We start from the raw sequence: 57,671 nt of genomic DNA, 5'->3' as shown, positions 1-57,671 counted from the left end.
GCATCACTGCTGGTCACCTCGGGTGCCCGGCTGAATGTGAGTCAGGAACGCGGGGCCCGCGCGCGGGCGGCGGGGCGGGAGCGGGGCCCGGCCGTGCGGGGTCGGTTCGGAAGCGTGCGGGGCCCTGCGCCACCGGAGTGACGGCTCGGGGGCCTGCTGGGGCACGCACGGGATACGGGTCGAGGTACGACCCGGAACCCGGTCAGGCGGCGACGGCGAGCCGGTCGGCCGGGCCGCGGTACGGCGGGACCACGCTGCCGTCGGCGTGCAGCTCGCCCGTGTCGTCGAAGACGATCGCCCCGTCGCACAGCAGGGTCCAGCCCTGCTCGGGGTGGGCGGCGACGATGTGCGGGAGGCCGCAGTCGGCCGTCGCGGTCAAGGACTGGTGGGAACACATGGCGCACCTCCACGGGTTGCCCGCGGCGCGTTCGCCGAGAGGCATACCCAGACCATGCTCCCGCCGTGAACGCCGGGGAACCGGCCGCAGCGACCTGTGACAACACGCGGACAACTCCCTGACGCTTCCACGACGGTCGCGGCACGCCGGGGATACCGGCGGCGCCCTCGCCGCGCCGGATGCGCCGCCGATGGGGTGACGATCACGCGTTTGGCTTCGGGCGCCCGGTATCCAGGGCTTGCCCCCACCCCCCGATCCGGGAAGGAAGCCATGCCCGTACGTTCCGCCCTCGCCGCGGCCCTCGGTTCCGTCGCGCTGCTGTGTGCCGCCGTAGCCCCCGTGACCGCCGCTCCGTCCGAGTTCGTCACCGTCGACCGGACCGGCCGTCTCGCCTCCGACGGCACGGTCACCCTCTCCGGCACCTACACCTGCACCGATGCCTCGGGGCCGGTCTTCGTCAGCTCCTCGGTCAGCCAGGACTCGCCGGACTACCGTCACGGCGTCGGCGGCACCCGGGCCGTGTGCGACGGGGCCGAGCACCGCTGGCGGAACACCGGCAAGGTCACCTCGGAGAAGCTCAGGCGCGGCGCGGCCCATGTCGAGGCCACGATCACGGAGCTGCGTTCCCAGGGCGGTCTGCCGCTGCCCTACTTCCACGCCACCGCGCAGCGGGACATCACCCTCGCCTGACACGTATGCCCGAGCGGCCCGGCACCCCAGGGGTGCCGGGCCGCTCGGGCATACGGCCGGGGCGCTCAGGCGCCGTGCGACATCGTGTCGTCCGAGCACACCAGGTGGACGGTCAGGTCGGCGGGCCCGGTCTCGTGCTGCCGCCGGAACTGGTCCTTGTGCACGGCGACGATCCAGCCGCTGGCGTTGTCGTTGGAGCGGTCGACGAGGACGTCGGTGGGCTCCGGTGCGAGCCGGTTGCCGCGTGCGGCGGTGATCTCGAAGCCGCCGCTGTAGACATGCTGCATCGCGGGGCAGAACACCTCGTGCGGTCTGCCGTCGGCGCCGCCGCGGATCAGCTCGCCCGCGATGTGCTGGGGCGGCTCCGGCGGGTCGGCCGCGGCGACGGCCGGCCCGGTGGCGGCGCCGAGCAGGGAAGCGGCCAGGGAGGCGACCAGGGCGGCGCAGGTCGCGGAGGTCTTTCCGGGATTTCCGGGGTTTCCGGGGGTCTTTCCAGGCATGCGGTGGCTCCCAGGAGGGCGGGGGGACGGGTTTCCGACCATTGGAGCCGTCACGGGCAGTGACGATCCGGCGGACACGCAGCGTTGCACCCCATCGGGGCAAAGCGGTCAACCTTTCGAGCTGACGAACATCAGGGCGAACTCAGATCGCTACGCTGTGTGATTTACTGCTCGCGTTCCGTCACTCTCCGTGAGGAGTTCCATGTCTCCCGTGACCCCTCTGTCCCGTAGCTCCCGGCTGTCCCGTGGGCGCTGGACGTTCGCGGCAGGCTGCGCCGCCGTCGTCCTGTCCGTCACCGCACCGGCCGTGTTCGGCCCCACCCCGGCCGCGGCACACACCGCCGATCCCCATCCGGGCGGTGTGCACATCACCCGGGAACAGATCGCCAAGGAGGTCCGCCCGGAGGAGGTCAAGGCCCTCGGGCAGGCCCGCGCCGAGGAACTGGCCCGGGACCGGATCGGGCTGCGCGCGATCGACAACGGGTATCCGCAGCCGCTGCGCAACCGCAGCCTGAAGGAGCACACCGACTCGCAGGCCGAGGCGAACAAGGCCTTCACTCCGAGCCAGTCGGGCACGTTCAACCAGTACTTCTCCAGCCCCGACTACGGCGACCACGTGGCCCTGCTGCCCACCGGCAAGGTGCTGCTGTTCTCCTTCGAGGCCGTCGAGACCAGCCCCAACAAGGAGACCGCGCCCACCGAGGTCATCGGTGCGGCCAACGCGGGCCGCGCCTACCTCTGGGACCCGGCCAAGGGCTACGGCAAGGACGCCTTCACGAAGGTGACGCCGCCCGTGGTCCCCATCGACGACGGCCTGAACCAGGACCGCCCCGCCCCCGTCTTCTGTGCCGGGCACGCCTATCTGCCCAACGGCATGGTCGGCGTCTTCGGCGGCAACCTCGGCGGCAACCACGGCACCGGCGCCCACCTCGCCCTGGTCTTCGACCCCTGGAAGGAGACCTGGTACACCGAGCAGGACATGGCCGAGGGCCGCTGGTACCCCTCGGTCGTCACCGGCTCCGACGGCCGGCAGTTCATCACCTCCGGCCACGGCGACATCGGCTGGGGCAAGCTCTCCAAGTCGATCGAGCAGTTCCCGGCCAACAGCAAGGACGTGTCGTACGACCCCGCGACCAAGCCCCAGGGGCAGGCGCTGGAGAAGTGGCAGACGACCAAGGCCGACTACTCGACCGACTACCCGCACCTGTTCTCCCTGCGGGACGGGAAGATCTACGGCTTCGGGCGCAACTTCGACGAGCAGTTCGTCTTCGACACGGACGCCAAGACCGAGCAGCCGCTGCGCAGCCGCCCCGACGGCGGCATGCGCAACTACGGCTCCGCGGTGGCCCTGCCCAACACCACCCCCGGCGCCGGCCCCGACTCGGTGCTGATCCTCGGCGGCGACCGCAACAACCCGAAGACCTACAGGTTCTCCAACGGCACCTGGAGCGAGGACACCTCGCGCGCCTTCGGCCGTACCCAGGACGACACGCTGATCCTTCCCGACGGCCGGCTCTTCACCGTCAACGGCGGCTTCGACATCCGCGACTACGGCAACGGCCAGTACAACCCCAACGCCGACGACAAGTGGCGCAAGACCGAGATCCGCGGCGCCGACGGCACCTGGCGGACCGGCCCCCAGCAGCGGCTGCCGCGCGGCTACCACTCCAACGCCGTCCTGCTGCCCGACGGCCGCATCATGATCACCGGCGACGAGCTCCAGGAGATCGCCAACAACCCGGACATCAACTCCGGGATGAACGGCAGCATCGAGATCTACGAGCCGCCGTACCTGCACCAGGGCGGTACCCGGCCCGACCTGGCCCATGTGCCGCGCGGCGCGGTGGGCTACGGCGCCACCTTCGACGTCGACTCGTTCACGCCGGACGACATCGACAAGGCCGTGCTGATGGCGCCCATCACCTCCACCCACTCGGTGGACACCAGCCAGCGCCGCATCCAGCTCGACATCACCAGACGGGCCGGCAACACGCTGCGGCTGCGGGCCCCGCAGTCCGCCAAGGACGCGCCGCCCGGCTACTACCTGCTCTTCCTCCTCGACGACCGGGGCGTGCCCAGCACGGCCCAGTGGGTGCGGTTGAGCCCCACCGTCTGACCGTTCCCGCCGTCCCCGCACCCACGTATCCGACGTATCCAAGGGAGATCCATGGCAACCCCCGTGTCGCTGCGCGACAGCACCGAGATCCAGGGCGACGTCCTCGCCGGGTTCAAGAAGGACAACGTGACCCTGCTCTTCCTCCGGTTCGGCGACGCGGCCGCCGCCCGGAGCTGGCTGAAGGACCTGGTCCCGCGCCTGGCCACGACCCAGCAGGTCGCCACGTTCAACGCCAAGTTCAGCGAGGCCCGCCACAACTCGATGGGAGCCGACCCGGCCAATCTGAAGGCCACCTGGGTGGGCCTGAGCCTCACCTATCCGGGACTGGCGCACCTCACCGGCAAGAAGGACCTGCTGCCCGAGAACCAGGGCCGCGGCACGATCGGCGCCTTCGTGCAGGGCGCCGCCTTCCGCGCGGACGTCCTGGGCGACGTCGACCGGAACGAGCCCGGCCGCTGGCTGTTCGGCGCCGAGCAGAACCAGGTCACCCACGCCGTGCTCACCGTCGCCTCCGACACGGAGAGCGGGCTCAGCGAGGAGCTGGGCCGTCAGCAGGACGCGGTCTCCCGGGCCGGGATCAGCATCGCCCACGTCCAGCCCGGCAACGTCCTGCCCGGATCGCGCCGGGGCCGCGAGCACTTCGGCTTCAAGGACGGCGTCAGCGAACCGAACGTGGCAGGCATCGAGGAGGAGCCCGAGCCCGGCGCCCGGCTCGTCTCCGCCGACCTCTTCGTCCTGGGCGCCACCGGCGCCGCCCTGCCCAAGGGCGTGCCCGAGTGGATGCGCAACGGCTCCTTCCAGGTGGTGCGGCGGCTCGGCCAGGACGTGCCCGGCTGGTGGGCGCAGGTCGCCACCGAACTGCAGCGGCTGAAGGACGCCGGGGTGGTGGACGCCAGGACGTCGAGCGAGTGGCTCGCCGCCCGCCTGGTGGGCCGCTGGCGGTGCGGCGCCTCGGTCCACAACCACCCGGACCTCGCCCAGGACCCCGACATCGATCCGGACAACGTCATCAGCTACAAGGACGACCCCGAGGGTGTGATCACCCCGCTCTTCTCCCATCTGCGCAAGACCAACCCGCGCGACGGGCTGATCGACAAGGAGCTGATCGAGGAGGAGGTCCTCGACCCGCGCCGCATCATCCGCCGCGGTGTCCCCTACGGCGCCCCCTTCGACCCCGCCTCCTCGAAGGGCGGCCCCGACGAACCGCGCGGCCTGGTGTTCATCTGCTACCAGGCGGACCTGGTGCGGCAGTTCGAGTTCATGCAGCGCAACTGGTGCAACACCCCCAACTTCCCGCCCGACCGGGAACCCATGCCCGGCCCGGACCCGATGATCGCCGGTGCCCTGACCGACATCGGCAGCGGCGATGTCGCGTTCGCGACGAAGACCAACGGCAAGGCCGAGATCACCACGCTGCACTTCAAGCCCTTCGTGCACACCGAGGGCTCCCTCTACGCCTTCAGCCCCTCGCTCTCCACCCTGCGCAACCTGGGCGAGGGCCGCCTGGACGGCGCGCCGGTGACCGGCGGCCAGACCACGGCGCCCCAGCCCTCCGGGGACCAGCAGGCCTCGGTCCAGCCGGGCCCCCTCGACGAGATCCTGCCCTGGCCGGACGTGGCGGGCCGGTACTGGGTCTTCTCCGGCCGCACGGTCCGGGTCGTCGGCGTCGGCGCCGACGAGGCCGGCCAGCTGACCGCCGGCCCGGACGACGCCACCGCCCTCGCCATCGGCACCGGCGCCGACCTCGGCACCTGGCCGGCGCTGGCCGGAGTGGAACGGGTCGACGCCATCTGGCCCGTGCCCGACGAACAGGACCTCAACGGCGAGAGCAGCTACTGGCTCTTCCACACCGTCAACGGCACCCAGGTCTACCGGCGGATCAACGTCGCCCACAACGCCCGCCACAGCAGCCGCAAGGTCGGCGACGACCGCCCCCTCACCAACTGGAGGTCCTTCGGCGGCGGTGTCCGCGTCACCCGTGTCGACGCGGTCCTGCCGGTGCCCGACATGCAGCCCGCGGAGGACGGCAAGTTCCAGTACTGGCTCTTCCACACCACCCCGCAGGGCCAGCGCTACCGGCTCGTGTCGGTCGCCCAGGACACCAACCACACGGACGTCCTCGACCGGGACGACCGCGACCTCGGCCGCTGGCAGTCGCTGAACGGCGTCACCAAGGTGGACGCCTTCCAGTTCGTCCCCGGCAAGGTCCGCAGCGGCGGCAAGACCCTGTGCTGGGTCCAGCACGACGGCGGCCGGTACCGGCTGATCTCCATCGCCGACGGCTTCGGCCACCAGGACGCACAGGTCCGCGACTCCCGCCCCAACACGCCGTGGTTCAGGCGTAGTTGACGGACCGCTTCGGGTCGGGCCCCGGCGCCGGGGCCCGACCCGGTCAGCGGGTGAGCGTCTTCCTGATCGCGTCGGTGACCTCGCCGGGCGCCTCCTCCGCCATGAAGTGCCCGCAGCTCACCGTGCGGTGCTCCAGGTCCGGCGCCCAGGCCCGCCACAGGGCGGCCGCGTCGTAGCCGAGGGCGGCGCCCCAGTCCTGCTGGAGCACGGTCACCGGCATGCGCAGCACGTTCCCGGCGGCCCGGTCGGCCAGGTCGTGCTCGGCGTCGACGCCGGCCGAGGCACGGTAGTCGGCCACGATCGACGGCACCGCCTCCCGGCAGGCCGCGAGATAGACGGCACGGACGTCGGCGGGGATCGCCCCCGGGCCGCCGGACCACAGGTCGAGGAAGTGGCCGAAGAACAGGTCGGGGGCCGCGCCGATCAACTGCTCGGGCAGACCGGGCGGTTGGGCCATGAGGTAGAGGTGGAAGGCCACGGCGGCCGAGGCACCGCGCAGCACCTCCCACATGTCCACGGTCGGCAGCACGTCCAGCAGCGCCAGGTGCGTGACGGCGTCCGGATGGTCGAGCCCGGCCCGGAAGGCGACCAGGGCACCCCGGTCGTGCCCGGCCAGCGCGAAACGCTCATGCCCGAGCTCCCGGGCGAGCGCCACGACGTCCGCGGCCATGGTCCGCTTCGCGTACGACGTCCCGTCCGCGTCGGCCGGCTTGTCGCTGGCGCCGTAGCCGCGCAGGTCGGGACAGATCACGGTGTGGCCGTCCGCGAGGCCGGCGGCCACGTGCCGCCACATCAGGTGGGTCTGGGGGAAGCCGTGCAGGAGCACGACCGGGCTGCCGGTGCCGCCGACGGCCGTGTGCAGGGAGACGCCGTCCGCGACCGGGACGCGGTGCCGCTGGAAACCGGGGATGTCCATGTGCTTCATGCGCCGAGACTCCCGTGGCCGGATCAGCAGCCGGTCAGCAGCACGTACGGTGGGCGGGTGAGCAGGGACCAGGCCGACCGGGTCGCCTTCGGGGTGCTCGGACCGGTGACGGCCGAGCGGGACGGCGTTCCGCTCGCCCTGAAGGGGCCCAGGCACCGGGCCGTGCTGGCCCGGCTGATCGTCGCCCGCGGACGGGTCGTACCCGTCGCCCGCCTGGTCGCCGACCTCTGGGAGGAGCCGCCGCCCACCGCCGTCGGCACGGTCCGCACCTTCGTGGGCGATCTGCGCCGCGCCCTCGAACCCGACCGCCCGCCCCGCACCCCGGCCCGGCTGCTGGTCACCGACGGCCCCGGCTACGCCCTGCGCACGGACACGGTGGACGCCCGGCGGTTCGAGACGGCCGTGGAGACGGCCGCGACGGAGGACCCCGCTCAGGCGGCCCGGCGGCTGCGGGAGGCGCTGGAGCTGTGGCGGGGGCCCGCCTACGCCGAGTTCGCGGACGAGGAGTGGTGCCGGGGCGAGCGGGCCCGGCTCGCCGAGCTGCGGTTGCGGGCGGTCGAGCAGCGGGCCGGGGCACTGCTCGCCGGGGGCCGGGCGGCCGAGGCGGTGCCCGACCTGGACGCCCACCTCACCGGGCACCCGTGGCGCGAGGACGCCTGGCGGCTGCTCGCGCTCGCCCTCTACCGGACCGGCCGCCAGGGCGACGCCCTCGCGGTGCTGCGCCGGGCCCGCGCGACCCTCGCCGACCAGCTGGGCGTCGACCCCGGCCCGGCCCTGCGCCGGCTGGAGGCCGACATCCTCGCGCAGGACCCCGCCCTGGACGCGGAACGGGAAGCCGCGGCGGCCCGGGTGTGGTCCCGGGCGGCCGAGGCGTACGACCGCACGGTGGCCGCCGGTGCCCGGGCCCGCCTGGAATCGGCCGTCGGCCTGCTGCGCACCCTCGCGGTGACCGGCTCCGGCGGGCTGGCCGCCGCCCGGGAACACCGGCTCGCGGCGATCACGGCGGCCGAGGAACTCGGCGACCCGGAACTGACGGCGCGCGTGATCGGCGCCTACGACGTCCCCGCGATCTGGCCCCGGTCCGACGATCCGGCGGGCGCCCACCGGATCGTCGAAGCCGCCGAACGCGCCCTGGCCCGGCTCCCCGCGACCCCGGCCCAGGACCCGGCCCGCTGCCGGCTGCTCGCCACGATCGCCCTGGAGACCCGCGGCACCGGGTCGTCCCGAGCCGCGGAAGCCGCCGCCGAGGCGGAAAGCCTCGCCCGCCGCCTCGACGACCCCGCCCTGCTCGCCTTCGCCCTCAACGGCGTCTTCATGCAGTCCTGCACGACGGCCGGCCTCGCCCCGCGCCGCGACGCCATCGGCACCGAACTGATCGCCCTGGCCGAACGGCACGGCCTGGTCACCTACGAGGTGCTCGGCCACCTGATCAGGGTGCAGTCCCGCGCGGGCCTCGCCGACTTCGCCGCGGCGGACGAACACGCCGAGGCGGCCGACCACTTGGCCGACCGCCACGAACTGCCGCTGGTCCGCGTGTTCACGGACGGGTACCGGGCGCTGCGGCTGGCCGCGACCGGACACCCCGACCGCGCCGGGGCCGCCTACCGCGAGGTCGACCGGCTGCTCGACGGGCCGGGTATGCCCGGCGTGCGCGACGGTCTGCTTCCCCTCGCGCTGCTCTGTGCCCGTCTGTCCGGGCGGCCCTACGACATCCGCGGGGCCGTCGACCCGGACGCGGACTGGGGGCCGTATCTCCCCTGGATCCGGCCCGCGCTCGCCCTTGCCACCGACGGCGAAAGGGCAGCCCGCGACGTGCTTCGCGGGCTGCCCGAACCTCCTGCCGACCTCGTGCAGGAGGCGCTGTGGTGCGTCGCGGCGGCCGTCGCCCTGGCCCTCGACGACCGCCCGACACTGCGCCGCTGCCTGGCCCGACTACGCCCGGCCGCCGGCCAACTCGCGGGTGCGGCCAGCGGGTTGCTGACAGTCGGCCCGGTGGACACCTGGCTGACGGCGATCGAGAAAGCGCTCGGCTGAGCAGCGCCCCCGAAGGGGCGCGGGGCTGTATTCATGTGCGGCTACCGCCGCGTGGGCGCGACCAGCCACGACGGCGCCGCAGCCGATCGACGGCCGATCGCGGCTCTGTCGGCAAAACGCCTACGCCACGAGCTCCTTCTTGATCCGGTCCAGCATGAACGCCGAGGACTCCCGCGCCCGTTCCTCCCACGCGAAGACGCAGGCCGTGGCGACCCCGTCGAAGTTCAGCTCATGCAGCGTGCCGAAGAACGCGTCCCAGTCGACCTCGCCCTGGCCGATGTCCAGGTGCTGGTGGATCCGGGCCGTGGTGCCGGGCGGGTTGAGGATGTAGCGCAGCCCGCTGGAGCCCTTGTGGTTGAAGGAGTCCGCGATGTGCACGTGCTGCAGCTTGTCACCGGCGTAGCGCATCATCGCCGCGATGTCCGCCGTAGGGTCGGCGCCCGACAGGTGGAAGGAGTGCGGGGCGCAGTAGAGGTAGTTCACCCATGGCTTGTTGATCGCGCGGACCAGGTCCACCGCGGGGGTGTTCTCCTCGCAGAAGTCGTCCGGGTGCGCCTCCAGGTTGAGGGCGATGCCCTCGCGCTCGAAGAGGGGGAGGAGTTCCTCAAGGGAGCGCCAGAAGGCCGCTTCGCTCTCCGCCGCGCGCTCCGGGCGCCCGTTGAACTCGCTGTTCATCAGCGGGCATTCGAGGTCCGCCGTGATCTCGATCATCCGCTTCCAGTAGCGGACGGCCGCCTGGCGCTCGGTCTCGTCCGGGGACGACCACTTGTACAGCGGCAGCACCGAGGACAGCTGCACCCCGTGCGTGCGCAGGGAGTTCTTCAGCTCCGCGATCCGCTCGTCGTCCGCGCGCGGGTGCAGGAAGAACGGCATGAAGTCGTCACGCGGCGACAACTCGATGTACTCGTAGCCGAGTTCGGCCACCGTGCGCACCATGTCGTCGATCGGCAGGGCGCGGAACATGTACGGGTCGAGGGCGATTTTCATGCGGTGCCTCCGTAGAAGGCCGGGCGGGGCTCGATCTCGGTGGCGACGACGGTGCCCGACTCCAGGGCCTCGACGGTCGCGGCGGTGATGACGGTGGCGGCGTAGCCGTCCCAGGCCGAGGGGCCGGTCGGCTCCTGGCCGGCCGCGATACCCGCGATCCACTCGCGGAACTCGGTGTCGAAGGCGTCCCGGAAGCGGCCCACCCAGTCGGTGAGGACCTCGGTGCTGTGCTGACCCGCGGTGCGGACCCCGACCGCGGCCGGGTCGGGCAGCCGGACCAAACCTTCCTCGCCGACGGTCTCGCACTGGATGTCGTAGCCGTACCGGCAGTTGACGAAGACCTCCAGGTCGATACGGACGCCCTTGGCGGTCTCGAAGAGGATGATCTGCGGGTCCTTGAGGTGCGCGAACCGCTTGCTGGTGGCGCGCGGGGTGATCACCTGGGTGGAGACGATCTCGTCGTCGAGGAGCCAGCGCAGCACGTCGACCTCGTGCACCGCCGTGTCCAGCGAGGCCATCTCGGAGGTGTACGACTCCGGGACGGTCGGGTTGCGGTGGGCGCAGTGCACGATCAGCGGCTCGCCGATCCGGCCCGAGTCGATGACCTGCTTCAGCTGCCGGTAGCCGACGTCGTAGCGGCGCATGAAGCCGACCTGGACCAGCCGTCGGCCGTGCGCCCGCTCGGCCTCGACGATCTTCAGACAGTCCTCGGCGGTGGTGGCCAGGGGCTTCTCGCAGAACACCGGCTTGCCCGCCGCGATCGCGTTCAGCACGTGCTCGGCGTGGGTCGGGCCCCACGAGGTGACGAGCACCGCGTCGACGTCGTCCGCGGCGACCACGGCCGCGCCGTCGGGCAGCACCCGGGCGCCGACCGGCTCCGCGGCCTCGGCGGCACGGGCCGGGTCGATGTCGGTGACCGCGGTGACCTGGGCACCGGTGACGGTGTGGGTGAGGCGCTGGATGTGCTCCTTGCCGATCCAGCCGGCGCCGATCACTCCTACTCGAACAGTCATGGTGATTCCTTCACATGGTCAGGAGAAGCGCGCGCGGAGCTCGGCTTCGAGGGTTTCGAGGGTGCGGCCCTTGGTCTCGGGGACGTAGAGCTTCACGAAGGTGAGCGAGAGGATCCCCGCCACGACGAACAGGAAGAAGGTGTTGGAGATCCCGATGGCGGAGACCAGCGAGGGGAAGACCAGGCCGATCACGAAGTTGGTCAGCCACAGCACCACGGCCGCGATGCCCATGCCGAAGCCGCGCATCCGCATCGGGAAGATCTCCGACAGCATCAGCCAGGTGACCGGGGAGATCGCGCCCTGCTGGAAGGCGAGGAAGGTGACCGTCATGGCGAGCACGGCGTAGGCCCGGCCGTCCCCGGCGGGCAGCAGCAGGGAGAACACGCCGATGAACAGCAGGGCGAGGGTGGTGCCGATCTGGCCGGTCATCAGCATCGGACGGCGGTTGACGCGCCCCAGCAGCCAGATGCCGACGAAGGTGGCCAGCACCGAGATCACACCGTTGGCGATGTTGGCGGTCAGCGCGGTGTCCGAGGCGAAGCCGGCGTCCGAGAGGATCTGGGTGCCGTAGTACATGATCGTGTTCACGCCGGTGATCTGCTGCACGATCGCGATGCCGAAGCCCACGAACATCAGCTTGCGCAGCCACGGGGTGGACCGCATGTCCTGCCAGCCGCCGAGCCTCTCCTGCTCCTCCTTCACGGCGAGCGCGGAGACCTCGGCCAGCTCGGCCTCGGCCCGCTGCTGGGACCGCACCTGCTTCAGTACTTCGAGAGCCTCGTTGAAGCGGGTCCGGGAGGCCAGCCAGCGCGGGCTCTCCGGCATGACCAGCATGCCGAACCACAGCACCACGGCCGGGACCGTGGCGATCACCAGCATCCAGCGCCAGATGCCACCGGACTCGCTGCCCACGTTCGCGATGACCGCGTTGGAGGTGAAGGCCAGCAGCTGCCCGCTGACGATCATCAGCTCGTTGCGCGTGACCAGGGCGCCGCGCCGCTCGGCGGGGGAGATCTCCGCGAGGTAGACCGGCACGGTGACCGACGTGCCGCCGACCGCGAGGCCCAGCACGAAGCGGGCCACGATCATGACCGCGGTGGTCGGGGCCAGCGTGGCACCGAGGGCGCCGACGAAGAACAGCACCGCGAGGGTGAGGATCGTACGGCGGCGGCCCCGCGCGTCCGACAGCCGGCCGCCGGCCACCGCGCCGAGCGCGGCGCCCAGCAGCAGCGAGCTGGTGACCATGCCCTCGGTGACCGCGTTCAGCCCGAGGTCCTTGCTCATGTAGGGCAGGGCGCCGTTGATGACACCGGTGTCGTAACCGAAGAGCAGTCCGCCGAAGGTGGCGATGATCGTGATGAGCCGCAGCCGCCGGGAGACCGCCGGGGAGGGCTGGTCGGTGACGGGGGCGGCGGCCTGGAGCGTGTCGTCCCTGACGTTCATCGGCCGCCTCCTACCGGTTCGGGTTCAGGCCGGGGCGCCGGGTACCGGACAGGCCGCAGCCGTTCAGGTACTCACGGGTGCTGGTGGCGATGGGCAGCGGCACCTCGGGGGCGCACGGGTAGAGGTCCTGCTCGACGATCACGAACAGCTCGGCGTCGAGCTTTGCCAGCTCGGCCACCACGTCGGCCGGGTTCGGTACACCGGCCGGCGGCGACACGCACACGCCCCGCTTGACGGCCTCGCCGAAGCCGAGGTCCTCGGCCGCGACCTGGGCCAGGATCTCCGGGTCCATCTGCTTGATGTGGACATAGCCGACGCGCTCGCCGAAGCGGCGGATCAGGTCGACGTTGTCGCCACCGCCGTAGGCGACGTGCCCGGTGTCCAGGCACAGATTCGTGTAGCGGCCGTCGGACTCGTTCAGCAGCCGCTCGATCTCCGGCTGGGTCTGGATGTGGCTGTCCGCGTGCGGGTGGATGACGAGGCGCACGTCGTACTCGTCGAGGAGCAGCTTGCCCAGCCGGTCGGCGGCCTTGCCGAAGCCCGCCCACTGGTCGGCGGTCAGCTCGGGCGACTCGGTGAACGCGCCGGTCTTCTCGTCCCGGTACATGGGCGGGATGAGGACCAGGTGGTGGGCGCCCGCGGCCTGGGTCAGCGTGGCCACCTGGCGGACGTGGGCGAGCATCTCGTCCCAGGCCTCGGGGCGGTGCAGCGCGCCGAACGCGGTGCCGCCGGAGACCTTGAGCCCGCGGGCGTCGAGCTCCTCCTTCAGCACCTTCGGGTCGGTGGGCAGATAGCCATAGGGCCCGAGCTCGAACCACTCGTAGCCGGCCTGCTTCAGCTCGTCGAGGAAGCGGGTGTACGAGACCTGGTGCTCGTCCTCCGGGAACCAGACGCCCCAGGAGTCGGGGGCGGAGCCGAGGCACAGGTTGCCGACGGTGGTGCGGAGGGGGGATGGCGCCGTTGCCATGGCGTGTCCTTCGGGGAGAGGGGGAGACGGGGAGGGCTGCCGCCAGCTGGCTGCTGCGCTCTACTAGCGCGCTCTAGTGCGAGTACGATGACCCCTGTCCGAATGTCATGTCAATACCTTGTTGCCGGGGGATTTCCTGGGGGATCGGGGCGCACCCCCTAGGGGGTGTCCGGCGGATCAGGTCGGCTACAGGAGACGGTGCTTCCTGGCCGACCGCGAGCGGGGTCTGGTGCGTGCAGCTGCAAGGCGGAGGAGGGAGTCGACGCGGTGGGGGCACCTCCCGGCCGAAGGCTGGGGGACGTCGGCGAGTGACGACAACGCGGCAGATGTGCGTGCCAGGGCCCGCGACGCCGGCATGATCCGCCGGATACCCCCTAGGCTGGGCTCCGTCGAAGGGTGGGTGCGCAGGTGGATGCAGCGGGCAGGCAGCGGCCGACGATGGCCGACGTCGCCGACAGGGCGGGGGTCTCCCGGGCGCTGGTGTCGATCGTGTTCCGCAACCAGCCGGGCGCCAGCCAGGAGACGCGCGAACGGGTGCTGCGGGTCGCCGACGAGATCGGCTACCGCCCCGACAGCGCGGCCCGGCTGCTGGCCCGCGGCCGTAGTCGCACCCTCGGCGTGATGTTCACCGTCCACCAGACCTTCCACACCGACCTGATCGAGGGCATCTACCCGGAGGCCGAGCGGCTCGGCTACGACGTGCTGCTCTCCGCCGCCGCCCAGGGCCGCAGCGAGGAGAAGGCGGTCGAGGCGCTGCTCGGCCACCGCTGCGAGGCGCTGATCCTGCTCGGCCCGGACGCGGAGCCCGCCTACCTCGACGGACTCGGCCAGCGGGCCGTCACCGTGTCGATCAGCCGACGGGTGCCACGGGCCCGGGTCGACTTCGTACACAGCGCCGAGAGCAAGGGCGTCCGGCAGGCCATGGACTACCTGGTCGAACTCGGGCACCGCAGGATCGTGCACATCGACGGCGGCGGGGGTCCCGGGTCGGCCGAGCGGCGGCGCGCCTACCGGGCCGCGATGCGCCGGCACGGTCTCGAACCGGAGATCCGGGTGATACCCGGTGAGCACACCGAGCAGTCCGGTATCGAGACAGGACGGCTGCTGCTGGCGGAGCGGGACCGGGGACTGCCCCTGCCGACCGCCGTGCTGGCGGGCAACGACCGTTGCGCGATGGGTGTGTTGATGGCGATGACCCGGGGTGGTGTCGAGGTCCCGCGGGACGTCTCCGTGGTCGGCTTCGACGACAGTCATCTCTCCCACCTCATGCCGATCGGCCTGACCACCGTGCGTCAGGACGCGCGCCTGATGGCCGAGTACGCGGTGCGGTTCGCCGTGGAACGGCTGGAGAACACCGAACTGGAGCCGCGCGAGGCGGTGCTGGACCCGAAACTGGTGGTACGGGGCACCAGCGGGCCGCCCCCCGCTTCGTGAAGCGGAGGACGGCCCGAGTGCCCGGTGGGGGCCGGCCGATCGCCGGCCGGGTGCTGACCGACCGTCAGCGGGTGCCGTTGGCGGCGAACTTGGCGATCGTGTCGGCGTTGTCCTTGGTGACGAACGCGGGGCCGGTCAGGACGGGGGCCGCGCCGCCGCCGCTGTAGTTGCCGTTGTTCTTGTAGAGCCACAGGGAGTCGACCGCGAGGTAGCCCTGGAGGTACGGCTGCTGGTCCACCGCGAACTCGACCGAGCCGTCCTGAATGGCAGAGACCAGGTCCTTGTTGAGGTCGAAGGTGGCGACCTTGGCCTTGCTGCCGGCGTCCTTGACGGACTGGATGGCGGTCAGGGCGATCGGGGCGCCGAGGGTGACGACCTGGTCGATCGAGGAGTCCTGCTGCAGCTTTGCGGTGATGGTGGACTTCACCGAGGGCATGTCGGTGCCGTTGACGTAGATCTTGTCGGTCTTGCCCTTGAAGCCCTTGGTCAGACCCGCGCAGCGGGCTTCCAGAGCGACCTGGCCCTGGGCCTGCACGACACAGAGTGCGTGCTTGGCGCCGAGCTTGTTGAGGCGCTCGCCGAAGGCCTGGCCCGCGATGGTCTCGTCCTGGCCGAAGTACTCGAGCATGCCGAGCTTCTTCCAGGCGTCCACACCGGAGTTGAAGCCGACGACGGGGATGCCGGCGGCCTCGGCCTTGCCGATGACGGACTTCAGCGCGTCGGGCGTGGCGGCGGTCAGGGCGATGCCGTCGACCTTCTGGTCGATCGCGTTCTGCACCAGGTTGGCCTGGTTGGCGGCGCTCGGGTCGGCGGAGTAGACCAGCTTGATGTTGTCCTTGGCGGCCGCCGCGGCGGCTCCCTTGCGGATCAGGTCCCAGAAAGTGTCGCCGGGCTGGGCGTGGGTGATCATGGCCACCGTCATGCGGGGCGTGGACGCCTTGCCGGCGGACGCGGCCGCGCCGCTGTCCTCGGACTTCTTGCCGCCGGAGCTGCTGGAGCAGCCCGTGGCGAGCAGGGCGCCCGCGAGAACGGTGGCGGCCAGGGCGGCGGCTCGGTGGTTTCTGTGCATGTCCCTTGCACCTCGCTGTGCGGTCTGGATCGGCTCTGGGGAGCGGAACGAGCTGGAAATGGCGGGAGGGGAAGACGGGGAGGGTGAGCGGGCGGTCCGGCGCCGGGGGTGACGGTCGACGAGTCATGGCATTGCTGCCGCCCTCGCCACGGCGCGAGCGGTGGACCGCCGGCGGTGGGGGCTGTGGCACCGGTGGCCGACCGGGTGCCTCGCACGGACGGGAATGGAGCTCCGTGCCGACGGCCAAGGGGTGCGACCGTCGACGGCTTGTTCATGTGCTAGAGCGCTTTATTAGCGCGCTCTAGTGACACGTACTATGGGGTCGCCCTCAGGGGATGTCAATCACTTTGTCATGACGTTCCAACAAATCCCGGAGACCGCTCTCGGCTCCGTACTGTGGGGGTATGGGCGACGGCACGGTGACGCTGTTCCTGTGCGGGGACGTGATGCTCGGGCGCGGTGTCGACCAGATCCTCAAGCGGCCCGGTGATCCGGCGCTGCGGGAGGACGGCGGCGGGGACGCCCGCTCCTACGTCCGCCTCGCGGAGTCGGCGGGCGGCCCGATTCCCGCTCCCGTCCCCCCGGGCTGGCCCTGGGGTGAGGCGCTGCGGCTGCTGGAGCGGACCGCGCCGGACGCGAGAGTCCTGAACCTGGAGACCTCCGTGACGCGCAGCGACGCGTTCGCTCCCGGGAAGGCGGTCCACTACCGCATGCACCCGGACAACCTCCCCGCACTCACCGTGGCCCGGCCCGACGTCTGCGTCCTGGCCAACAACCACGTGCTCGACTTCGGCCGCTCCGGCCTGACGGAGACGCTCGACTCCCTGCACCGTGCGGGACTGCGAACGGCGGGCGCCGGACGCGACGCCCCGGAGGCGTACGCGCCCGCCACGGTCCCCCTCCGCGACGGCCGCCGCCTACTGGTCTTCGCCCTGGGGGCGGGCTCCAGCGGCATCCCGGCCGACTGGGCGGCGACCAGGACCCGGTCGGGTGTCGCCTACGTTCCCGAACTGTCGGCCTCGTCGGCGGCGGAGGCGGTCACGGCCGTGCGCCGGGCACGGGGCGCCGCCGATCTCGTGGTCGTGTCCATCCACTGGGGCTCCAACTGGGGCTACCTCGTCCCCCGCAGCCAGGTCCGCTTCGCGCACGCCCTCGTGGACGGCGGTGCGGACGTCGTCCACGGCCACTCCTGTCACCATCCGCGCCCCGTCGAGCTGTACCGGGACCGGCTGATCCTCTACGGCTGCGGCGACTTCATCGACGACTACGAGGGCATCACCGGCTACGAGGAGTACCGCGACGACCTCCGCCTCGCCCACCTCGTCACCCTGGCCGCGGACACGGGCCGGCTCACCGACCTGCGGATGGTGCCGTTCCAGGTCCGGCGGCTGCGGCTGGAACGCGCCTCCGCCGAGGACCGCGGCTGGCTGCGCCACACCCTCGACCGGATCAGCCACGGCGTACGCATCACCCTGGAGGCCGACGGCGTACTACGCTGCGTAGCGGGAGAGTTACGGAGACGGAGGGGTGTCGCCATGCCGCAGCGGCGATTCGCGACGGGCCGCAGCCAGGAGCCGCGCCAGCGGTTCGCGGAGGAGCTGAGGGAGTTGCGGGCACAGAAGGGGGTCAGCCTGCGGCAGCTGGGCGAACGCCTGGGCTGGGACTGCTCGTTGTTCGGGAAGATGGAGAAGGGGGAGACCCTGGGAGGTCCCGAGGTCGTCCAGGCACTGGACGACTATTACGGGGCGCCGGGGTTGTTGCTGGCGTTGTGGGAGCTGGCGCGGGCGGACAAGACGCAGTTCCGCGAGCAGTACCGGGAGTACATGGCGCTGGAGGGCGAGGCGGTCAGCCTGTGGCACTTCGCGGTGAGCGTGCTGCCGGGCCTGCTCCAGACGCCGGGGTATGCGCGGGAACTGCTGGCAGCGGGTGGCCTCAAGGGTGAGGAACTGGAACAGCAGGTCGAAGCGCGCATGGGTCGGCGGGAGTTGTTGGAGGGGGCGGAGACGCCGTCGTTCCGGACCATTCTCTCGGAGGCCGTTCTGCGGACACCGCTGCGAGCCGCGGGGGAGTGGGGCGCCCAACTGGAACACCTCCTGGAGATGGCGGAGCGTGAGAACGTGACCGTCCACGTGCTGCCGAACAGTGCTGGTCTGCACACGCTGATGGGCTTCGACCTGTGGTACCTGCTGCTGCCGGACGGCCGGACGGTGGCCTACACGGAGAACGGCTACAGGGGCGAACTGATCAAAGAATCCGCGCCGGTTGTGCGCCTGCAGAAGGCGTACGATTCAGTGCGCGACCTGGCGTTGTCCCCAGCCGAGTCGCGGAAGTACATCCTGCGCACGTTGGAGGAGGTACCTTGCGAATCGTCGACCTGAAGGCTGCTTCGTGGCGCAGGAGCAGCTACAGCAACCAGGACGGTGGCGCGTGCGTGGAGGTGTCCCACGACTTCGCCACCCTCGTCCCCGTTCGCGACAGCAAGAACCCGCACGGTCCCGCGATCACGTTCGCGGCCGAGGGATGGTCGGCCTTTGTTTCCGCCGTGAAAGGCGGGGAGTTGAGCGCCTGACCGGCCGTACCCGAGGCGCTCACCGTGTGCTGCACACCGTCCGCGGAGCCGCTCTGCCGGTGGTGCCCTGCGTGGACTGGGCGTCCTGTACCCGCTGTACGTCCTGGAGGAGGCGCGGGATGCCGGGGTTCTGGTCGGCGGCGACCCTGGCGATGGTCTGGAGGACGGCCGCGTAGAAGGCGTCGCGTACGGCGGGTGCCATGACGTCCGAGGCGTCCAGGCAGCGCGGGCCCGTGCGGAGCCGTTCGGAGATCTCGCGGTCGATCGCGCTGTTCTGCGAGGTCACCTGGCGGTTCGCGGAGAAGACGCTGAGGCGGGCCCATTTCTGCTGGCCCTCCTTCGAGGCCAGTTTCCGGATCAGCGCCCTGGCCCGGGAGTTGCTGCTGAACAGCGCGGCGAAGTCGCCGGTGACCTCGTGGGCCCGGACCGGGCCGCCGCCGGGCAGCAGCGGGGCGGAGTCCAGCAGGTCCGCGTGCCGCGCGTCCGACTGGTAGAAGGCGCGGGCGAAGGAGCCCTGGTGCTCCAGGCTGCACCCGCCCCAGCCGTCGAACAGCAGCCCGTGGCTCTTCGGAGAGCCGCGGTGGTCGGTGAGCAGGGCGTGCCTGGCCGCCGTCCGGTCCTGCCCGAGCAGCTTGGCCCACGCCTCCCAGGCGGACCGCACCGGAGTGCTCCGCCACCACTGTGCCGTGTCCGTGCCCAGCGCCCACTTCTCGTAGACGGCCGGTCCCGCGTGCTGCAGCACGAGATCCTCGATCCAGTCCGTGCCGGGCCAGCCGGAGGCGCCGTCGTCGCCCATGCCGATGCACCAACTCCGCAGCGGCGCGGGCGAGTCGGCGGGCTTCTCGCCCTGCCGGTACCAGACGATGCTCTTCAGGTCCGCCTTGACCGGGACCCAGTACACGGACGAGGAGTTCGTGCCGGTCGCGTTCCACGGGGCGCCGTACTGCGCCGGATCGTAGAGGTCGTTCAGCGGCTTGAGGCGGTCCTGGTCGGCGTACTCGGCGAGTTCACCGATGCCCGGCATGATCACGATGTCCGGCGGTTCTCCCGACTGGACCTCGGAGAGCAGCACCTCGTGCTGGGCCGCGGTGCCCTGGTAGCGGAAGGGGATGCCGAAGCCCCGCAGCAACTCCTCGAACTGGTCGGCCTGGTCGCCGGTCCAGGTGCCGAGGATGGTCACCGGCTCCCCGTCGTCGTGCCGCGCCCAGGCCACCACCATGCCGCCGGCCGCGATCAGCGCCATGACCACGAGCACGACCAGAACCTTGAACCGCCGGGTCACCGCCGCCTCCAGTAGTCGCTGTCGAGCCGGAGACCGAGCCCCAGCGCGGGCAGTACGACGACCAGCAGGCCGCCGACGACCGTGGCCAGGTACACCCGGTCGGTCCAGGCGCCGTCGTCCAGCCGCTGCCGGACCTCCTCCGACTTCCCGGTGACGCTCTGCTGCGCCTCGACCAGCCCCGTGCCGGTCCGCCGGGACAGGTCGGTGATCTGCTGGAGGTCCCCGAGCGCCCCGTCGAGACGGTCCTCGACGGCGGACGTCGTCAGCAGCGGGAACACCGCGAGCAGCACGGTGAGGACGAGGGCCGCGAGCAGGTACGGGTTCCAGTCGCGGCCGCAGCGGTCACGCAGCACGAACAGCGCCGAGAGCAGGGTCAAGGCCAGGGCGGCCAGGGCGAGTTCGGCGACCCACCACCCGGCCTGCTGCCACCGCCCCATGGCGGCCGTGACCCTGGCGTGCCGCATCTGGGTCTTCTGCAGTTCGTTCAGACGGGGTGCGAGCCCCACCGCGTCCCGGGTGAGCAGCGAGTCCGCCTCGTCGAGCTTCTGCTCCCGCATCAGGGGCTGGTCGCGGTACAGGGACGTACCGAGGTTGAGCGAGGTGCTGTAGGTGTTCAGCAGACCCATGACCGTGCCGAGGTCCTGGTCGGTGCGGTCGGCGATCCGGGACAGGCCCTGGTCGGCGGCGGAGAGCTGGGACCGGTAGCTCTCGCCCGAACCCGCCACGTCGACCAGGTGCATCTCCACCAGGGCATGGGCCTCCTGGTCGGCACGGACCGCCGCCAGCCGGGTGCCGGCGAGCCTCTGCACGGCTGGCGCCTCGCGGGCGGCGAGGGCATCGGCGCCGCGCTGGGTCTGCCGGTAGGAGAGGAACAGGGCGGTCGAGGCGACGGCCGCGCACAGGAACAGCACCAGCAGGTGCGTCTCAAGCAGTCGGCGGGTCCGCCAGGGGGCCAGCCGCCGGCGCCAGAGGGCGGCGGGGGAGTACCGCCGTAAGGAGGCGATCCAGGCGATGCGTACGGTCGTCACAGCAGCTTCTCCCCGCAGACGATGCAGTGCCGGGCCTCGCTCCCGGCCCGGCGGCCGCAGTTGCCGCAGCGCGGGCCCGGCGGTGCGTCGACCGCGTCGGGCAGCGGCGCGCCGGGATGCGACCCGGCGCGCAGGATCATGGGGCCTAGGGTGCCGGCGTCGACGGCGCGCAGCCGGATCCGTCCGGCGGCCGCGTCGTCGATGTCGGCGACGGTACGGATCTCGTCCAGCACCCAGCTCGTGCCGAACCGCGCCGCGAGCCGGGCGGCCAGCCCCAGCCGGTCCTCGGCGGTGTCCCGGCGCTGCTCCTGGAGCGCGGCGAGCCCCTCGCGCAGGGCACCGCGCATCCGGGCCGCGGCGTTGAGGCTGCGCACGCTGTCGGCGCCCTCCCGGGCGGGCGGCGCGGACTGGTCGGGGAGGTGCCAGCGGGCCACGACGGGCGCGTGGACGTCACCGATGGAGACCATGGCGAACTGCAGCTCGGTCTCCAGCGGATCGTCGTCGGCGTCGGCGACCAGGGTGAGCAGATAGTCGCGTCTGCCCTGTTCCCACTGGTAGGTGGGAAAGCTCCAGCGGTGCGGCCGGCCGGGCTGGGGCAGCCCGCCGAGTCGGTGCGGCCGGGGTGCCTTCTCGCTGAGCGAGACCTGTCGTACGGAGGGCCGCAGGGTCACCTCGATCGGCAGCTGGGGCGTGTGCACCCGGCGCAGCCGCGCGATGGCGTCGGTGATCGCCCGGCCCAGGCCCTCGTCCACGAACTGGGCGGTGCCGTGCAGCCGTTCGGCGAGGGTCAGCAGCGGGTCCGGGGTCCAGTCGGCGCCCACCGCGAACACATCGCAGGTGAACTGCCCGGCGCAGGCGTCCAGTTCCTCCTCAAGCCGGGACTCCCCGGCCGCGCTGCTGCCGTCGGTGATCAGCACCAGATGCTGCACGGACAGGGGCCGGCCGGCGAACAGGGCCCGTACCCCGGCCGCCCAGGCGGCGTACCCGGCGGGCCGCGGACCGTCCCGGTGCAGCGGGAGCGCGCCCGCGCCGAAGGCGGCCCGGCGCCGCTGGTGCTGGTCGGCGACGGCCCACTCGTCGGCGCCGTGCGGATAGCAGCGGACCGGGGCGGGTCCGCTGCCCAGCACGGCGAAGGAGATCCGGTCGGGCAGCGCCCGCAGCGCGGCCGGCAGGGCGTGCCGGACGGCCGCCCGGTTGGCCTCGGCGACGTCCACCGCGATGATCACGGCGAGTTCGACCGCGGGCAGATCGGTGGGGGCGCCGTCGGCGGCCACGTCGACCTGCAGATGGGCCTCGATCTTCGCGCTGCGGTGCGGGCGCAGATCGCCGTCGAGGTCGACATGCAGTCGGATGCCCGGCTGCGGCGGCCGGGTGTGGCTGCTCATGTCCTACGTCACCGCTCCTTCCCTTCGTCGCCGTGCGCACCGCGTGGTCGGTGCGGTTCGGCCGGAGGCCCGTTCCGTGCGGTCAGATCAGGGTCTGCGGCCGTACCGCGTGCAGGAGGTCCACGAGGTGTTCGTGGGTGGCGGCCGACTCCCGGTGACGGGCGGCCAGTTGCCGGTAGAGCGACTCCATCCGGCTGCGCAGCTCGCGCTCCGGCGCGGTCAGGTGTCTCAGCCGGCGGGCGTCGAGCCGGCCGCCCGCGGGCCCGGACCCGTCGTTGAGGTGGTGCAGCGCGTCCAGTTTCCATTCGTGCAGCTCGGTACGGAGTCGCAGCGCCTCCTCCTCGGACAGGCTCGGCTCGCCCGCGCCCGGTCCGCGGCCCACCAGGCCGGGCAGTTCGGCCAGCGCCGCGTCGACCTCGGCGGGCGCGGCGAGCGAACCGAGACGGGGGTCCCCCCGGACGGAGTCCGGGGGAGGATCGACGTCCCCGGGCAGCCGGGCCGCGCGGATGCGCACGGAGGCGATCCGGGCGACGGTGTGGTCCAGGGTGCCGGGCCCCACCCGGCCCAGCACGTCGAGGGCCGCCCGCCGGTCGCCCGCGCGCAGCGCGAGCCTGGCCAGGCCCAGGGCGGCGCCGCCGTGCGCGGGATTGCGGGCGAACACCGCCTCGTACAACTCCTTGGCGGTGGGCCCGGACCCGGCGTCGCCGAGCCGCTCCCCGCAGTAGGCGAGGGCCAGCTTGGGCGCGTACTCGCCGGGGAGTTCGAGATGGACCTGCGTGAAGTGGTTCCTGGCCTCGGCGACCTGCTGCTGGTTGCCGTCGAGGCCGGCGCTGCGCAGCGCGAGCAGGGCGCGGTGCCACTCCAGCCGCCACCGGCGCACGGCCGACGGCCCGGGGACGGAGTCGGCGGTGTCCAGCTCCGCCTGGGCCAGTTCGAGGTCCTCGCCGGTGTTCCGGCCCAGCAGGACACGCACGTTGTGCAGGCAGATCTCCACCGAGCGCGGCTTCTCGTCCTCCTGGTCGAGGAGTTGTCCGGGGTCGTAGCCGCTGCTCACCTCGAACCGCGCGGTCTGCGGGTCGCCCGGATACCGCCTCGGTACGGGCAGACAGCCGGCGATCTCGGTGGGGGTGGGGGCGCCCAGGTCGAGGGCCGGGGCCAGCGGCGGCTCGTACCGGTCGCGGCGGGGCCGGTCCAGCCAGTGCCCGATGTCCGGCACCGTGCCGAGCCGGGCGCCGAGCAGCTGCGGGGACGGCCGGAAGTAGTCGGAGGGCTCGGGCGGATCGCTCTTGCCGCGCAGGGCACGGATCTCCCGCAGCGCGCCGCGCAGTTGGCCGGCCATCTCGCGCGCGTCGGCGAACCGCCGCCCGGGGTCGTCCCGGACGGCGCGTTCGACGACCCGGCGGAAGGAGTCGGCGCCGAGGCCGGGCACCTCGTCGACGGCCCAGCCGGCCAGCTCCCGCAGGGTGACACCGACGGTGTGCAGGTCGTGGGCGACCGTGGGCAGGCCCGAGAACGCGGTCTCGGGTGCCATGTACTCGGTGGTGACATGGGCGGGCGGCTCGCTCTGCCCCTCCTCGCGCATGCCGCCGAGGTCGATGACCTTGACGCCGTCCCCGTGGTGCACGACGTTCGAGGGCTTCATGTCGCCGTAGACGAAGACCCGTTCGCCGCCGGCGTGCAGATGGACGAGGGCCTCCAGGATCTGGCAGCCGTACGCCGCGACATGCTCGATGTCGAGGACCGACGCCCCCCGCCGGGTCTCCTCGACGACCTTCGCGAGGGTGCCGTCGCCGACGTCGTCCATGACGATGTAGCCGCCGGTGATCTCACCGGTGCCGTCGCCGCGGGCGACGAAGTCGCGGATCTGGACGATACGGGGGTGGCGGATGGCGACGAGGTTGCGGCGCTCGACGTCGGCCAGCCGGGCGCCGTCGCGCTCGTACCGGTTGAGCAGCCCCTTGACGGCGACCACGTCCCCGAGATGGGTGTCCTCGGCGAGGTAGACCCAGCCCTGGCCGCCGTGCGCGATGGGGCCCATGATCTTGTACTGGTCGCGCAGCAGCTCGCCCTCGGTGAGTTCGGGCTCGTACGAGTAGCGCTCCCCGCAGGCCGGACAGTACCCCTTGGGGGGCACCGGCCCCTCGACGAAGGGCGCGGCGAAGGTGATGCCGCAGTCGGCGGCCGAGCAACCCATGCGGATGCGCAGCGGTGCCCCGGGATGGATGAGGCGGTCCTGGGCGGGGCGGGGCACCCTCTCGGGGAGCGCGAGGAGGTCGTGCGGGCCGAGGTCCCGGGGGTCCGCGGGCAGGGACGGCAGCCCCGGATGGTGCTCGGCGCGACCGCATCGGTCGCACCAGCCGGTGGGCAGTACGGAACCGTCGCACGGGGCTCCGCCGAAGCGCCGGTGCGGGCAGGCGGTCAAGCTCCCGCCGTGCCCCTGCCCCTGCCCCTGCCCGGCCGGCCCGGTCACCGGCGCTCCTGGCGGCCCAGGTCGGCGCGCAGGGTCCGGATCAGGTCGCGCAGTGCGCCGAGTTGGTGCTGCGGGTCCGCTACGGCGCCGACGAGACGGCGCTCGGCCCGGCGCAGGTCGGCCGTCTCGGTGACGGAACCGAGGGAGGCGCTGCCGACGACGCCACGGCGGACCGCGTTGCCGAACTCCGCGCGCACCAGCCTGCCGATCAGCGCGTCCGAGTGGCCCAGCAGTCCGGGCCGCAGCAGTTCGTCGCGCGCCGCCGTCCAGCCCGTGCCGCCCTCGTGACGGAAGACGAGCAGCAGCCGGAACCCCAACTCTCTTAACCGGATGAGGAGTTCGATCAGCGGTCCCGGCCGGGGTTCCTCGTCGAGGCCGTCGACGACGACCGTCACGGGCCGTGCGGGCCGTACCGGCGTGAGGTCGGCCGCCTGCGCGGGCCGCCGCCCGGTGCCGAGCAGCCAGTCCCAGTACGCCAGGTACTCGCCCACCGGGAAGGAGCCCTTGACCAGGGCGTGGTCGGCGAGGTGCGGTCTGCTGTCGCCGCCGCGGTGGACGACGTCGGCGCGGTGCAGCAGATGGCGCAGCGAGCGGTCCTTGCCGCTGCCCGGGGGCACCACGGTGATCTTCACCGGGTCCTCGTCCTCGTCCGGGTCGTCGAACCACCGGGTCAACCGCTCCTCGAAACCGTGGTCCCAGGCGTCCGGACTACTCAACTCTTTGATGACCGGGGAGAGTTCGGCGATGCGGTCGACGGGCACCAGATACGAGAAGGCGAGCCGGTTGTCCTCCGGCAGCAGCTCGCCCAGGTCACCGCGCCAGCTGACGACGAGACCGACCACCCGGGTGGGACGCCCGTCCCGCGGCCGGGTGCACACGGCGGCGCCGCTGAACCCGGCGCGCACCACCTCCGCCCTGGTGACGGCGTCCAGTTGCACCCGCTCGCCGCTGGCGCCGCCGATGCGGCCCCACAGGCTCATACCGTCGTCGAAGCCCTCCGCGTACCCGGTCGCGTACACCTCCGTGCCGGCCCTGAGCCGGGGTTCCAGCGGGGCGGGGCGGGCCTGCGGGCGCGGGCTGTCCAGTCGTAACACGGCGACGTCCTCGCCGTGTTCGCCCTCGCGCAGCCAGCCGCCGGGCATGACCCGCGCGGCGACCGGTTCGAGCGCGCCGTTCTCGGCGAACTCCAGCCATATGACGGCGTCCGGGTGCCGCACCACATGTGCGCAGGTCAGTGCCGTGTGCTGGTCGACGAGTACCCCGGCCCCGCAGATGGGGCCGTGCGCGTCCTCGCGTCGCAGCCTGAGTCTCCAGTCCGCACGCAATTCCCCCATGCTGTCTCACACTACGCGCGAGGCATGGTGCGCCCCTAGACTTGTGACCGGGTTTGGTCGGTCAATCAACGGAATCCGGCGGTGTGTTGACATGGGGGATCCGGAACCGATCGGTCTCGCGGAGGCCATCGGCACGGTGCGTGCGGAACTGGCCAGAGCCCAGGCCGAAGGCGCCCAGAGCGACTGGCGGTTCAGCGTGGAGCAGGTCAGCCTGGAGTTCTCGGTGCAGTTCCACCGGGCCGGCGAGGCCGGGGCGGGACTGCGGCTGGGCGTGGTCGAGGCCCGGCTGGGCGGCTCGGTGAGCCACGACTCCACGCACCGCATCCAGGTCGACCTCAAGCCCCTGCCCCGCCCCGACGGCCGCCACCACGAGGTGAGCCGCGAGGACGACGGCCCGCTGGCGCGGGGCTAGGAGAACACGCCGAGGTCACCGCCGCGGTGCCGTCAGTACGGTGAGGAGCCCTCGGCCAGGTGCCCCGGTCCCCGGTCAGGCGTGCAGGCTCGTGCCGTCGATCGCCACGCGGCGGCCCTCCCGGGTGTGCGGGAAGTAGTCCCACACGGCGTGGTGCTGGACGCTGCGGTTGTCCCAGAACACCAGGGTGCGCTCCTGCCAGCGGACCCGGCAGTGCAGCAGCGGCGTCCGGGCCATGTGCGCGTACAGCATCGCCAGCAGGGCGTCGCTCTCGGCGCGCGACAGCTGCGTGATGTGCGAGGTGTAGGGGGCGTTGACGAACAGAAGCTTGCGGCCGTTCTCCGGATGGCGGACCACGACCGGCTGTTCGGTGCGCGGCACGTCGTACTCGGGCGGCGGGGTCAGCCCGGCGTCCGTCCACGGCTTCGCGCCGTCGTGGAGGGCGGTCAGGCCGTCCAGGAAGCCGCGCAGGGCGGGTGAGAGCAGCTCGTAGGCGAGGTGCATGTTGGCGAACAGGGTGTCGCCGCCGCTGCCGCCCTCCGGGATCGTGGTGATGTACAGCATGGAGCCGAGGGAGGGCTCGGCGTCGGCGGTGCCGTCGGAGTGCCAGCCGTTGCCGGCGACGGCCCTGGAGTCTTTGTCCGCCTTGATCTCCAGGATGTGCGGGTCGGATCCCTCGGCCGGGAGGGCCACGGGGTGCAGTTCGCCGAAGACGCCCGCGAACCGCTTGTGTTCCTCGGGGGTCAGGTCCTGGTCGCGGAAGACCAGGACGTGATGGGTGTGGAACGCGTGCTTGAGCTCCTTCTCCTGCTGGGGCGTCAGCTCACGGGAGAGGTCGAGGCCGGTGACCTCGGCGCCCAGCACCGGGGTGATGGGGGCGACGGAGAGGGTGTCGTAGGGCTCGGCGGGGCGGGTGGTGAGCCGCTCGACGGCGCGCAGTGCGTAGTCCTCCATGAGGGACCTCCTTGGCATACGACGGGACGGGCGAACTTACGGATGCTGCACGGGCGTTCCCCTCCTCTCCTCCTCAGATCCGTCCGGCGGGCTGGGGCGGGGTGGGGGACGGGGTTCCGGGGAGGGCGTCGGACGGGGTTTTGGTGCGGGCGTCGGAGGGGGTTTTGGTGCGGGGCGCGGACGGGGTGCCGGGGAGGGCGTCCAACGGGGTCTCGGTACGGGCCGCGGGCGAGGTTTCGGTGTGGGTGGTGGCCGGGGCCTGGGCGTGGGCGTCGGACGGGTTCTCGGTGCGGGTCGCGGGCGGGGTTCCGGGGAGGACGTCGGGCGGGGCCTCGGTGTGGGTGGCGGTGGTTTCCCCGGCGGGCGGTTCTGCGAGAGCGGACGCGATCTTCCGGACCTGGGGCTCGGCGACGATCTCGTAGTGGTCGGCGTCGACGTGGTGCAGCCGGTACGGCGAGGGCAGATGGGCGTCCCAGGCACCGGGGGCGGTCGGTTCGGGCGCGAGCGTGGCCTCCTCCACAGGGCGCGTCGCGAGCCATACGGCGGTGGGCGTCCGGCGCAGCCGCGGCAGCCGGTGCCCGGCCATGGCCGCGAGGTTGGCCCGGCAGCAGCGCGCGAGCCGCTCGGCGTAGGCACGGCCGGGGTCGGTGCGGGAGCCGGTGGTGTTCCCGCCTTGTTCTGTTTGTTCCATCTCTTCCGTGAGGCGGGAGGTGTGCCGGTTGGGGCCGACGCCGCTCAACTCGCGGGCGAAGACGGCCCGGATCTGCTCCTCGTCGTAACCGGCGAGGCGCTGCCCGGCCCCGGGCGGGGGCGGGTCGAGGAGATGGAGTGCGGTCACCGGCCGTCCCTCCGCCTCCGCGAGCGCGGCCATCGACAGCGCCGTCCACGCCCCGAACGACCAGCCGGCGAGCCGCAGTCGCCGTTCGGGTTCCGGGAACACCCGGCGTACGGCGGCGAGGTAGTGCCCGGCGCGCTCGTCGATCGAGCGGTGCGGCAGCCCGGGGTCGCGCAGGCCCGGGTCGGCGATCAGACAGACGGTGAGGTCGTCGGGCAGGGCCGACACCAGCGGCCGGTAGGCCTGGACGTCCCCACCGACCGGATGCACCAGGCACAGCACGTCCGCCCCGGCACCGCGCTGCCACACCTCGACGTCCACAGGGCCGTACGGGACGGCCGTCGTGCCGCCCGGGGCATCCACCTCGCCGTACGTGCGGGCGCCGCCGACGTGGCCGAGGATCTCCGTCAGGGTCACCCGGTGGCTCAGCCGGGAGAGTTCGATGTCCGTGCCGTGACGGCGTTTGATCTCGTCGAGGAGTTCCAGCAGCGTCAGCGAGTCCGCGCCCAGGTCGTACAGCGGGGCCTCGGGGTCGACGGTGTCCACGCCGAGGAGGGCCCGGAGCAGCTCGCCGATCTCCGCGCCGGGGTCGCCCTGCCCCTGTACGCGGGCCGGGAGTTCCTCGCCGGCGCCCGGTTCGTAGAAGGCGCGCGCGGCCGTCAGGTCCGTGGTGCTGACCATCAGGTACGGCAGTTGGAGCCGCAGCGCCCGTTCGAAGACGGCCGTGCCCTCCTCGGGGGTGAGCGCCACGGTGAGGTGTTCCCGGTGCCGGGCGTCCGCACCGTCCGCGTGGTCCTGGGCCATGCCGACCCCCCGCCACGCGTCCCAGCCGACGCTCATCCGGACGGTGCCGTCGCCGCCGGGCCCGGCGTGGTGGGCGTAGGCGTCGAGGCAGGCGTTCGCGGCCGCGTAGTCGAACTGGCCGACCCCGCCGAATCCCGCCGCCATCGAGGAGCAGTACAGGACGTGGTCGGGGGCGTGCTCGGCGACGAGCAGCTCGACGAGCAGGGCGCCGCGCAGCTTCGCCGCCGTGGTGCGGCGGGCGGCGGCCGGTTCGCGCCGGGCCAGCAGCCCGCCCGCGGCGGTGCCGACGGCGTGCACGATGCCGGCGAGACCGTCGAGCAGCGGGGCCAGCCGGTCCGCGACCGCGGTCGGCTCCTCGGCCGCCAGGTCGGCCGTGACCAGGGTGACGCGCCCGCCGAACGCCCGTAGCGCGGCGGGCACTTCGGTGCTACGGGCGACCAGGACGACCCGGTTGCCGGGGTGCCGGAGAAGGCTCGCGGCCAGCGTGCCGCCGATGCCGCCCGTGCCGCCGAGGATCAGATGGGTGCCGGGCGGGGTGGCGGGCCGCGGTGCCTCGCCGGCGGGGACCGGCAGGGTGGCGCGGTGCCACCAGAAGCCGTCGCGCAGCGCCGTCGCCCGGTCGGCGGTCGTGGCGGTGGCGGCGGTCGTGTCGTCGAGGAGCAGGTCGGGGAGGTGGGCGGCCCAGGCGGCCGGGTGCGGGCCGGGCAGGTCGGCCCAGCGCAGGGTGACGCCCAGTTCCTGCCGGGGGACTTCGAGGGCCGCGGTGAGCAGACCGGCCTCGGGGGTGTCGACGGTCCCGGTGACCGGCTGCGCCCGCTGGGACAGCAGCCAGGTGCGGGGGCGGTCCGGCTCCGGGCGGTCGGCGAGGGCCAGGGCGAGGGCGGCGACCGTGTCGAGGCAGGCCCATTCCGCTGTCTCCAGCGCGGACACGGTGGGGCTGCCGTCGAGGGTGAGCGGGAGCGCGTGCAGCCAGTCGACGGGCGGCTCGCCCGCACCGGTCAGACGGTCGAGCAGGGCGGTGAGTTGCCCGGGGTCGGCGGCATCGGCCTCGTAGCGGTCGTCGCCGAGACGGGTCAGGCCCTGTCCGGCGCGTACGGTCACCACCCGGGCGTAGTGGCGTTCCAGGAACCGCCAGCTCTCGCCGTCCTGCCCGGGGCCGATGACGACCACGGCGGTACGGCGGGACACCGCGGCGCCGGTGCGGGCGCGGCGCGTCCGCGTCCACAGGGGCTGGTGCAGCCACTGCGCGGCAGGCAGCCGGGAGATGCCGGGCCGCTCCTCGGGGACGCGGGGAAAGTCGTACGCGGCCGAGTCGAAGGCGGGCGGCGGGAAGTCCCAGGGCGCGGGCGCCGGGCCGTCCGGCCATACGACGGTACGGCCGGCCGCCCATGCCTCGGCGAGGGCACGCGGATCACGGGCCGCGACCGCCGGAGCATCGCCTACGACCGCTGGTGCCTGGTCCTGGAGTGCCGGTGCCTCGGCCTTGACCGCCGGTGGCTCGGCCTCGACGGTCGGCGCATCGGCGGCGACCGCCGGTGTCCGGTCTTCGACCACCCATGCCTCGGCCTCGACCGCCGATGTGTCCTGAGCCGGGGATGCCATGACGGTCGGCAGGGCTCGCAGCCACGCGACGGCGGCAGTGGCGTCGGGGCAGGCTGCCGCCGCGCGGTGGGGGAGGGCGGGGCGGCCGGTCTGGAGGTGGCGCAGCACCTGGGGGTAGGTCTCGGGCCGGGCCGACAGGTAGTCGGCGATACGGCGCGCGTCCGCGCGCACCGCGGCCTCGGAGGCGCCGGACAGCACCAGGCACGGCAGCGGCTCCACCGGGACCCGGTCCGGTACCGGGGCCGGTTGCTCCACCAGTACGTGCGCGTTGGTGCCGCCGATGCCGAAGCTGCTCACCCCGGCCACCCTGGTCCGCCCGTCAGGCCAGGGCTCGGCGGCGACCGGGATCCGGAACGGGCCGTCGTCGATCTCCGGGTTGAGCCGGTCGAAGTCGGCCGTCGGCGGAACGACCCCGTGGTGCACGGCGAGCACCGCCCGCACCAGACCGACGACACCCGCCGCCGCACCCAGGTGCCCGATCTGGCTCTTCACCGACGACAACGCCACCCGCGCGTCCGCCGTCAGCCCGTACGCCTGCCGCAGCGCGGCCGCCTCGACCGGGTCCCCGAGCCGGGTGCCGGTGCCGTGCGCCTCGACGTACCCGACGTCGGCGCCCGTACGACCGCTCCGGTCCAGGGCCGCGCGGATCGCACCCCGCTGCCCGGGCAGGGACGGGGCGCTGTAACCGAGCTTGCCGGAACCGTCGTTGTTGAGCCCCGAGCCGGTGACCACGGCGTACACGGTGTCGCCGTCCCGGCGGGCCGCGGCCAGCGGCTTGAGGACGACCACGCCCGTGCCGCTCGCGCCCACGGTGCCCTCGGCGTCCGCGCTGAAGGGTCGGCAGTGCCCGTCGGGGGAGAAGATGTGCTGCGGCCGGTAGGTGTAGCCGTCGGTCAGCTCGGTGTCGACGAGGACCCCGCCGACGAGCATCACGTCCGCGTCGCCCTGCCGCAGCATCCCGGCGGCGATGTGCACCCCGGCCAGCGAGCTGGAGCAGGCGGACTGGAGGGTGAACGCCGGTCCGGTGAGCCCGAGATGGTAGGCGGCCTTGGTGGCCAGGAAGTCCTTCTCGTGGTGCAGGGCGAGCCGGAAGGCGTCGGGCAGCAGGTCCGGGTCGCCGTCGCGGAGCATGCGCTGGAAGTAGGTGTTCTCGCCGCAGGAGGCGACCAGCCCGACCCGCAGCCGCGCAGGGTCGCCGATTCCGGCGTGGGCGAGGGCTTCGGCGCAGTTCATCAGCAGGTGGCGCTGCTGGGGGTCCATCAGCCGGGCCTCGTGCGGGCTGATCGTGAACCGGCCCGGGTCGAAGTCGAGCAGCCCCGCCGGCTGACTGCGGGCGCCGACCCGGCCGTCGGCCGTGGTGAAGTGCTCGATGCCGCGCCGGCCGGAGACGACCAGGTCCCAGAACGCGGCCAGATCGGGCGCGCCCGGCAGCCGCACGGCCATACCGACGACGGCGACGAGTCCGTCGGCCCGCCGCTCCTCCGGCAGGGGCGGCAGGGGCGGCAGGGCCGGTGTGGCGCGGGCGGTGCCGTCGTTCGTCACCAGCCGGGCCAGGGCGCGCAGCGTGACGTGCTCGAACAAGTCCGGTACGGAGAAGGGGAGATCGCCCTCGCCCGCGCATCTGAGCTGGAAGCGCATCAGGTCCAGGCTGGTGGCCCCGGCGTCGAAGAACCGCTCGTCCACGGCGACGCTCCGCCCGGTCGCCGCCCGGAACAGATCGGTCAGCCGCCGTTCGAGCGACGACACCCCGGCGTCCACCCGGCCACCCGGCCCGGTCTCCCGCCCCGGCCGCAGCTCCCGCCCCGGTGCCGTGAGTGCCGCCCGGCGGTCCAGCTTGCCGCTGGGGGTGCGTGGCAGGTCCGTCACGAGGCGGAAGCGGGCGACACGGACGTAGGCGGGCAGCAGCCGCGCCAGCCGCCGGGTCAGGTCCGCCGGGTCGGGATCCTCCCCCCGGCACTGGAGAACGGCGACCAGCCGGTCGTCCAGCACCCCCGCGACCGCGCTGACCACCCCCGGGCACCCGAGCAACGCGGCCTCGACCTGGCCCAGTTCCAGACGGTGTCCGCCGAGCTTGACCTGCCCGTCGTCGCGTCCCGCGTAGTGCAGCAGCCCCCGCTCGTCGAAGCGGGCACGGTCCCCGGTGCGGTAGAGAACCCCCAGCCCGGGATCGTCGGCGAACCGGTCCCGGTGCACGGCGGGGTCGCCGAGGTAGCAACGGCCCGCCATACGACCGCCGATGAGTAGATCGCCCGTCACCCCCGGCGGGACGGGCAGACCGCCCTCGTCGACCACCCGCAGGACGGCTCCCGCCACCGGGCGCCCGATCGCCGGACGCTCCGGCCAGGCCGCCGGGTCGCCTTCGAGGCACAGACCGCTGACGACATGGGTCTCGGTCGGACCGTAGTGGTTGAACAGCCGGGCGCCGTCCGGCAGCCCCGCGAACCAGCGCCGGATCGCGTCCGTGCACACCAACTGCTCGCCTGCCGTGACGACATCGCGCAGCCGGGACGGGAACACCCCGGTGCGCACCCCGTGTTCGGCGAGCAGCTGCAGCGCCACGTACGGCAGGAAGATCCGCTCCGCGCCACCGGTCTCCAACTGCCGGAGCAGTGTGGGCATGTCCTGCCGCCAGGCCGGTCTCACCAGGCGCAGTTCGCCGCCGGAGCACAGGGTGGTCAGGATCTCCTGGAAGGAGACGTCGAAGGAGAGCATGGAGAACTGCTGGGTGACGGCGGGCCGTTCCAGGCCTCCCTCGGCACGCTGCCAGCCGAGCAGGTTGCACAGGGTCCGGTCGGGGACCTGGACGCCCTTGGGGGTGCCGGTGGAGCCCGAGGTGAACAGCGTGTAGAGCGGCCGGAGTCCGCGGTGCCGGTACGGCACCGGCGGGGCGGTGGGTGCGGCGGCGAGGGTGACGACGTGCCGGGGCAGGTCCGGCGGCGCGATCGCGGCCAGGACGTCGAGGTCGTGGGCCCCGGCCAGCACGCACAGCGGGGCCGCGTGCTCCAGCACATGGCGCAGCAGGGCCGGCGGGTAGGCGGGGTCGAGGGGGACGACGGTCAGGTTGAGCCGGGCCGCCGCGAGCAGGGCCACGACGTGCTCGACCGACGGCTTGAGGTGGAGGGCCACGGACGCCGGGGCGGCGGGATCCTCGGGCACTCTCATGAGGGACGCCAACTCATTGGCCTGGGCGTCGAGTTCGGCGTAGGTGAGGGTGGTCCCGCCGAGGGTGACGGCGGGTGCGTCCGGAGTACGGGCCACCTGGCGGGCGAAGCCCTCGGCGACCGTGGTGAAGTCCGGTTCCAGGGCGGTGCCGTGCACGGTCGCCGACTCGCGGTGGGCGGCGACGAGTTCGCGCAGGGAACCGCGACCCTCGCCGTCACCCTCGTCGTCACCTTCGCCGTCACCGCCTCCGTCGTCCGTCAGCCGGTCCAGCGCCCGCCGGAACAACAGGGCCGCGGCTTCCGCGCGTTCGGCGCCGAAGTCGTCGCGGTACTCCCAGAGGCAGTCGAAGCCGGACTCGTGCTCCACCACCGACAGCGTCAGGGCGCACTTGGCCCCCGTGGCCTCGGGCCACCGGGGTTCGACCGCGCAGCCCGGCAGGCGCAGCGCGGAGAACTCGGTGTTCTCCAGGACGAACAAGTAGTCGAAGAGGGGTGTGCGCCCGCGGAACGCCGGATCGGCGAGGACATCGGCGAGAAGGACCTCCTGCCCCTCCAGCACCCGGCGCACGGTCTCGGCGTGCGCCGTCAGATGGGCGCGCAGGGAGTCGTCGGGCCGTACGGCGAGGTCGAGGAGCACGGTGTTCGCGAACATGCCGACGCTGTCGGCGAACTCGGGACGCGGCCGGTTCGCCACGGGGGCCGCGACCAGGGGCCGGGCCTGCCCGGTCACGCCGTACAGACAGACGCCGAACGCCGACACCAGCAACTGGAACCTGGTCAGGCCCAGTTCCGCGGCGCGCCGGTCCAGCGCGGTACGGCGGACCCGGTCGAGGGAGGTGCGCAGCAGCCTCGCCCGCGGCCGGGCCGAGGACGAGGGCGTGGTCTCGGGCTCGGTCTCGGTCACGGGGATCGGCAGGGCGGGTGACGGTTCCACCCCGTCGGCGTAGTGGTCGCGCAGCCGGGTGCGGTGGCGTTCGTAGTCAGGCGTCGCGCGCCAGTCGCGCTGCCAGCGGGCGAGGTCGAGCGGACCGGTGACCGGGGCCGGACGCCCGGTGTCGCCCGCGTAGGCGTCGGTGAGGTCGCGGAAGAGGAGGTTGAGCGACCAGCCGTCCACGGCCGCGTGGTGCAGATGCAGAAGCAGCAGACCGCCGTCGGCCCGCTCCGCCCAGGCGGCCCGCAGCATCCGGGGCTCGGTCAGGTCGAAACGGTGGGCGAAGAAGCGGTCGGCCGTCTCCTGCCAGGGTTCCCCCTCGCGGGGGTCGAGCGACTGCCAGGGATCGTACGGTGCCTCGGTCCGCTGGAGCAGGCCGTCCGGGGCGGGGACCAGTCGGGTGCGCAGGGCGGGGTGCCGTTCCACCAGCGAGCGCAGCGCCCGGCGCAGCGCCCGCGGGTCGACGGTGCCCCGGACCCGGAAGACGAGCGGGACGTCGTAGGAGCGGTCGTCGGGGTCGCGCCGGTGCAGCAGCCAGAGGCGTTCCTGTTCGCTGGTGGCCGGCGCGGTCGTGACGTCCGGCGCGGGCGGCACGGGCGGACGGCAGTCGGCCGGGGCGGTGCGGACGGCGTCCGCGAGAGCGGCGAAGTCCGCCCGCAGCACGAGATCCTGGGGGAGGTCGACGCCGTACCGCTCCAGGATCTCGAAGCGGAACCGCAGCGCCTTGAGCGAGTCCCCGCCGTTCGGGATCCAGCGGTCGTCGGGGCGCAGTACGCCGACGCCGAGGATCTCCGCCGCGAGATCGAGGACCGGTCGCTGCCCGGTGCCGACGGGAACGGCGTCCTCGCGGTTGCCCCGCCACGGCGTACCCGCGTCGCGCAGCAGTGCGGCCCGGTCGACCTTGCCGTTGGCGGTCAGCGGGAGTTCCGCGACGAGGTGGGTGTGGTGGGGGCGCATGTACGACGGCAGCGTGGCGGCGAGATGACGTTCGTAGTCGGCGAAGGAGAGACCGCCGCTGCCGATGACCAGGAAGGCCAGCAGTTCGTTGCGGTCGGCCGTGTCGCGCCGGGTGCAGACATGGGCGTGGCGGACGGCGGGGAGGGCCAGGATCTGCTGTTCCACCTCGCCGGGTTCGATACGGAAACCGCGCACCTTGACCTGCCGGTCGGCGCGTCCGACGTAGAGCACACGTCCGTCGGCGTCCCGGCGTACCAGGTCACCGGTCCGGTACCAGCGCTGCGGGGGGCCGCTCTCGTCGTCCAGCCGGACGAAACAACGCTCGGTCAGTTCCGGCAGGTTGCGGTAGCCGCGCGCCAACGCCGGGCCGGAGAGCAGGAGTTCGGCCACCTCGTCGTCCTCCGCCGAGCGCCCGTCCGGGGTGCGCAGCAGCAGTCCGGTACCCGGCAGCGCGGTACCGATCGGGACCGAGTCGCCGTCGAAGTCCCGCGGGATCGGATGGCACAGGGCGAACGTCGTCGCCTCCGTCGGCCCGTACACGTTGTGGAGGACGGTGGCGGAGCCCGGGTTGGCGTCGTACCAGGCGCGTATCGCGCGCGGGTCGAGCCGCTCGCCGCCGACGAGGACCTGGGCGGTGCCGGCGAAGCAGCCGGGGACCTTGTCCACGACCGCGTTGAAGAGCGCCACCGTGATGAACAGGGTGTCGACGCGGCGTTCGCGCAGCACGGCCGCCAACCGGTGCGGGCTGTGCACCTGCGCGTCGTCCAGTACGACGCAGGTCCCGCCGGTGAGCAGCGGGACCCAGACCTCGAAACTCAGCGCGTCGAAGGCCGGGTTGGACAGGCAGGCGAAGCGGGCGCCGGGCCGCGGGTCGAGCCAGCCGGGCCGGGCCAGCCGCAGTATGCCCGCGTCGGTGACCTCGACGCCCTTGGGACGGCCGGTGCTGCCGGAGGTGTAGAAGACGAACGCCGTGGTGTCGTCGCCGGCCGGTGCCGTGACCGACGAGGGTGTCGCGGCCGGGTCGAGGAGCAGGTCGGCGTCGATTCCGTGGGCATGCTCGGTCGTACCGTCATGGACGACCGCGACGGCGCCGGAGTCGTCGAGGATGTGGCGCTGCCGGTCCGGCGGGCTGAGCCGGTCGAGCGGGACGACGGTGGCTCCGGCGCGGCGGATGCCGAGCATCACGCACACGAGTCGCCAGGAGCGGGGCAGGCAGACGGCGACGGACTGCCCGGCGCCCACGCCCCGTTCGCGCAGCCGTGCGGCCACCCGGCCGCTGAGCAGGTCGAGTTCCGCGTAGTCGAGGAGACGGGTGCCGTCCTCGACGGCGACGGCGGAGGGCGTCCGGCGGGCCTGGGCGAGTACGGCCCCGGCCAGGGTCGAGGGTGCGGTGCGGTCGGTCATCGCGCCTCTCCCGCCGGTACGGCAACGGGACGCACCCCGCGTGCCGACTGGCCTTCGTGATGGGCGAGTTCGGCGGCGAGCAGCGCGACGACCCGGGCGGTCTCGGCGCCCTCCAGGATCTCCCAGTGGTCGCATTCCATCGTCTCGACCCGGAACTCGCCCTGTGCGCGCCGCTGCCAGAAGGCGCGCACCTCGGCGTGGAAGGGGGTGTCGGTGCCGTCCGGTACGGCCTGGGCGAGGATCAGCCGGGCCGGGGAGGCGGCCGGGACATGCTCGCGCGCGGTGAGCCGGTTGTGGTTGTAGATCCGGAAGTAGCGGTCCACCTGGGCGTCGTCGATGCCGGGGTACATCCCGTTGAACCTCACGAGTTTGTCGCGGAACTCGTCCGCGTCGACGGCGGTGATCGCCGCGCGGGCCTCGGCGTCGTCGGTCGCCTGGGTGTCGAGGAGGACCACGCTCACGTCGCCCCGTCCGGCGGCGCCGAGGAGGCGTCCCATCGCGTGCGCGACGAGTCCGCCGTAGGAGAGACCGGTCAGGACGAGCGGGCCCTCGCCGAGCGGTTCGAGGAGGCGCAGATACGCCTCGGCCATCGCCTCCACGGTGGGCAGCATGTCCTCTCCCGGGTTCACGCCGGGCGACTGGATGCCGTACAGGCCGGTGTGTTCGGGGAGTCGGGCGGCGAGGGGCAGATAGCAGAAGGCGGTGCCGCCGGCCGGGTGGACGCAGACGACCCGGGGGCCGGTGCCCCGGCGGAACTCCACGAGGCTGCCCGGGGCGCGGTCCGTGTCGTCCTCGCGCAGCAGCGCGGCCAGCGCCTCGATCGTCGGCCGCACCATCACCTCGGCGACCGGCAGCCGGCGGCCGAAGGTCTCACCGACCTCGTGGGCCATCTTGATGGCGGACAGTGAAGTGCCGCCGATGTCGAAGAAGTTGTCGCCGACGCCGATCGCGGGGTGGAGCAGGATGCGCTGCCAGATCCGGTACACGGCGTGCTCGACGTGGTCGCGCGGGCTGGCCGTGTTGACCTGGCCGGACGTCTGCTCGTGGACCAGCCCCAGCAGGGCGGCGCGGTCGAGTTTGCCGTTGCGGCCCAGCGGCAGGGTCTCCAGGTCGAGGACGACGGCCGGGACCATGTAGTCCGGCAGCCGGCGGGCCAGTGCCGTGCGCCAGTCGGCGCTCGTGCGCGCCGCGGCGCCGCCCCGGCCGACGGCGGCCACCAGCCGTGGCCGGCCCGCCCGGTCGTGGTCGGCGAGGACGACGGCCTCGCGGACGCCGGGCAGCCGTGTCAACGCCGCCTCTATCTCGCCGGGTTCGATACGGAAGCCGCGCAGCTTCACCTGGTCGTCGGCGCGCCCCGCGTAGTGGATCTGGCCGTCGTCGCCCCAGCGGGCGAGGTCGCCGGTGCGGTAGACGCGGGCGCCGGGCACGAACGGGTCCGGCAGGAAGCGCTCCTCGGTGAGGTCGGGGCGGCCCAGGTAGCCGCGGGCGAGGGCCGCCCCGCCGAGGTGGATTTCCCCGACGACACCGGGTGGTACGGGCTGCATCCGGGCGTCGAGGACGTAGCAGCGGGTGCCGGGCAGCGGGCGGCCGATGGGGCACGGGCGGTCCAGCGGGCGCGGGTCGTAGTGGGCGGTGCTGTAGAGGGTCGCCTCGGTGGGGCCGTAGCCGAAGCAGACGCGCAGGCCGGGCAGTTGCTCCGTCATCCGGTGCAGCGCGGCCTCGGTCAGGGACTCCACGCCGGTGAGCAGCTTGCGCAGCGCAAGGCCGCGCAACCGTTCTGCGGGGCTCTCGTCGACCCACTTGACGTAGGCGGGCGGCAGGAACGCCTGGACGATCTCCCGCTCGCGCAGCCACGCGAACAGCGCCTCCGGGTCGCCGCGCAGTTCCTCGGGGACGATGTGCAGCACACCGCCCGTGGTGAGGGGCAGCAGGAGTTCGTGGACCGAGGCGTCGAAGCCGATGCTGGACCAGGCCGAGCCCGCCTCGCCGGGCGCGGTGCCCATCCGGTCGTGCCAGGCCGCGAAGAGGTTGAGGACGCTGCGGTGCTCGACGGCGACGCCCTTGGGCCGCCCGGTGGACCCGGAGGTGAAGATCACGTAGGCCAACTGGTCCGGGGTGCGCGTGATCCCGGCCGGCGGCCGGTCCCAGGTCGTCCCCCGGCCCGCCGCCTCGACCGCTGCCGCGGCCTCAACCTTGGCTTCGGCCTCGACCGTGTCGATGCCGAGCCAGTCCCGCGGCCGGTCCTCGTCGGTGTGGTCGCTGAGCACCACGGGGCACCCGGCGTCCTCGACCATGCCGGTGAGGCGTTCCCGGGGCTGTCCGGGGTCGAGCGGGAGGTAGGCGGCACCCGCCTTGAGGATCCCGAGGACGCCGACGGCCAGATCACAGGTGCGGCGTGCGTGGAGCCCGACGACGTCACCCGGGCGCACGGCACGGGCGACGAGAGCGTGCGCGAGCCGGTTGGCGCGCCGGTCGAGCGTCTCGTAGTCGAGCGCGTGGTCGCGGTCGGCGACGGCGGTGGCGGTGGGGTGCGCACGGGCCCGGGCCTCGAAGAGCTCCGCGAGCCCGGAGGCCGCACGCAGCGCGCTCGCCGTGACGTCGGAGGGGGCGAGGTTTACGGGCCGTTCCCGCGCCGCGTCCTCCGGCCGTTCCCGCGTGGCGTCACCGGCGCCGATGAGCGCCAACCGCTCGCGTGGGTCCATCAGTTCCAGGGTGTCGACCGTACGGTGCGGGCGCCGGGCCATGTCGGTGAGGAGATGCCGGAGGTGTCCGGCCCAGCGTTCGGCGGTGGCGGTGTCCACCAGCGCGGTCGCGTGGTCGAGGTGCCCGGTGACCCGTCCCTCCGACTCGGCCGCCGACAGGGCGAGGTCGAACTTGGCCGGGGCGTGGGCGATCGGCACCGGCGTGGTCTCGACACCGGGCAGCTTCAGCAGGTCGTGCCGGTCCGGGACCCAGGCCACCATGGTCTGGAACAGCGGGGTGTGGGCCGCGCTGCGCGGCGGGTTCACCACCTCGACGATGCGCTCGAACGGCAGGTCCTGGTGGGCCAGGGCGGCACGGACCACGGCCCGGGTGCGGGCCAGGGCCTCCGCCGCGGTCGGGGAACCGGACAGGTCGACGCGCAGCGGCAGTGAGTTGACGAGGAACCCGATCAGCCCAGCGGTCCCGGGGCCGCGCCGGCCCGCGACCGGGCTGCCGACAACGATGTCCTGCTGCCCCGACAGCCGGGACAGCAGGATCGCCCAGCCCGTCAGCACGGCGACGAACAGGGTGGCCCCGTGTTCCCGGGCCAGGCCGCGCAGGGCCGCCGTGACATCCGCGTCCAGCTCGAACCCGACGCGTCCGCCGTCGTAACCCTGCTCCGCCGGCCGCGGTCCCGCCAGGGGCAGTTCGAGCATGGCCGGGGCGTCGGCCAACACGCCCTTCCAGTAAGCCTCTTGCGCCTCCAGGGCACCGCCCAGCACGGACTCCCGCTGGGCGTCCGCGTAGTCCGCGTACTGAAGCCGCAGCTCCGGCAGCCCGTCCGGCACGCCCGCCGACAACGCCTCGTACAGCAGCCCCACTTCGCGCATCATCACGTTCATCGACGCGCCGTCGTAGATGCTGTGATGGAACGTCAGCAGCAGCACATGGCGTGCGGTGCCGAGGGCGAGCAGCCGGCCGTGCCACAACGGACCGGCCGCCAGGTCGAACTCCCGCTCTGCCTCCTCCTGTTGTGCGACGGCCACGCGCGTGCCGGGGTCGGCGGTGGCGGTGAGGTCCTCGACGTCCAGGGGGTGGCCCGAGCCCGGCGGGTCGATGTGCTGGTGCACCCCGCCCGCCTCTGCCACCAGCCTGGTCCGCAGGGTTTCGTGCCGGTCGGTCAGGGCGTCGAGGGCGGCGGCCAGGGTGCCGCGGTCAAGCGGGCCGTCGAGGAGGAAGGCGAGGGTCTCGTTGTAGGCGGTGTTCCCGCCCGGAAGCTGGGCCAGGAACCACAGCCGCTGCTGGGCGAAGGACGCCGGCCTGACGTGGTGGGCCGGATCCGCGGGGGCGGGGTCGGGAGTGTTCTGCACCGGCAAGGCCTGGCCTTCCTGTCGGGGGACGGGACCGGGGACGGAACAGAGGCACGGCGAATGACGGCATCGCGCGAAGTGCCGTATGAGGCCGTGAGGGAAGAGAGGGAGGGGAGGAGGAGGGGGGAATCGTCGATCGGCGGGTGGGGGGAAATCGACTGGGGATGCGCGTGGTGCGGCCGGGAGCTCCGTTATGTCGGCCGTGCGGAGTTTCTCAGGAGGCTCCGTGATCTCCTTGTGATCCTCAGTCACGCATTGGGGACATGTCAACTCTTGACATTCCAGGGGGAGTTCACGTAGCTGTGGGCCCGTTCTTCAGCGCCTGTACGAGTTCCCCGGTCGTGGTGATGCTGTGGGCGAAGGTGGGCCCGTTCAGTTCATGGGCCGCGTGCATCATCTCGGGCCGGAAGGCGGCGGTGGCGTCCCGGACGAGGGTGACGTGGTAGCCGAGTTCCATGGCGAAGCGGCCGGTGGACTCGATGCAGGTGTTGGCCAGCAGACCGATGAGCACGACATGGGTGACGCCGTGCTGCTTGAGCCGGAAGTCCAGATCGGTGTTGGCGAAGCCGCTCTGCGCCCAGTGCTCCTTGACGACCACATCGGTGCCCGCGGGCCGGAAGTCGGGATGGAACTCGCCGCCCCAGGTGCCGAACGCGAAGGTGTGGCTCTGTCCGATCCGCCGCTGGGTGGGGTTGGGGTGGTCCCAGTCCTCGTAGTCGCCCTCCCGCCAGCGGCGGTGCGGGACGAAGAAGACGCGGACGCCGTTCTCGCGTCCGGCGGCGACGACGGCACGCAGATGGTCCAGCAGCCCGACCTCGCCGGCGATGCGGCTGACCGCGGGCCAGACCTTGCCGCCCTCGGAGAGGAAGTCGTTGTACGGGTCGACCAGCAGGATCGCCGTACGCGCGGGGTCGTAGACGTCAGTCATCGCAGCCCTCGGTCTCCCTCACGCCCGCTCCCGGGCAGGGCGCCGGTCCGCGGCTTTCCCCGGCGCCGTACGGGGGAGGCCGGCGCGACGCGCGGCACTTCTCCGTCCCACCTTGCCACCCGCGCCCGCACCTCGCCCGTCCAGCCGGTGCGGGCCGCCGCGGGGAGCTCCGGCACGCCGCCTGAACAGGCACGCGGCAGGCGTTCAGCGGCTGTCCGGACCGGCGGTGCGAAGGTCGTGGGGCGTGATCGTTCCCTCGCGATCGCCCTGTCGTACGACCGCACAAGGAGCCCCCCACTGTGCAGCAGCCGGATTCCCTCACCGACCACCACGTCGCGAGCACGACGACATCGGTGATGAAGAAACTGCCCGAGGTCACCCTCGCCTTCTGGATCATGAAGATCGCCGCGACCACCCTCGGCGAGACCGCCGGAGACCTCTTCTCCCAGACCCTGAAGCTGGGCTACTTCCTCACCACGGTCGCCCTGTTCCTGGTCTTCGTGGTGACGCTGGTCGTCCAGCTCCGCTCCAGCCGCTACAACCCGTTCTTCTACTGGACGGTCATCCTGTCGACCAGCATGGCCGGCACGACCATGTCCGACTTCATGAACCGCGACGCCAGCGCCAAGTACCTCTCCAGCGGCGCCACTTCACTGGGCTGGGGACCGCAGGGCCTCGGCCTCGGCTACCCGACCGGCGCCGCGATCCTCATCTCGATCCTCCTGGTGATCTTCGCGGTCTGGCGGCTGAGCGGGATGACCTTCCAGATCCGCGACATCGTCACCTTCCGCGGCGAGGCCCTGTTCTGGTCGGCGATCCTCGTCTCCAACACCCTCGGCACCTCCATGGGCGACTTCCTCTCCGACAGCTCCGGGCTCGGCTACGCCGGCGGCGCGCTGCTGGTGACCGGGCTGCTCGCCGTCCTCGTCGCCCTGATGAAGGTGCCGGCGGTGCCGAACGTCCTGCTGTTCTGGATCGCGTTCGTCCTCACCCGCCCGCTCGGTGCCACCGCGGGCGACTTCCTGACCAAGCCGGTCGCCAAGGGCGGCCTGGACCTCGGCACCGTCGGCTCCTCGGCCGTCCTGCTGGCCGTCCTGTTCGGCCTGATGGCCTACGCGCAGGTCCGCGAGCGCAAGGACAACGGCGCGCAGCGGGCGTGAGCGGTCACCCGGCAGGCAGGTCGGCCAGGAACCGCGCTCCGCGGGCGTGCCCGGGATCGTGGGTCACGTCGCCGCCGACCGCGCGGGCCAGGCGTCGCGCGAGCGGCAGTCCGAGGCCCGCGCCGTCGTGACCGTCGTCGGTGTCGGCCCGGCGGCCGGGCTGGAAGAGCTCGCCGACGAACGCCTCCGGTACACCGGGACCGTCGTCGGTGACGTCGATCCGCACGCCGCCCGGCCGCCGCCGCGCGGAGACGGTCACGGTGGAGCGGGCGTACCGGACCGCGTTGGCCAGCAGCGGACTGACGATGCGTTCGAGGAGCGCGGGTGTGACGCCCGCCTCCAGCGCCGGATCCGTGACGTCCACGACGGCCGTCACCCGGTCCTGCGGGCCGAGGTTCTCGACCAGCCGTTGCAGTACCGGGACGACATGGGCGGCGCCGGGGGGCGTGGTGGCGGTTCGCGCGTCGTCGCGGGCGTCGTCGAGCAGGGTGTCGCAGATCGTCCGCATCGACTGGGCGGCCTCGGCGATCACCTCGTGGGTCGCGCGGGTCTCGGCGGCGGAGCGCGGCCGGGCCCGCCACCAGTCGAGCTCGATGACGATCCGGGTGAGCGGGGTGCGCAGCTCGTGCGACAGCTCCCCGGTCAGCTGCCGCTCGTGCCGCAGCACGGTACGGATGCGGTCCAGCAGCGCGTCCAGCGAGGCACCCAGCCGGGCGAGTTCGGCCGGCTGGTGCTCGGCGCCGAAGCGCTCGTCGGAGCCCACGGCGCTCCACTCGGTGGCCTGGTCGGTCATGGTGCGCACGGGGCGCAGCGCCCGCCCGACGGCCAGCCGGGTCAGCGCGTAGGTGCACGCGAGCATGACGGCGTCCAGGATCAGGGAACCGAGCAGCAGGGTGTCCGCCGAGCTGCGGTACGGGCCGAGATCCAGGGCCGTGACGACGGTGGCGGTGCTGCGGCGGCCGGTGACGGGGTGGGCGCACAGGCGGACGAAGCGGGGGCTGCCGGCCTCGACGGTCGTACAGACGTCGTGCCCCCGCGCGGCGAGCCGGGTGACGGCCCGGGGCAGGGCGCCGGTGCCGGTGGCCGCGGGCGGCTTCTCCAGCAGCCGGGTGCCGGTGTAGATCCACACGTTCGCGTCGAGGAGGCTGTCGTTGACGGTCTCCAGGATCCGCGCCCGGGGACCGCTGGTGTCGACGGTCGTGGCGACGGCGGCCGCGCGGTTGCGGAGTTCGTCGTCCGCCTGGTGCTGCAGATGCCGGTCCATCACGGTGTTGAACGCCACGGTCAGCACCGTGATCAGAAGTGCCGCCGTGGTCAGCGCCACGAGCGAGAGCCGGCCGCGCAGGGTACGGGGCGCCAGGCGCCCCAGCAGGCTCCTCATGACAGCCGGTGGCCGATCCCGCGCGCCGTGCGCAGGATCAGGCCGCTGCCCGCCTCGCGCAGCTTGCGGCGCAGCCGGCTCAGATACTGGTCCAGCGTGTTGTCGCTGACCTGGGCGCCGTCCGGCCAGGCGGCCCTGACCAGCTCGCGGCGGCTTACGATGCCGCCGCCCGCCGCCACGAGCGTGGCCAGCAGCCGGAACTCGGTCGGGGACAGGCCGACGTGGACGGCACCGACACTCACCTGGTAGAGGGTCGCGTCCAGGACCAGGTCGCCGGTCGTGGCCACGGCCGACGGGGCCGCGCGCTTGAGCGTGGCCCGCAGCCGGGCGACGAGTTCGGCGAGATGGAACGGCTTGGGGAGGTAGTCGTCGGCCCCGGCGGAGAACCCGGACAGCCGGTCGGTGAGGTGGTGGCGTGCGGTCAGGAAGACGATCGGGGCCCCGAAGCCGTTGGCGCGCATCGCCTGGCACACGTCCCGGCCGTCCGCGTCCGGCAGCCCGACGTCCAGGACGACCGCGGCGATGCCGTCGTCGGCCAGCCGCAGCGCGGTGGCGCCGTCGGCGGCGGGCACCGGCTCGAAGCCCTCGTCGGCGAGGCCGCGGCGCAGCACGTCACGCAGGGCGTGATCGTCCTCGACGACGAGGATCTTGTGGCGCATGGTTCTCCGTCGGATCTGGGGTCGTACGGGCCGTGCCTGAGCAGGTGCCTGAGCTGGACGGGCCCCGGTCGGGCGCCGGGATCACCCGTCGCCGCGCTCGGGACCTGCGGTCCGCCGGCTCCGCAGCACCTCGGCGAGCACGGGGAGCAGCGACACGACCACGATCAGTGCGACCATCGGCAGCAGGTAACGGTCGACATTGGGGATCGAGGAGCCCAGAGCGTACCCCGCGAGGGTGAGGCCCACGCTCCAGACGAGTCCGCCGACGGTCTGCCACACCGTGAAGGTCCGCACCGGTACCTCCAGCGCGCCCGCCATCGGATTGAGCACCGTCCGCACCACGGGCACGAAACGGGCCAGTACGACGGCTTTCGCGTGCCCGTACCGCTCCAGGAACTCCTCGGCGCGCTTCACGCCCTCGTGCAGGCGCTGCGAGCGGGAGCGGGACAGCAGCGCCGTGCCCGCCTTGCGGCCGAGCAGATAGCCGCACTGCGCCCCGGCCAGCGCACCCACCGCGGCCGACACGAGCAGGGGGCCCAGCGACAGGTGCACGCTTCCCTGGGCCGTGCCCGTGCACAGCAGGCCCGCCGTGAACAGCAGGGAGTCGCCCGGCAGGAAGAACCCGACCAGCAGCCCGGTCTCGACGAACATCACCACACCGACGCCCAGCACGCCGAAGGTCGCCAGCAGCGAGTGGGCGTCGAGTACGTTCACGGCCAGCTGCGACGCAGCGGCGATCGGTGTCGTCATGGGCGGGGGACCTCTCCTGGGGAAGACCTGGACCGGGGGAGACCCGGTCGCAGTCGCTGAATGACTACAGACATGTAGACGTCATCGGGAACTGTAGTCGATGGCGCTGTGCCCGAGCCATGCATCCGGGGAAGCCGTGTTTCGCGCTGGGCGGTCGCCCCCCCGCCGCAGCCTGCCCTACCCGCAGCCGGTGAGGCTCGCCTCCGGCAGGGGCCTCGAACGGTTTCCGCCATTCAGGATGGCCGGTGCCGACTGATCGCAATCGCCGTCGTCGCCCGCGAGCACCGCGGGCGGCGAGAGGAGCCGTCGCCGGGGCTCCTGCGGCGAGACAGAGCCGAACTGGACGTCCCAGGAGCCGCCTCGCCGGGTGAGGAAGACCGCGCTCAGGGGTGGCACGACGAGGTGCCAGAAGGTCCTTGCCGGTACGGCCAGCGCGTGAATGAGCGCGGCCCGGACCACGGCTGCTTCGGTGACGGCCACCGCGTGGCCCGTGTCGGGCGCCACGCTGTTCAGCCAGTCCGCCGATCGGCGACAGAGCTGGCGTACGGACTCCCCGCCGTGCGGCACGGCATCCGGATCCGTGAACCAGGCGGTGAACCCGTCGGGCTCGGTCGCGGCGATTTCGCGGACGGTGCGACCGCTCCACCTGCCCACGTCGAGATCGCGCAGCATGGGCTCGGACGACGCCGCCGCCAGGCCGATGGCGTCAGCGGTCTGCGAGCAACGGACCGAGGGCGCCCGTACGGCCGGCCCGTCGGGAGAGAACACTGCTCTCGCGGCGCTTGCCAGACGCAGGCCGCGCTCGCTCAGGGGAGCGTCGCCGAGGAGCGGATCCAGAGTGGCGTCACCGCCGGGCGAGCACACGAACGTCAGGTGGATCGACATGGGAACCGACCTCCCTCTTGGCCCGGAGTGGCTTTGCGCGGTGTGAGGCCCACGCGAGGATCACTCGATCGGCCGATCGAAGCACCGGTCGCTTCGCTGCCACGTCGTGCCTCACGTGCTCCACAGTCGGTGCAAGCCCCCCGGCCGCACCATCCGCCAGGTGTCCGAAACCACCCGGCCGACCGGCCGGCCCGCCCCCGCACCCCGGCCGACCCCCGCGGCGCTCAGCGGTTCCGCTCAAGGGGCAGTTCGAGGCGGAGCTCGTAGCCCCCCTCGGCCGTGGGGCCGGAGGTGACGGTGCCGCCGAGGAGCTCCGCCCGCTGGGCCAGGCCGACCAGGCCGTGGTGGGCGCTCGGCAGCGCGACCGCATGTCGCGTGGGAGCGGTGTTGGTGACGGTGGCGTGGACGGCACCGTCCCGGTGCGTGAGACGGACGGTCACTCCGGCGCCGGGGGCGTGCTTGCGGACGTTGGTCAGTGCCTCCTGGACGGTGCGGTAGACGGCACGCTGGACCGTGGGCGGAAGCTCCGCGGTCAGATCCGTCTCCAGCTTCGCTTCGATACCGCTCGCCTCGACCAGGTGCTCCAGGCCGGCCAGTGAAGGCTGCGGGGTGAGTTCCGTGGGCCTGCTGCCGGAGGCCCGCAGCACGCCGACCATGTGCCGCAGCTCCTCCAGGGTCTGCACGCTCAGCCGGCGGATCGTGGCCGCGGCCTCCCTCGTCTCCGCGTCCGGGCCACCCACCTGGAGCGCTCCGGCCTGTACGGCGATGAGACTGACCTGGTGGGAGACCACGTCGTGCATCTCCCGGGCGAGCTGGGCGCGCTCCTTCGCCAGCACGCTCTGGGCGGTCAGCAGCCGCTCCTGCTCGCGGGCCTCGGAGATGTCGGCGAGCCGCAGCGACAGCTCGCGCCGGGCCTGGACGAGCTGGCCCAGGAAGACGGGAGCGGCAGCGGTGGCCAGGGTGTAGCTGAGGTGGAACAGGTTGTTCGTCTGGGACAGCTCGGTGGCGTCCAGGGACGACCACGGCCAGGGCAGGAAGTCGATGATCGCGTAGGTCAGCGCGCAGCCGGCCAGCAGGAGACGGTGGCGGTTGAGGGAGGAGAGCGTGTACAGCGCTGCCATGGGGGCGACCACCGCGTCGGTGACCAGGGCGGTGGGGAGCGTGAGGGCGAAGGTCGTCAGGGGCAGTCGGTGACGCAGCATCAGGACGAGGGCGCCGAGCCAGGCGCAGGTGGCGGTCGGCAGGTCCGCGACTTCGATGTGGGTCCACGCGTCCGCCAGCGCGATCGCGACGACGCCGAGGTCCAGGAGCACGGCCGACGGCCGCCGGGGGCTCACCGGGCGCCCTCGTCCTGGGAGGGCGTGAGCAGGCCCGCGCGCTCGGCGATCAGAGCCGCCTGGACGCGGCTGCTCACCCGCAGTTTGCCGAGCACGTTGGTGACATGACCCTTGATGGTGCCGGTGCTCAGGTGCAGCCGTTCGCCGATCTCGTTGTTGGCGAGTCCTTCGGCCATGAGGACGAGCACGGCACGCTCGCGCTCGCTGAGCCGGGCGGTGAGCCGGACGGCGGTGGGCTCGCGGACGCTGTTGTCGAGGTAGCCGCCCACCACCAGTCGAGTGACGCTGGACGACAGTACGGTCCCGCCCTCGGCCAGGGTGCGTACGAGGTGGGGAAGCTGCTCGGGGTCGGTGTCCTTGAGCAGGAATCCGGCGGCGCCCGAACGCAGCGCGGTCGCCACGTATTCGTCGGTGTCGAACGTGGTGAGCATCGCGACCACCGGAGCCTCCGGCATACGGCCGAGCTCGGCCAGAATCGTGAGCCCGTCCACGTCCGGCATCCGGATGTCGAGCAGGACGACGTCGGGTCCCAGCTCCCGCACCGCCTGGACGGCCTGGCCACCGGGCACCGCCGCGACCACCTCGATGTCGTCCGCCGTTTCGAGGATGTGTGTGAAACCCGTACGGATCAGGGCTTCGTCATCGACCACCAGTACCCGGACCACGTGCGCTCCGCTCCTCGCCTGCCCGGTCGATGCGTACCCCCGCGGCGGCCCTCCCCTCGGCGGCCGGCACACAGAACCCGCCGGTTGGCGGCGCTCCCTCAGCCGGTCGGCGGCGCCGCCTCAGCCGGTCGGCGGGCCGCCCGCCACCCGCTCACCGCGCCGGCGGCAGGCGCGCGACCGCGGCGAACAGCGCTCCCGGCGGGCCCGTGGCGCAGCCAGGACCTCCCCCCTCGCCTCACTACGCTGAGCGAGGGGAGTCCACACGGCCCAGGACAGATCGGGAGACCATGGCCCTCGACCTCGACATCGACCGCATCCGCCGGCTCATCGGCGAAGGTGTCCGCGACAAGGTCTACCCCGGCGCCGTCTGGGCCGTCGGCGACCGTTCCGGAAACAGGGTCATCGGCACCCCGGGCGTCCCGGATCCGGACCGGCCCGGCGAACCGATGCGGCACGACACCGTCTTCGACGTCGCCGGCCTCACGGCGATCCTCGCGGTGTGGCCGTCCGTCGGATCCCTCGTCGAGGACGGCAAGCTGCACCTCGACGAGCAGCTGGGCGATCTCTGGCCCGAAGTGGGCGACCACCCCCTGGGCCGGGTGACCACACGTCACCTGCTCACCCATACCGCGGGCGTCCCGCTCCGGGCCGACCTCGTGAACCTCTACGGCACCGACCCCCAGGACATCCGCGACGGCGTCCTCCACGAAGCCGTGCGCCGTCCGCCCGGCGAGGCCGTGGAGTACACCGACCGCGCCGCCCTCGTCCTCGGCTACCTCGCCGAAGAGCTCTCCGGCCAGAGCCTCGACGTCCTCGCGAGCACCGGCGTGTGGCAGCCCCTCGGCATGACACGCACCTGCTACGGCCCGCTGCCCGACGAAGCGGCCGCCCGCTGCGCGCCGACCGGGCTCGACGACATCACGGGGGCCCGACTGAGGGGCACCGCCCAGGACTTGTCGGCGCGCCTGCTCGGCGGAGTCTGCGGAATCTCCGGAGTGTTCTCCGCCCTCCCCGATCTCGCGGCCTTCCTCTGCCACCTGCTGCAGCCGCGGCAGGACCGCGGGCAACCGGGCTTCGGCCCCGCCTGGATCCAGGAGTCGCTGCGGATCCAGACCGGCGAACTCACCCCCGCCGGCGGGCTGTTCTGGCACCTCGCCCCGGGAACCGCCCCCGGGACCGACGACATCTGGGTGCACCACGGCTCCCCGGGAACAGGGGTATGGCTCTCCCCCAGGCAGGGCCGCTGGGCCGTCCTGCTGACCAACACGCTCTACTACCCCGGGGACCACGGACCCCTCATCCACCTCCGCGACACATTCCGCTCACTCGCCTTCGCCTGACGGCGCACCGCGAGCGCAGCAAGCCGCCGCACCCCTTCCCGACCCGCTCCACCGCGGGCCAGGAAGAGATACGGCGGCATCCGCGTGTCAGATGTCCCGGAAGAGACCAGCGAACGCGGTGACCTGCCGCGATGAGTGGCCTATCGTCGCTGACCTGACCCTATGAGGGCCGGGCCCCCTTCCGTGTCCATCTGGGCGATACGTATCGTCCGGGTATCAGCGGGCTCGGGAAGGAGGCCCTCAATGTCTGTCTACGTCATGAGACGGCCCTCCGCCGCGCTCGATGACCTGACTGAGCAGCCCCGGCCCCCGGACCACGGTCATGGCGCCGACCACACCGGCCAGACGCCGAATGGGTGCATGTGAACTCCACGCCGACCACGCCGTCCCGGGAGCCAGTCCCACGCGAACGACCAGTGCCCAACCAGAACTTCACCGCAGGAAAAACCAACGGCCCTGGGCTGTGGGGACTTCCGTCACACCGAAAACCCGAGGTCACGGACCCACTATGGGCTTGACGAGCCCGGCCCTCATGGGTGCTGCAGGGCCTGGCGGCCTGCGCGACCTGCGGATACGGCTACTACCGCACCTCGACCGGCACCACCAACAAGAAGATCTACTACTACCGGTGCCTGGGTTCGGACGACTACCGCTACGAGAACGGACGTGTCTGCACCAACAAGCCGGTCCGCGCCGACTACCTCGACACTCTCGTCTGGGACCACATCACCGGCCTCCTCACCGACCCCGCTCTCATCCACACCGAGATCGACCGTCGACTGGAACAGGCCCGCACCGCCGACCCGGTCCGACGCGAACGCGCCCGCCTGGAAACCGCCCTGGCCGCAGCCACCCGCCCGCGAAGCCAGCCTGCGCAGCCAACTCGACGCGCTGCAGGCCCAGCTCGCCGGCCGCGACGCCTACCTCAAACTCGCCCACGACCTTGAGGGCTTCCTCTCCCAGCTGCACACCGGCGTGAGGACGGCCGACATCCCCGAGCGTCAGCGCGTGCTGCGGCTTCTCGTGCAAGACGTCCTCGTCGGCCCGGAGAAGATCACTATCCGGCATCGCATCCCGATCCGGAAGCACACGCCAACCGACCACGGTCAGTCACCAGACTCCGACGCCGAGGGTGACATGCACCTGGGTTATCTATTGCGTTGGAGGCGTGGCCTCCCCGATCCTGTCCAACATCTTACCTGTACAAGTTGGACGAGTTCGTAGAGACAGTACTGATACCGGAGTACACCCGGGGGGGAGCGTCGGGCCCGTAACCCGGCATATTTGGAGTTGCAGAGTCTGCTACGGATAGTCTGTCAACGAATGATCCGCATTATCGGAGGCTTCGTTACACCCGTTACGTGGACGATCATCTCCTTGGTTTCACCGGACCACGAGCCGAGGCCGAGCGGATCAAGCGATGTCTGGCGAAGAAGACCGACCGCTACCGACGGGTCAACGGCTAGATCGCCCTTCGTGTCCCCCGGGACGTGATCAAAGCCAAATACGTGCCCTATCTCGCCCGCGGAAAGCCCGCGAAGCGAAAGGACCTCATCAACAGCACCGATCACGCGATCGTTGCCACGTTCGGGTCCGTTTACCGGGGCATCGTCCAGTACGCTCAAGACCCTCGCAGCAAAGCACCGTTCGACCGTGCCGAAGGTGGCCGCCAAGCACAAGACCAGAATCGACACAGAACACGGGACCCGAATCTGTTTCGAGGCCCGAATCGAGCGGCCGCTGGTGGCACGGTTCGGAGGAATCCGCCTTTATCGACAGCGGTCGGCGAAGATTGTGGACCGCCGGCCGGTCTGGCTGGTCTATCCGCACAAAGCGCTCGTCACACGGCTCTTGGCGGACACCTGCGAGATCTGCGGGAGCACTGGTGATGTCACGGTGCATCACATCCGTGCCCCTGCCGACCTCGCTCATGCCGGATGGCCGCCGTCCGACGGGGCGCGCGCGTCATGCTCGACCGGCGCCGCAAAACGGTCGTGGCCTGCGATACCTGTCACGACCGCATCCACGAGGCACAAACGGCCAGATCATTCACGCCGTATTCACTGGAGAGCCGGCGGATAGCGAAAGCGTCAAGTCCGGTTCGGCGGGAGGCCACAAGGAAAAAGGAGCTGCCACGGCAGACACCTCGCCGCGCGGCCGACCCAACCGCCTGGCCGCCCATCATCAGCAGCGTCCTGCTCCAGCACGGCCGACATGAACCTGCCCGGCGTCTCCTCGACCAGCCGTATCAACCGGGCCCTCGCGGCCTCGACACGGGAGACGGACGCGCTGTCCCAGCCCAGCCCAGCACCACCGCCACGCGCCGGACACCCAGCCCATCGGCTCCCGCCTCCAGCGCGGCGACCGTCAACGCCTGGTAGTCCAACGACAGATCCCCGACACCGACCGCGTTCTCCCGGTGCGGCATTGCACGTCGCGGTCCGACCGGCTTCCTCCGCGACACTCCTACAGCCATCACGGCAGGCGCTTCGTCCTCGGCCAGCGCCTCCAGATACTGCTCCAGACCGATGACCCGGCGCCTGAGAACCTCTTCCGTATCGGCCAAGTCCGCCCGCACCCACGCCAGTTCGGCTTCGAGCTCCTCCACCCGCACCGCCGCGGCCTTGCGCCGTGTTTCCGGAACCGCCCGCATCGACGGCATCCTCCACCCCCACACCAATCCGACCGGCAACGAGCCGAGACTTCCATGACGGTTGCAATCCCATGCCTGACCAGCGGAATCCGCACACGGAGTTCGGAAAGAGAACGAATACTGAACCGTTGGGTTGTGTGGTGCGTTGGGTGGGCTGGGGGCGTGCTGGGCGTGATGTTGTTCGGTGCGGGTCCGGAGCCGGGTGAGGGAGAAGTCCATGGATCAGCAAACTGGCGTCAGCCTAACTGAGGACGGGATCTGGGCCCTGTACAGTCAGCAGGCGGACGGTTTACCCCCTCTGGTCCCCTACGGCGTGCTGCCAACACAATCCAGGAAGGGCGCGGGCGCATCGGAGAATGCGGCCCGGCGGCGGACGCACGATCTCCTCGATCCTAGGTACCGGGCGAGTGTTGCGGAGGTGGAGGTTCTGGGGCGAGCGGGGATTCCCTTGCTGTCACGGCCGGAGGGCGGTTTCCACATCGACCCGACGGTGCCGCGGGAGTCGGCGGGGGTTGAGCGCGCGACCAGCATCGCGATGCTGTACGGCCTGGCCCCGGGCAGCTCAGCCCTCGTCCCCCTCGGCATGCTGCCAACACGATTTAGGAAGGGTGCGGACGCATCGGAGAATGCGGCCCGGCAGCGGATGCACGATCTCCTCGATCCTGAGCACGGCCTGGCGAGTGATGGGGAGGTGGAGGTTCTGGGGCGAGCGGGGATTCCCTTGCTGCCACGGCCGAAGGGCGGTTTCCACATCGACCCGAGGGTGCGGCGGGTGAGTGAGGAAGCTGCTTCGTCGGCGCGGGTTGAGAGCGCGACCAGCATCGCGATGCTGTACGGCCTGGCCCCGGGCAGCTCAGCCTTTGTCCCCTACGGCATGCTGCCAACACAATCCAGGAAGGGTGCGGACGCATCGGAGAATGCGGCCCGGCACCGGACGCACGATCTCCTCAAATCTAAGTACCGGGCGAGTGCTGCGGAGGTGGAGGTTCTGGGGCGAGCGGGGATTCCCTTGCTGCCACGGCCGAAGGGCGGTTTCAACATCGACCCGAAGGTGCCGCGGGTGAGTGAGGAAGCTGCCTCGCTGGCGGGGGTTGAGCGCGCGACCAGCATGGCGATGCTGTACGGCCTGGCCCCGGGCAGCTCAGCCCTTGTCCCTTACGGCATGCTGCCAACACAATCCAGGAAGGGTGCGGACGCATCGGAGAATGCGGCCCGGCAGCGGACGCACGATCTCCTCCAACTTGAGCACCTGGCGAGTGCTGCGGAGGTGGAGGTTCTGGGGCGAGCGGGGATTCCCTTGCTGCCACGGCCGAACGGCGGTCTCCACATCGACCCGAAGGTGCCGCGGGTGAGTGAGGAAGCTGCCTGGTTGGCGCGGGTTGAGCGCGCGACCAGCATCGCGAGGCTGTACGGCCTGGCCCCGGGCAGCTCAGCCCTTGTCCCCTACGGCATGCTGCCAACAGTGTCCAGGAAGGGTGCGGACGCATCGGAGAATGCGGCCCGGCAGCGGATGCACCGTCTCCTCGATGCTACGAACCTGGTGAGTGCTGCGGAGGGGGCGGTTCTGAGGGGAGCGGGGATTCCCTTGCTGCCACGGCCGCAGGGCGGTCTCCACATCGACCCGAAGGTGCCGCGGGAGAGCAGTTGGAGGAGAGGGGATACGGTTCCGGTCCTGCAGTCCGGGCAGTCGGCCGCGGCTGATGCCCTCGCCTCGGCACCACCGACGACCACGGCAGACACATCAGCACCGCCCCCTCCCACCGGTACCGGTGCTGACGTGTCTGCCGTTACGGACACGCTCAGCGGATGGGGGCCCGACTGGGACACGCCGACGCTGATGTGGCAGAACACGCAAGCCGTGACGTGGCCCGACCTCGCAGCAGCAAACCCGCCCATGCCCTCCCAGGACGACCGCCCCACCCCCATCCTCGTCGGCGCCGGCCAGTACCTACCCCCCACCTGGACAGCATCCCGACAATCAGCCACCATCCCACCATCAACCACCCAATCCTCAAGCCCACCCCCCCGACCCACCAAACAACCAAGACGCTGACCCTCAGTTTGACCCTGTCGGAGATCTTGGAGTTGCCGAGGTCGGCTGCCCAGGGTTCGCCAGGACTTCGGCCGGGGTGGTTCGCGCTGGTCGAGGTAGTTCTGGAAACCGGTCGGCCGGCGGGGCGTGGATGCTTCCTCGGTCGGCGTCAGTCCGCTGTGACGCTCGATGTTGACGGCGATGGCGGTCAGGACGTGTTGATGTGGACCTGCCCCTGTCCCCGGTAGCGGCGCATGCCGTGGCCGTGAGCGAATTCGTTTGACGGCGCCTTCCACTCCGGAGCGAATCGAGCGTCTCCCTGGCCTGCTGGCTGGGGCACTCCGATCCCGGGTTCACACTGCGGAAGTACTCTCAGGGTGAGGGGCCCGTAGCCCACCGCGTGCCCAAAGTCCCAGAGAAGTCCCAGGAACGCCGCCGCATCCCATCCTGGCCCGCTGAATAGCAGGTCAGGATGGGTGCGGCGGCGTCCACGTGTCAAATGTCCCGGAAGATCTCGATCTGTGCCCCGATCGTGTTCAGGCGCTCCGCGAGGTCCTCGTAGCCGCGGTTGATGACGTACACGTTGCGCAGCACGGACGTGCCCTCCGCGGCCATCATGGCCAGCAGGACGACGACGGCGGGGCGCAGCGCCGGCGGGCACATCATCTCCGCCGCCCGCCAGCGGGTGGGGCCCTCGACCAGCACCCGGTGCGGGTCCAGGAGTTGCAGACGGCCGCCGAGGCGGTTCAGGTCGGTCAGGTAGATCGCCCGGTTGTCGTAGACCCAGTCGTGGATCAGGGTCTTGCCCTGCGCGGCCGCCGCGATGGCCGCGAAGAACGGCACGTTGTCGATGTTCAGGCCCGGGAAGGGCATGGGGTGGATCTTGTCGATCGGCGCCTCCAGCTTGGAGGGGCGGACCGTGAGGTCGATCAGGCGGGTACGGCCGTTGTCCGCGCTGTACTCGGGGCTGCGGTCGTGGTCGAGGCCCATCTCCTCCAGGACCGCGAGCTCGATCTCCAGGAACTCGATGGGCACCCGGCGCACCGTCAGCTCCGACTCCGTCACCACCGCCGCGGCCAGCAGGCTCATCGCCTCGACCGGGTCCTCGGAGGGGGAGTAGTCCACGTCCACGTCGATGTTCGGGACGCCGTGCACGGTCAGCGTGGTGGTGCCGATGCCCTCGACCTTGACGCCGAGCGCCTCCAGGAAGAAGCAGAGGTCCTGGACCATGTAGTTGGAGGACGCGTTGCGGATGACGGTCACGCCGTCGTGGCGGGCCGCGGCCAGCAGCGCGTTCTCGGTCACCGTGTCGCCGCGCTCGGTCAGCACGATCGGGCGGACGGGGCGGATCGAGCGGTCGACCTGCGCGTGGTACTGGCCCTCGGTCGCCGCGATGTCCAGACCGAACCGGCGCAGCGCGATCATGTGCGGCTCGATGGTCCGCGTGCCGAGGTCGCAGCCGCCGGCGTAGGGCAGCTTGAAGTGGTCCATGCGGTGCAGCAGCGGGCCGAAGAACATGATGATCGAGCGGGTGCGTACGGCGGCCTCGGCGTCGATCGACGCCATGTCGAGGTCGGCCGGCGGCACCAGTTCCAGGTCGACGCCGTCGTTGATCCAGCGGGTGCGCACGCCGATGGAGTTCAGCACCTCCAGCAGGCGGTACACCTCCTCGATCCGGGCCACCCGGCGCAGCACCGTGCGCCCCTTGTTGAGCAGCGAGGCGCACAGCAGGGCCACACACGCGTTCTTGCTGGTCTTCACGTCGATCGCGCCGGACAGCCGACGGCCGCCCACCACCCGCAGATGCATCGGGCCCGCGTAGCCCAGTGAGACGATCTCGCTGTCCAGGGCTTCACCGATTCGAGCGATCATCTCAAGGCTGATGTTTTGGTTGCCGCGCTCGATGCGGTTGACAGCGCTCTGACTGGTGCCGAGCGCCTCCGCCAGCTGTGCCTGTGTCCAGCCGCGGTGTTGCCGGGCGTCACGGATGAGCTTGCCGATACGTACGAGGTAGTCGTCTGACATGAGGCCGAGGTTATCTCAGATATGAGATGGCGCCTGTTGGGGGGTCTGTTCGGGTGACGTCGTGTCAGCGACAGTACCCGTTCGGCCCCTCGGCACTCCCTCCGTTTCCCGCAAAGGGGAGGTGAGAGAACGTCAAGGCGGTTCCCAGCATTTGGTCAGAAATCCCGGAGACCGTTGTCCTGGGCAATTTCCTCCGTACGCTGTTCTTGCGGCCGCACCCAACGCATGGCACGTGTCACCAGACTCAAGTCGGAGGTACGGAAAATGCCCCAGGCGGCCATCGAGACACCGCTCTTCGTCGGAACTCTGGAAGCCCCCAGGATCACCCCGCTCGGCTCCCTCGACGCCGATCGCGGCGCGGCCGGAACTCCGGTCGAGGGTGAGCACCCCAAGCCGTTCCTCGCGATCATCTACAACGGAATCTGATACACGCCCCGTTGTGCGAAGGGCTGCCGCCGGAGCGCCGCTCGAAGGTGTTCCGGCGGCAGCCGCCCCGAATTCCCGCAGCTACAACCCACAATAACCACCATGGGGATCGCATATGTCTCGAAGGATATGGGTGGCGGAAGGCGTGGCGAGCGACGGCGACGTCTACGGCCGCGCGCTGAAGATCCCGGACGGGAAACCGGAGCCCGGCGGGGACGCCGGAGGGGGTGTGGGGCGGCGGACGCCGTCGGTCCTCAAGAGCCGTCTGGGCGACATCCCGACCTGCCCGTGCCTGGCCGCGCTCGTGCCCGATGCGTGACGGGCTG

At 72.0% G+C, this 57,671-nt stretch carries 40 protein-coding genes and 2 pseudogenes (1 of these 42 only partly in view); 16 read left to right on the top strand and 26 right to left on the bottom strand.

All coding sequences use genetic code 11. The annotated features are described in order from the left end of the window. Positions 1-202: 202 nt before the first annotated feature. Positions 203-397 (bottom strand): DUF5999 family protein, encoded by a 195-nt coding sequence (locus AB0D85_RS37205; protein ID WP_362330315.1) that lies wholly within the window; start codon positions 395-397, stop codon positions 203-205. A 270-nt stretch (positions 398-667) separates the two neighbouring features. Here AB0D85_RS37205 and AB0D85_RS37200 point away from each other — a divergent pair, with 270 nt between their 5' ends. Further along, positions 668-1,087: a DUF6299 family protein gene (locus AB0D85_RS37200; protein ID WP_362330312.1), complete on the top strand. Its 420-nt coding sequence runs from the start codon at positions 668-670 to the stop codon at positions 1,085-1,087. Positions 1,088-1,152: 65 nt separating this feature from the next. Here the strand turns inward: AB0D85_RS37200 and AB0D85_RS37195 are convergent, their stop codons facing one another. Continuing rightward, positions 1,153-1,587, bottom strand: a complete 435-nt coding sequence (locus tag AB0D85_RS37195) for a hypothetical protein (protein WP_362330309.1) — start codon at positions 1,585-1,587, stop codon at positions 1,153-1,155. A 202-nt stretch (positions 1,588-1,789) separates the two neighbouring features. Here AB0D85_RS37195 and AB0D85_RS37190 point away from each other — a divergent pair, with 202 nt between their 5' ends. Then, a complete protein-coding gene (locus AB0D85_RS37190) occupies positions 1,790-3,703 on the top strand; it encodes a galactose oxidase early set domain-containing protein (protein WP_362330306.1) in 1,914 nt (637 codons plus the stop codon). A 51-nt stretch (positions 3,704-3,754) separates the two neighbouring features. Then, positions 3,755-6,052, top strand: a complete 2,298-nt coding sequence (locus tag AB0D85_RS37185; RefSeq protein ID WP_362330303.1) for a Dyp-type peroxidase — start codon at positions 3,755-3,757, stop codon at positions 6,050-6,052. Between the two features lie 43 nt (positions 6,053-6,095). Here the strand turns inward: AB0D85_RS37185 and AB0D85_RS37180 are convergent, their stop codons facing one another. Further along, positions 6,096-6,977 carry an alpha/beta hydrolase gene (locus tag AB0D85_RS37180; RefSeq protein ID WP_362330300.1) on the bottom strand — a complete coding sequence of 294 codons (882 nt, stop codon included), beginning with the start codon at positions 6,975-6,977 and terminating at the stop codon, positions 6,096-6,098. Positions 6,978-7,034: 57 nt separating this feature from the next. Between AB0D85_RS37180 and AB0D85_RS37175 the strand changes: the two genes are divergently transcribed. Continuing rightward, positions 7,035-9,011 (top strand): BTAD domain-containing putative transcriptional regulator, encoded by a 1,977-nt coding sequence (locus tag AB0D85_RS37175; protein WP_362330297.1) that lies wholly within the window; start codon positions 7,035-7,037, stop codon positions 9,009-9,011. A gap of 120 nt (positions 9,012-9,131) precedes the next feature. On the opposite strand, the gene AB0D85_RS37170 is transcribed toward AB0D85_RS37175, so the two are convergent. The 4 genes from AB0D85_RS37170 to AB0D85_RS37155 are packed head-to-tail and all read right to left on the bottom strand — an operon-like array spanning position 9,132 to position 13,421. Beyond that, complete coding sequence (locus AB0D85_RS37170) at positions 9,132-9,998, bottom strand: sugar phosphate isomerase/epimerase (protein ID WP_362330293.1); 867 nt, start codon at positions 9,996-9,998, stop codon at positions 9,132-9,134. Continuing rightward, entirely contained in the window at positions 9,995-11,011 is a 1,017-nt protein-coding gene (locus AB0D85_RS37165; protein ID WP_362330290.1) for a Gfo/Idh/MocA family oxidoreductase, read from the bottom strand. The genes AB0D85_RS37170 and AB0D85_RS37165 overlap by 4 nt, the downstream gene beginning before the upstream one ends. Before the next feature lie 18 nt (positions 11,012-11,029). Beyond that, positions 11,030-12,454, bottom strand: coding sequence for a sugar porter family MFS transporter (locus tag AB0D85_RS37160; protein ID WP_362330286.1), 1,425 nt, complete (start codon positions 12,452-12,454; stop codon positions 11,030-11,032). A gap of 10 nt (positions 12,455-12,464) precedes the next feature. Beyond that, positions 12,465-13,421, bottom strand: a complete 957-nt coding sequence (locus AB0D85_RS37155) for a TIM barrel protein (RefSeq protein WP_362330283.1) — start codon at positions 13,419-13,421, stop codon at positions 12,465-12,467. Between the two features lie 438 nt (positions 13,422-13,859). Here AB0D85_RS37155 and AB0D85_RS37150 point away from each other — a divergent pair, with 438 nt between their 5' ends. Further along, entirely contained in the window at positions 13,860-14,855 is a 996-nt protein-coding gene (locus AB0D85_RS37150) for a LacI family DNA-binding transcriptional regulator (protein ID WP_362330280.1), read from the top strand. Positions 14,856-14,919: 64 nt separating this feature from the next. On the opposite strand, the gene AB0D85_RS37145 is transcribed toward AB0D85_RS37150, so the two are convergent. Then, positions 14,920-15,924, bottom strand: coding sequence for a sugar ABC transporter substrate-binding protein (locus tag AB0D85_RS37145; RefSeq protein ID WP_362330277.1), 1,005 nt, complete (start codon positions 15,922-15,924; stop codon positions 14,920-14,922). A 404-nt stretch (positions 15,925-16,328) separates the two neighbouring features. On the opposite strand from AB0D85_RS37145, the pseudogene AB0D85_RS37140 reads away from it, so the two are divergent. From AB0D85_RS37140 to AB0D85_RS37130, 3 genes and pseudogenes are all read left to right on the top strand, one after another. Further along, positions 16,329-17,396 (top strand): annotated as a pseudogene (locus tag AB0D85_RS37140) (CapA family protein); the annotation flags it as partial. A 63-nt stretch (positions 17,397-17,459) separates the two neighbouring features. Continuing rightward, a complete protein-coding gene (locus AB0D85_RS37135) occupies positions 17,460-18,302 on the top strand; it encodes a helix-turn-helix transcriptional regulator (RefSeq protein WP_362330490.1) in 843 nt (280 codons plus the stop codon). Beyond that, entirely contained in the window at positions 18,284-18,493 is a 210-nt protein-coding gene (locus tag AB0D85_RS37130) for a DUF397 domain-containing protein (protein ID WP_362330274.1), read from the top strand. The genes AB0D85_RS37135 and AB0D85_RS37130 overlap by 19 nt, the downstream gene beginning before the upstream one ends. Positions 18,494-18,512: 19 nt before the next feature. Here the strand turns inward: AB0D85_RS37130 and AB0D85_RS37125 are convergent, their stop codons facing one another. The 5 genes from AB0D85_RS37125 to AB0D85_RS37105 form a co-directional block, all read right to left on the bottom strand. Beyond that, positions 18,513-19,775: an ABC transporter substrate-binding protein gene (locus AB0D85_RS37125; protein WP_362330271.1), complete on the bottom strand. Its 1,263-nt coding sequence runs from the start codon at positions 19,773-19,775 to the stop codon at positions 18,513-18,515. After that, the gene (locus tag AB0D85_RS37120; protein ID WP_362330268.1) at positions 19,772-20,803 is read right to left on the bottom strand and encodes a hypothetical protein; all 1,032 of its coding nucleotides are present in this window, start codon (positions 20,801-20,803) and stop codon (positions 19,772-19,774) included. The genes AB0D85_RS37125 and AB0D85_RS37120 overlap by 4 nt, the downstream gene beginning before the upstream one ends. Beyond that, positions 20,800-22,188 carry a hypothetical protein gene (locus AB0D85_RS37115; protein ID WP_362330265.1) on the bottom strand — a complete coding sequence of 463 codons (1,389 nt, stop codon included), beginning with the start codon at positions 22,186-22,188 and terminating at the stop codon, positions 20,800-20,802. Before AB0D85_RS37115 ends, AB0D85_RS37120 begins: the two co-directional genes overlap by 4 nt. 82 nt (positions 22,189-22,270) lie before the next feature. After that, positions 22,271-24,382 (bottom strand): tetratricopeptide repeat protein, encoded by a 2,112-nt coding sequence (locus AB0D85_RS37110; protein ID WP_362330487.1) that lies wholly within the window; start codon positions 24,380-24,382, stop codon positions 22,271-22,273. 272 nt (positions 24,383-24,654) lie between these two features. Then, positions 24,655-25,992 (bottom strand): serine protease, encoded by a 1,338-nt coding sequence (locus AB0D85_RS37105; protein ID WP_362330262.1) that lies wholly within the window; start codon positions 25,990-25,992, stop codon positions 24,655-24,657. A gap of 91 nt (positions 25,993-26,083) precedes the next feature. On the opposite strand from AB0D85_RS37105, the gene AB0D85_RS37100 reads away from it, so the two are divergent. After that, on the top strand, positions 26,084-26,404 hold the full coding sequence (locus tag AB0D85_RS37100) for a trypco2 family protein (RefSeq protein ID WP_362330259.1): 321 nt from the start codon (positions 26,084-26,086) through the stop codon (positions 26,402-26,404). Between the two features lie 75 nt (positions 26,405-26,479). Here AB0D85_RS37100 and AB0D85_RS37095 read toward each other — a convergent pair whose 3' ends face one another. The 4 genes from AB0D85_RS37095 to AB0D85_RS37080 form a co-directional block, all read right to left on the bottom strand. Beyond that, on the bottom strand, positions 26,480-27,358 hold the full coding sequence (locus tag AB0D85_RS37095; RefSeq protein WP_362330256.1) for a TauD/TfdA family dioxygenase: 879 nt from the start codon (positions 27,356-27,358) through the stop codon (positions 26,480-26,482). A 73-nt stretch (positions 27,359-27,431) separates the two neighbouring features. Beyond that, positions 27,432-37,052, bottom strand: a complete 9,621-nt coding sequence (locus AB0D85_RS37090; protein WP_362330253.1) for an amino acid adenylation domain-containing protein — start codon at positions 37,050-37,052, stop codon at positions 27,432-27,434. Continuing rightward, entirely contained in the window at positions 37,049-41,104 is a 4,056-nt protein-coding gene (locus AB0D85_RS37085; RefSeq protein ID WP_362330484.1) for an amino acid adenylation domain-containing protein, read from the bottom strand. Before AB0D85_RS37085 ends, AB0D85_RS37090 begins: the two co-directional genes overlap by 4 nt. 292 nt (positions 41,105-41,396) lie before the next feature. Continuing rightward, positions 41,397-42,032: an isochorismatase family cysteine hydrolase gene (locus AB0D85_RS37080; RefSeq protein WP_362330250.1), complete on the bottom strand. Its 636-nt coding sequence runs from the start codon at positions 42,030-42,032 to the stop codon at positions 41,397-41,399. A gap of 299 nt (positions 42,033-42,331) precedes the next feature. Between AB0D85_RS37080 and AB0D85_RS37075 the strand changes: the two genes are divergently transcribed. Further along, entirely contained in the window at positions 42,332-43,192 is an 861-nt protein-coding gene (locus AB0D85_RS37075) for a hypothetical protein (RefSeq protein ID WP_362330247.1), read from the top strand. Between the two features lie 4 nt (positions 43,193-43,196). On the opposite strand, the gene AB0D85_RS37070 is transcribed toward AB0D85_RS37075, so the two are convergent. From AB0D85_RS37070 to AB0D85_RS37045, 6 genes are all read right to left on the bottom strand, one after another. Beyond that, complete coding sequence (locus AB0D85_RS37070; RefSeq protein ID WP_362330244.1) at positions 43,197-44,573, bottom strand: HAMP domain-containing sensor histidine kinase; 1,377 nt, start codon at positions 44,571-44,573, stop codon at positions 43,197-43,199. Further along, the gene (locus tag AB0D85_RS37065) at positions 44,570-45,232 is read right to left on the bottom strand and encodes a response regulator transcription factor (RefSeq protein WP_362330241.1); all 663 of its coding nucleotides are present in this window, start codon (positions 45,230-45,232) and stop codon (positions 44,570-44,572) included. Before AB0D85_RS37065 ends, AB0D85_RS37070 begins: the two co-directional genes overlap by 4 nt. A gap of 81 nt (positions 45,233-45,313) precedes the next feature. Further along, positions 45,314-45,982, bottom strand: a complete 669-nt coding sequence (locus AB0D85_RS37060; protein ID WP_362330237.1) for a DedA family protein — start codon at positions 45,980-45,982, stop codon at positions 45,314-45,316. Positions 45,983-46,159: 177 nt separating this feature from the next. Further along, positions 46,160-46,867 carry a histidine phosphatase family protein gene (locus AB0D85_RS37055; RefSeq protein WP_362330236.1) on the bottom strand — a complete coding sequence of 236 codons (708 nt, stop codon included), beginning with the start codon at positions 46,865-46,867 and terminating at the stop codon, positions 46,160-46,162. Between the two features lie 224 nt (positions 46,868-47,091). Further along, a complete protein-coding gene (locus AB0D85_RS37050; protein ID WP_362330235.1) occupies positions 47,092-48,204 on the bottom strand; it encodes a histidine kinase in 1,113 nt (370 codons plus the stop codon). Further along, entirely contained in the window at positions 48,201-48,869 is a 669-nt protein-coding gene (locus AB0D85_RS37045) for a response regulator transcription factor (protein WP_362330232.1), read from the bottom strand. The genes AB0D85_RS37050 and AB0D85_RS37045 overlap by 4 nt, the downstream gene beginning before the upstream one ends. Before the next feature lie 287 nt (positions 48,870-49,156). On the opposite strand from AB0D85_RS37045, the gene AB0D85_RS37040 reads away from it, so the two are divergent. Both AB0D85_RS37040 and AB0D85_RS37035 read left to right on the top strand, forming a co-directional pair. Next, the gene (locus AB0D85_RS37040) at positions 49,157-50,209 is read left to right on the top strand and encodes a serine hydrolase domain-containing protein (protein ID WP_362330229.1); all 1,053 of its coding nucleotides are present in this window, start codon (positions 49,157-49,159) and stop codon (positions 50,207-50,209) included. 536 nt (positions 50,210-50,745) lie between these two features. After that, positions 50,746-51,156 (top strand): zinc ribbon domain-containing protein, encoded by a 411-nt coding sequence (locus tag AB0D85_RS37035; RefSeq protein ID WP_362330226.1) that lies wholly within the window; start codon positions 50,746-50,748, stop codon positions 51,154-51,156. A gap of 369 nt (positions 51,157-51,525) precedes the next feature. On the opposite strand, the gene AB0D85_RS37030 is transcribed toward AB0D85_RS37035, so the two are convergent. Both AB0D85_RS37030 and AB0D85_RS37025 read right to left on the bottom strand, forming a co-directional pair. After that, a complete protein-coding gene (locus tag AB0D85_RS37030; protein WP_362330223.1) occupies positions 51,526-51,882 on the bottom strand; it encodes a hypothetical protein in 357 nt (118 codons plus the stop codon). A 417-nt stretch (positions 51,883-52,299) separates the two neighbouring features. Continuing rightward, positions 52,300-52,862, bottom strand: a pseudogene (locus AB0D85_RS37025) (hypothetical protein). A gap of 217 nt (positions 52,863-53,079) precedes the next feature. Between AB0D85_RS37025 and AB0D85_RS37020 the strand changes: the two are divergent. Then, a complete protein-coding gene (locus AB0D85_RS37020) occupies positions 53,080-54,915 on the top strand; it encodes a hypothetical protein (RefSeq protein ID WP_362330220.1) in 1,836 nt (611 codons plus the stop codon). Between the two features lie 474 nt (positions 54,916-55,389). Here the strand turns inward: AB0D85_RS37020 and AB0D85_RS37015 are convergent, their stop codons facing one another. Beyond that, positions 55,390-56,919, bottom strand: a complete 1,530-nt coding sequence (locus AB0D85_RS37015) for a UDP-N-acetylglucosamine 1-carboxyvinyltransferase (RefSeq protein ID WP_362330217.1) — start codon at positions 56,917-56,919, stop codon at positions 55,390-55,392. 264 nt (positions 56,920-57,183) lie between these two features. Here AB0D85_RS37015 and AB0D85_RS37010 point away from each other — a divergent pair, with 264 nt between their 5' ends. The 3 genes from AB0D85_RS37010 to AB0D85_RS37000 form a co-directional block, all read left to right on the top strand. Continuing rightward, complete coding sequence (locus AB0D85_RS37010; RefSeq protein WP_362330214.1) at positions 57,184-57,345, top strand: hypothetical protein; 162 nt, start codon at positions 57,184-57,186, stop codon at positions 57,343-57,345. A gap of 115 nt (positions 57,346-57,460) precedes the next feature. Further along, complete coding sequence (locus AB0D85_RS37005) at positions 57,461-57,664, top strand: hypothetical protein (protein ID WP_362330211.1); 204 nt, start codon at positions 57,461-57,463, stop codon at positions 57,662-57,664. Next, positions 57,657-57,671 carry the start of a hypothetical protein gene (locus AB0D85_RS37000; RefSeq protein ID WP_362330208.1) on the top strand. 930 nt of this gene lie beyond the right edge of the window, so the window shows 15 of its 945 coding nt (coding positions 1-15); the start codon lies at positions 57,657-57,659; its stop codon lies beyond the right edge, outside the window. Before AB0D85_RS37005 ends, AB0D85_RS37000 begins: the two co-directional genes overlap by 8 nt.

This window comes from Streptomyces sp. NPDC048277 (genome assembly GCF_040652235.1).
GTDB lineage: Bacteria > Actinomycetota > Actinomycetes > Streptomycetales > Streptomycetaceae > Streptomyces.
The sequence above is the reverse complement of the archived record's forward strand: the minus strand, read 5'-3'. Positions and strand labels throughout refer to the sequence as shown.

What these genes read in the sequence shown, in the direction of transcription:
- AB0D85_RS37205 (WP_362330315.1), bottom strand. Translation starts at nt 397, where the DNA reads ATGTGTTCCCACCAGTCCTTGACCGCGACGGCCGACTGCGGCCTCCCG.
- AB0D85_RS37200 (WP_362330312.1), top strand. Translation starts at nt 668, where the DNA reads ATGCCCGTACGTTCCGCCCTCGCCGCGGCCCTCGGTTCCGTCGCGCTG.
- AB0D85_RS37195 (WP_362330309.1), bottom strand. Translation starts at nt 1,587, where the DNA reads ATGCCTGGAAAGACCCCCGGAAACCCCGGAAATCCCGGAAAGACCTCC.
- AB0D85_RS37190 (WP_362330306.1), top strand. Translation starts at nt 1,790, where the DNA reads ATGTCTCCCGTGACCCCTCTGTCCCGTAGCTCCCGGCTGTCCCGTGGG.
- AB0D85_RS37185 (WP_362330303.1), top strand. Translation starts at nt 3,755, where the DNA reads ATGGCAACCCCCGTGTCGCTGCGCGACAGCACCGAGATCCAGGGCGAC.
- AB0D85_RS37180 (WP_362330300.1), bottom strand. Translation starts at nt 6,977, where the DNA reads ATGAAGCACATGGACATCCCCGGTTTCCAGCGGCACCGCGTCCCGGTC.
- AB0D85_RS37170 (WP_362330293.1), bottom strand. Translation starts at nt 9,998, where the DNA reads ATGAAAATCGCCCTCGACCCGTACATGTTCCGCGCCCTGCCGATCGAC.
- AB0D85_RS37165 (WP_362330290.1), bottom strand. Translation starts at nt 11,011, where the DNA reads ATGACTGTTCGAGTAGGAGTGATCGGCGCCGGCTGGATCGGCAAGGAG.
- AB0D85_RS37160 (WP_362330286.1), bottom strand. Translation starts at nt 12,454, where the DNA reads ATGAACGTCAGGGACGACACGCTCCAGGCCGCCGCCCCCGTCACCGAC.
- AB0D85_RS37155 (WP_362330283.1), bottom strand. Translation starts at nt 13,421, where the DNA reads ATGGCAACGGCGCCATCCCCCCTCCGCACCACCGTCGGCAACCTGTGC.
- AB0D85_RS37150 (WP_362330280.1), top strand. Translation starts at nt 13,860, where the DNA reads ATGGCCGACGTCGCCGACAGGGCGGGGGTCTCCCGGGCGCTGGTGTCG.
- AB0D85_RS37145 (WP_362330277.1), bottom strand. Translation starts at nt 15,924, where the DNA reads ATGCACAGAAACCACCGAGCCGCCGCCCTGGCCGCCACCGTTCTCGCG.
- AB0D85_RS37135 (WP_362330490.1), top strand. Translation starts at nt 17,460, where the DNA reads ATGCCGCAGCGGCGATTCGCGACGGGCCGCAGCCAGGAGCCGCGCCAG.
- AB0D85_RS37115 (WP_362330265.1), bottom strand. Translation starts at nt 22,188, where the DNA reads ATGAGCAGCCACACCCGGCCGCCGCAGCCGGGCATCCGACTGCATGTC.
- AB0D85_RS37110 (WP_362330487.1), bottom strand. Translation starts at nt 24,382, where the DNA reads ATGGGTTGCTCGGCCGCCGACTGCGGCATCACCTTCGCCGCGCCCTTC.
- AB0D85_RS37105 (WP_362330262.1), bottom strand. Translation starts at nt 25,992, where the DNA reads ATGGGGGAATTGCGTGCGGACTGGAGACTCAGGCTGCGACGCGAGGAC.
- AB0D85_RS37100 (WP_362330259.1), top strand. Translation starts at nt 26,084, where the DNA reads ATGGGGGATCCGGAACCGATCGGTCTCGCGGAGGCCATCGGCACGGTG.
- AB0D85_RS37095 (WP_362330256.1), bottom strand. Translation starts at nt 27,358, where the DNA reads ATGGAGGACTACGCACTGCGCGCCGTCGAGCGGCTCACCACCCGCCCC.
- AB0D85_RS37090 (WP_362330253.1), bottom strand. Translation starts at nt 37,052, where the DNA reads ATGACCGACCGCACCGCACCCTCGACCCTGGCCGGGGCCGTACTCGCC.
- AB0D85_RS37080 (WP_362330250.1), bottom strand. Translation starts at nt 42,032, where the DNA reads ATGACTGACGTCTACGACCCCGCGCGTACGGCGATCCTGCTGGTCGAC.
- AB0D85_RS37070 (WP_362330244.1), bottom strand. Translation starts at nt 44,573, where the DNA reads ATGAGGAGCCTGCTGGGGCGCCTGGCGCCCCGTACCCTGCGCGGCCGG.
- AB0D85_RS37065 (WP_362330241.1), bottom strand. Translation starts at nt 45,232, where the DNA reads ATGCGCCACAAGATCCTCGTCGTCGAGGACGATCACGCCCTGCGTGAC.
- AB0D85_RS37060 (WP_362330237.1), bottom strand. Translation starts at nt 45,982, where the DNA reads ATGACGACACCGATCGCCGCTGCGTCGCAGCTGGCCGTGAACGTACTC.
- AB0D85_RS37055 (WP_362330236.1), bottom strand. Translation starts at nt 46,867, where the DNA reads ATGTCGATCCACCTGACGTTCGTGTGCTCGCCCGGCGGTGACGCCACT.
- AB0D85_RS37040 (WP_362330229.1), top strand. Translation starts at nt 49,157, where the DNA reads ATGGCCCTCGACCTCGACATCGACCGCATCCGCCGGCTCATCGGCGAA.
- AB0D85_RS37020 (WP_362330220.1), top strand. Translation starts at nt 53,080, where the DNA reads ATGGATCAGCAAACTGGCGTCAGCCTAACTGAGGACGGGATCTGGGCC.
- AB0D85_RS37015 (WP_362330217.1), bottom strand. Translation starts at nt 56,919, where the DNA reads ATGTCAGACGACTACCTCGTACGTATCGGCAAGCTCATCCGTGACGCC.
- AB0D85_RS37010 (WP_362330214.1), top strand. Translation starts at nt 57,184, where the DNA reads ATGCCCCAGGCGGCCATCGAGACACCGCTCTTCGTCGGAACTCTGGAA.
- AB0D85_RS37005 (WP_362330211.1), top strand. Translation starts at nt 57,461, where the DNA reads ATGTCTCGAAGGATATGGGTGGCGGAAGGCGTGGCGAGCGACGGCGAC.